Raw genomic sequence first — 57,378 nt, forward strand, 5'->3', positions numbered from 1 at the left:
TCGGCTCCTGGGCCGTGGAAGCCCTGGCGCGCAGTGGTGTGGGGCACCTGACCCTGATCGATCTCGATCACGTGGCCGAATCCAATATCAACCGCCAGATCCACGCCCTGGAAACCACGCTGGGCCAGGCCAAGGTGCTGGCCATGCGCGATCGCATCGCCCAGATCAATCCGGCGTGCCAGGTGCAATGCATCGAGGAGTTCGTGGAGCCGGGCAACTGGCCAGCCATCCTGCCTGCAGGTGTGGATGCCGTCATCGATGCCTGCGACCAGGTGCGCGCCAAGACCGCCATGGCGGCCTGGGCCCTCAAGAACAGGCTCGTTTTCATCACGGTGGGTGCTGCCGGCGGCAAGCGCCGGGCGCACGAGGTGGACATCGAGGACCTGGGCCGTGTCACGCATGATCCGCTGCTGGCACAGTTGCGCTACCGCCTGCGCAAGGAGCATGGTGCCGCCCGTGAGGGGCGCAAGATCGGTGTGGCCTGCGTGTTCAGCCGCGAGGCCGTCAGCGGCCCCGATACCTCCTGTGCCGTCGAGGGCGACGGCACGCTCAACTGCAGCGGCTACGGCTCGCTGGTGGCCGTCACTGCGACCTTCGGACAGTGCGCCGCCGGCTGGGTGCTGGACGAAATCGTGAAGCGCGCTTGAAGATCGCAGAAAAATGACGCTATAATTGAAGGCTTGTCGGGGTTAGCGTAAGCGTCCCGCTGTGGGGGACGTTAGCTCAGTTGGTAGAGCAGCGGACTTTTAATCCGTTGGTCGCAGGTTCGAATCCCGCACGTCCTACCAAGTACAATTTGTTGAACCGAATATTCCTCGATAGCTCAGTCGGTAGAGCGCCGGACTGTTAATCCGTAGGTCCCTGGTTCGAGCCCAGGTCGAGGAGCCAGATCAAAAAGGCCTTGCAGCAATGCAAGGCCTTTTTTGTTGTTGCGCGGTGTTTTGAGGCACAAAGAAAAAGGGATCTGATCTTGCGATCAGATCCCTTTTGATCTGGTGGGTCCTGAGTGACTCGAACACTCGACCTACGGATTAAGAGTCCGCTGCTCTACCAACTGAGCTAAGAACCCAGACCTCAATTATTGCATAAAAATCAGTCCCGTCCAGGCGGCGCAGGGGACAAAATGCGTTTTTCCATCGTCGGCATCATGCAGGAGAAATGACCATGTCCCAAGCAATCATCATCACCCTGGCAGTGCTCATGCTGGCGGGCTGTGGCGCCGAGACGGCGACCACGGCTGCTACCGTGGGGGCGGCCAAGAAGCAGGAGATCGAGCAGGGCCAGAAGACCATGCAGCAGGTGCAGCAGAAGGTTGGCGAGTCCATGCAGCAGATGCAGCAAAGCCCGCAGCGCGCGGCTGACTAGGGCCTGTTCCCACTCATTCCTCAAGTGTGCGGCTGACCCTAATCGTCCAGGCTGCTGCTGAGTTCCAGCCAGCGCGCTTCGAGCTGGTCCAGTTCGTCCTGCAGGGCTCCCAGCCGCTTGCCGAGTTCATTGATCTCATCCATGCCGGGCTGACCGGAGAGGCGCTCTTCGAGAACGGCTTTCTGCTGCGCCAGTTCGGCCATGCGGGCCTCGCACAGTTCGAATTCCTTGCGCAACTGACGGGTCCGGTTGTCTTCGCGCCGCGGGCGAGCCGGCTCGGTTGCCGCCACGGTGGGCGGGGGCGGTGGGGCGCTTGCCGTTGCGGAGGCGGCGGCATTGGCTTCCTTGAGGGCTTCGCGCTGGCGCTTGGCTTCGTCCAGCAGATAGCGCTGGTAGTCGTCGAGGTCGCCGTCGAAGGGGTTGATGCCGCCGCGTGAGACCAGCCAGAATTCGTCGCACACCGCACGCAGCAGGGCGCGGTCGTGGCTGACCAGCATCACCGTGCCCTCGAATTCGTTCAGCGCCATGCCCAGCGCCTCGCGCGTGGCCAGATCCAGGTGGTTGGTGGGCTCGTCCAGCAGCAGCAGGTTGGGGCGCTGCCAGACCAGCATGCACAGCACCAGGCGGGCCTTCTCGCCGCCGCTCATGGTGCCCACGGTCTGCTTGACCTGGTCGCCCGTGAAATTGAAGCCGCCCAGGAAACTGCGCAGGTCCTGCTCGCGGGTGGCCTGGCCGCTGAGCGCACCGCGTGCCGTGGTGTCCTTGACCAGCCAGATCATGTGTTCCAGCGGTGTGTCCTGCGGTCGCAGCACATCGAGTTCCTGCTGGGCAAAGTAGCCGATGGACAGGCCCTTGCCCTCGATGATCTCGCCGGCCAGGGGGGCCAGGTCGCGCGCGATGGTCTTGACCACGGTGGACTTGCCCTGGCCGTTGGCGCCCAGGATGCCGATGCGCTGTCCGGCCAGCACCGACTTGCTGACGTTCTTCACGATCACCGTGGGTGGCGTGCCGGCCGGCGCACCTTCGGGCGGCGGGTAGCCAAAGTCGATCCCCTGCATGGACAGCATGGGGTTGGGCAGGTTGGCTGGTTCCTTGAACTCGAAGGTGAACTCGGCCTCGGCCAGCAGCGGGCCGATCTTCTCCATCCGGTCCAGGGCCTTGACCCGGCTCTGGGCCTGTTTGGCCTTGCTGGCCTGGGCCTTGAAGCGATCGATGAACTTCTTCAGGTGGGCGATCTTCTCCTGCTGCTTGGCGTAGGACGCCTGCTGCAGTTCCATCTTCTCGGCCCGCATGTCCTCGAACTTGGTGTAGTTGCCGCCGTAGCGGTTGAGCTTGGCGGTTTCGATGTGCACGGTGACGTTGGTCACGGCATCGAGAAACTCGCGGTCGTGGCTGATGACCAGCATGGTGCCGGTGTAACGCTGCAGCCAGGCTTCCAGCCAGACCAGGGCGTCGAGGTCCAGGTGGTTGGTGGGTTCGTCCAGCAGCAGCAGGTCGCTGGGGCACATCAGCGCGCGTGCCAGCTGCAGGCGCATGCGCCAGCCGCCGGAAAAACTGTTGACGGGTTTGTCGAGTTCCGTGGTCCGGAAGCCCAGGCCCAGGATCAGCGCCTGCGCGCGGGCCGAAGCATCGTGCGCGCCGGCATCGTGCAGTTCCATATAGGCGTGCCCCATGCGCTCGCCGTCGTCGGTGGCCTCGGCCGCGGCGACTTCGGCCTGGGCCGCAACCAGGCGTGTGTCACCCGCGATCACGAAATCGGTCGCGGACTCGCTCGTTTCAGGCATGTCCTGGGCCACCTGGGCCAGGCGCCACTGGGCCGGGATGTTGCAGTCGCCGCTGTCCTCGTGCAGGGTGCCGTTGAGCAGGGCGAACAGGGTGGACTTGCCGGCGCCGTTGCGTCCGACCAGGCCGACTTTCTCACCGGGATTGACGGTGACGGAGGCAGCATCCAGCAACACCCTGGCGCCGCGGCGCAGGGTGACATTTTTCAGGGTGATCATTTTTTCAGCAGCGCTTCGCGCGTTATCAGCAGGACTTGTTCGTCGCCTGCACTTGTTTCCAGCCAGGCAGCTTCCAGGCGCGGGAAGGCCGCCTCGAAGTGCTCGCGCTCATTGCCGATCTCCAGGACCAGCACGGCGTGTTCGCTCATTTGCGCCGGGGCCTCGGCCAGCAGGCGGCGGATGAAATCCATGCCGTCGCTGCCGCCGGCCAGGGCCAGTTCGGGTTCGGCCCGGTACTCGGCGGGCAGGGTCGCCATGCTCTGCGCATTGACGTAGGGGGGGTTGCACAGGATCAGGTCGTAGGGGCCGCGCACATTGCCGAGTCCATCGGAGGTCAGTAGCGTGACGCGGTCCTGCAACTGGTGCTTGTCGACATTGATGCGGGCCACGGCCAGGGCGTCGGCCGAGAGGTCGGCGCCGTCCACCGTGACCTCGGGCCAGGCGAGGGCGGCCAGCACGGCCAGGCTGCCGTTGCCGGTGCACAGGTCCAGCACGCGTCGGGTGTGTTCTCCCAGCCAGGCGTCGATGTTGCCGTTGGCCAGCAGCTCGGCAATGAAACTGCGCGGCACGATGGTGCGCTCGTCCACGTAAAAGGGCACACCCTGCAGCCAGGCCTCGCGTGTCAGGTAGGCGGCGGGCTTGCGCGTGGTGATGCGTTCTTGCAGGAGCGCCACGACCTTGGCTTGTTCTTGCGGGTCGACCGGGCGATCGGCCACCGCGTCGAGGTCATGCAGCGGCAGGCCCAGTTGCCAGAGCACCAGCCAGGCGGCCTCGTCAAAAGCGTTGCTGGTGCCGTGGCCATAGATCAGGCCGGCAGCGTCGAACTGCCTGGCACCGGCCTCGATCAGTTCGATCACGGTCGCTGGCTTCGCGGGGGTGCTGTTCATGACGCGAGCTTTTCCAGCACACGCCGGTAGATGTTTTTCAGCGGCTCGATGTCGGCCACCGGCACGCATTCGTCGATCTTGTGGATGGTGGCGTTGCTGGGGCCGAGTTCGATGACCTGCGGGCAGATCTGGGCGATGAAACGACCGTCACTGGTGCCGCCACTGGTGGAGAGTTCGGTCTCGATGCCGGTCTCGGCGTGGATGGCCTCGCGCACGGCGTCTACCAGCGTGCCCGGGGTGGTCAGGAAGGGCAGACCGCCGACGGTCCACGAGAGGTCGTACTCCAACTCGTGCTTGTTCAGTACGGTAGTGAGTCGCTGCTGCAGGCTTTGCGGCGTGGACTCGGTGCAGAAGCGGAAGTTGAAGTCCACCACCACGTTACCGGGGATCACGTTGCTGGCGCCCGTGCCGCCGTGGATATTGCTGACCTGCCAGGTGGTGGGCGGGAAGAAGTCGTTGCCTTGGTCCCATTCAATGGCCGTCAGTTCGGCCAGCACCGGGGCGAATTGATGGATGGGATTCCTGGCCAGGTGCGGGTAGGCAATATGGCCCTGCACACCCTTGACCGTGAGCTTGCCGCTCATGGTGCCCCGGCGGCCGTTCTTGATCATGTCGCCGGTGCGCTGTACCGAGGTCGGCTCGCCGACGATGCAGTAGTCCAGCTTCTCGCCGCGCGCTTTCAGGGTTTCGCAGACCACCACCGTGCCGTCCACGGCCGGACCTTCCTCATCGCTGGTCAGCAGCAGGGCGATGTTGAGCGGGGCCTGGGCGTGCGAGGCAAGGAACTCCTCCACCGCCACCACGAAGGCGGCGATCGAGGCTTTCATGTCGCTGCTGCCGCGGCCGTACAGCTTGCCGTCGCGGTGCGTGGGCGTGAACGGGTCCTGGCTCCATTGGGCGACCGGGCCGGTGGGCACCACGTCGGTGTGGCCAGCAAAGACCAGGAGCGGGGCGCCGGCCTGGGCCACGCGTTTGGCCCACAGGTTGGTGACGCGGAAGTCGGCCGGGCCGCTGACGATGGACTCGCAGGCAAAACCCAGCGGCTGGAGGCGTTCGGCCAGCAGGGCCTGGCAGCCGGCATCGTCGGGGGGGACGGAAGGGCGCGCGATCAGTTGCTCGGTCAGTTGCAGGGTACGGGACATTCGGGGCTCAGTGCTTCACGTCGAGCGTGATCTCGGTGAAGGACGGCTCGTCGTCCTGGTGCTCGTCGGCCTGGGCTTGGGCCGGCTTCTGGAAGTCGTTCTGCAGGCGCCACATCAGGTTGGTCGGCGAATCGGAATTGGCCAGGCCTTCCTTGCGGTCGATCACGCCCTCGGTGATGAGGCGCGCGATGTCCTGCTCGAAGTTCTGCGAGCCTTCGGCCATGGCTTTTTCCAGCGCCTCCTTGATGCTGGAGAAGTCGCCTTTCTCGATCAGGTCCGAGATCAGCTTGGTATTGAGCATGATCTCCACCGCCGGGGTGCGGCTGCCCGTGGTGGTGCGCAGCAGGCGCTGCGAGACGATGGCCTTGAGCGCGCTGGAGAGGTCCCCCAGCATGGTCTGGCGCACTTCCACCGGGTAGAAGCTCAGGATACGGTTGAGCGCCTGGTAGCTGTTGTTGGCGTGCATGGTGGCCAGGCAGAGGTGACCGGACTGGGCATAGGCGATGGCCGCGGACATGGTCTCGCGGTCGCGGATTTCGCCGATCATGATCACGTCGGGCGCCTGGCGCAGGGCGTTCTGCAGCGCCGTGCCCAGGTTCTTGGTGTCGGCGCCGATCTCGCGCTGGTTGACCACGGAACGCTTGTTCTTGAACAGGTACTCGATCGGGTCCTCGATGGTCAGGATGTGGCCCGAGGCGTTCTCGTTGCGGTAGTCGATCATGGCTGCCAGCGTGGTGCTCTTGCCCATGCCGGTGGCGCCCACCATCAGGATCAGGCCGCGCTTTTCCATGATCAGGTCGCCCAGGATGGGGGGCAACGAGAGCGAACCCAGCGAGGGAATCTCGCCCGAGACGAAGCGGATCACCGCCGCCACCGAGCCGCGCTGGCGCATGGCGCTGAGGCGGAAGCGCCCCACGCCGGCCAGCGGGAAACCCATATTGAGTTCGCTGTAGGCGTCGAGTTCGGCCAAGCGTTCCTCCGGGATGATCTCGGCCAGCAGATTGCGCGGCGCATCCGGCGGCAAGGGCTGGTTGTTGATCGGCACGCACTGCCCGTTGATGCGGATGAGCGCCGGCGAGTGGGCCGAAAGATAGATGTCCGAGGCTTTTTTCTCGGACATCAGTCGCAGGATCCGTTCCATCATGCCCATCGTGCTGCTCATGTCTGCTCTCCCTGTATCGTGTGTCGAAGTCGTCCGCAACCAGCGTGATCAGTCGCGCAACAGGTCGTTCAGGCTGGTCTTGGAGCGGGTCTGCGCGTCCACGCGCTTGACGATCACGGCGCAATACAGGCTGTATTTGCCATCGGCGCTGGGCAGGTTGCCTGAGACCACCACCGAGCCGGCCGGCACGCGGCCGTAGTGGACTTCGCCAGTGGCGCGGTCATAGATCTTGGTGCTCTGGCCGATGTACACGCCCATGGAGATGACCGAGTTTTCCTCGACCACCACGCCCTCGACGATCTCCGAGCGCGCGCCGATGAAGCAGTTGTCCTCGATGATGGTGGGGCCGGCCTGCACGGGCTCCAGCACGCCGCCGATGCCGACGCCGCCCGAGAGGTGCACGTTCTTGCCGATCTGGGCACAGGAGCCCACGGTGGCCCAGGTGTCGACCATGGTGTTCTCGTCCACGTAGGCGCCGATGTTCACGTAGCTGGGCATCAGGATGGCGCCCTTGGCAATGAAGCTGCCGCGGCGCGCCACGGCCGGGGGCACCACACGCACGCCGGTGGCGGCCATTTCTTCAGCCGAGAGGTGGGCGAACTTGGTCTGCACCTTGTCGTAGAAGCCCAGGTCGCCGGCCCTGATGACCTCGTTGTCCTTGAGGCGGAAGGACAGCAGCACGGCCTTCTTGATCCACTGGTGCACCGTCCACTTGCCCACGGACTCGCGCGTGGCCACGCGCAGGCGGCCCTTGTTCAGTTCGGAGATGACGTGCTCGACGGCGTCGGCCACTTCCTTGGGCGCGGACTTGACGGAGATGTTGGCGCGGTTTTCCCAGGCGGCTTCGATGATCTGTTGCAGTTGTTGGCTCATGTGTATGACTCGGATTTTCAGTTTCTGGATTTGACAAATTGAATGATGCGTTCGGCCGCTTCCGCGCATTCGGCGGTTTCGGCCACCAGCGCCATGCGAACGCGCCCGGCGCCGGGGTTGAATCCGCGGGCCTCGCGCGCCAGATAGCTGCCGGGCAAAACAGTCACATTGTAAAGAGCGTAGAGATCGCGGGCGAAATCGGTGTCGCTGCCCTGTACGCCGGCCCATAGGTAGAAGGCCGCGTCGGGCAGGGCCACGTCCAGCACGGCGCTCAGCATGGGCGTGACCTGGGCAAACTTGGCGCGGTAGAGGTTGCGGTTCTCGATGACGTGCAACTCGTCGTTCCAGGCCGCGATGCTGGCGGCCTGCACTACGTGGCTCATGGCGCTGCCGTGGTAGGTGCGGTAGAGCAGGAAGGCCTTCATGATGGCCGCATCGCCGGCCACGAAGCCGCTGCGCATGCCCGGCACGTTGCTGCGTTTGGAGAGGCTGGTCAGCGCGACCAGGTTCCTGAAGTCGCTGCGGCCCAGTTTCAAGGCCGCCTCCAGCCCGCCCAGCGGCGGCTCGTCGCGGAAGTAGATCTCGCTGTAGCACTCGTCGGAGGCGATGACGAAGCCGTAGCGGTCGCTCAAGTCGAACAGCTTCTTCCATTCCTCCAGCGGCATCACGGCGCCGGTCGGGTTGCCGGGCGAGCAGGTGAAGATCAGCTGGGTGCGGGCCCAGACCTCGGCGGGCACGCTGTCCCAGTCCACGGCGAAGTTGCGCGCCGGGTCGCTGGGCACGTAATACGGCTGGGCGCCCGCCAGCAGCGCGGCGCCTTCGTAGATTTGATAAAAGGGGTTCGGGCACAGGACCAGGGCGCCGGGCTGGCTGCCGTCGACCACGGTCTGCGTCAGCGCGAACAGCGCCTCGCGCGAGCCATTGACCGGCAGGATCTGGCCGGTCGGGTTGAGCGTGACGCCATAACGGCGCTGCAGCCAGCCCGCCATGGCGTCCCTGAGCGCCGGCTCGCCGGCCGTGGGAGGGGAGCCGGTCAGGCCGGTGTCCAGCGCGTCACTGAGGGCGCGCTTGATGAAATCGGGCGTGGCGTGTTTGGGCTCACCGATGCCCAGGCTGATGGGACGATAGGCCGGGTTGGGGGTGATGCCGGCAAAAAGCTGCCGCAGCCGTTCGAAAGGATAGGGCTGCAGTCGTTGGAGCAGGGGGTTCATGGGGGGAATTATCCCGGAACTCCCCGGCGCGGCAGAGGCGGGGGGCGGCAACCCCCCCAGTGGTCAGCGCGACCGCCGCTTGGCAGCGCCCAGCAGCTTCTGCGTCAGCAGGTCGATGGACAGCACCAGGGCGATGCCGATGGACATGACCATCACGACCTCGGGCAGGTCGGTCGAATTGATGACACCAAAGCCGCGGGGAAGGGCCTGCCGGTCCGCGGTGGTGCAGACGAAATCGGCGGCGGCCATGCCGGCGTAGTGCATGGCACAGACGGCCACCGCCATGACGATGGCCGCCAGCAGGCGCAGCGCCAGGGGTTTGGTGTTGAAGGCCAGCCAGAGGGCCGCGGTAGCCGCCACGACGGCGATCAGGAGGGAGGCGGCCACCAGCAGGAACGACCAGTTGATATAGCCGCCAAAGCGCATGCCGTACATGCCCAGGTAATGCATGACGGCGACACCCAGTCCCAGAGAGGCGCCAGCCGTCAGCAGCCGGGTCTTGTTGGAGGGATCCCGGGCCACATACGTCAGGCCGAAACCGGTGGCCAGGCAGACCACCACCAGCGAGATGATGGTTTCGGTCATGGAGTAACCCACGCGCAGGTCCATCTTCAGTGCGGCCATGCCGATGAAATGCATGGTCCAGACGCCGATGCCACCCAGCGCCAGCGTGGCGGCCATCAGGTCGAAATGGTTGATGCGGCCTTCGGGGCCGACGAGGCGGCGGGCAGCCGTCAGCGCGACAAAGGAACCGATGAAGGCGATGAGGAAAGAGAGCGCGACATAAGTGCCGTCGTAGCTCGAAACAACTTGTGGATTCATGGGGTACCTTGGATGCGAACCGGTCGAATCTAAGGGATGGCAGGCACCGGGGAGTCCGGTCGCGCACATACACCCAAGAAAATGAAGGGCATCCCTTGCCCCGCCTGGGCTGACTCAGCTTTGCGGGGTCTTGGTCAGGTAGTGCAGCACCAGCTTGTCCTGCTGGTTCAGGCCGTGGAAGGCCATGCCGGTGAAGTGGCACGTATCGTCTGCGGCCTTGTGGGCGTGGCAGACCGTGGCCTTGAGTGCGAGGGTGGTGGGCTCGCCTTCGACCACGGCGCCGATGCTGAGGTCCAGGGTCTTGCCCACGGCGGTGGTGGCTGTGGGCGTACTGATCATGGCGCCCTGCATGCTGATGTCCAGCAACTGGCCGTCCAGCTTGAGTTCACCGAGCTGAACGGTGACGGGCCAGCTGGTCTTGGTACGCAGGGACTGGCGAACCTGGCGGGCATCGACCTGGGTGGGATAAGCCAGCAAGGCATACACGAAAGGTTTCTCGTAGGTCTGCAGCACCTTGCTGATGAAGGAAAACTCATGCTGGCCGGTAAAACCACGCACGATGCAGACATCGCCCTCGGTCAGGCCGGTGTCCTCGCCCTCCGGGCCTTGCGGGCCCACCATGACGCCCCGGTTCTCGATGGCGCCGAAGAGCTGGCCCTCCTTCTTGCTGGCGCCTTCCACCAGCCGGCGCACCTGCAGCGCGAGGCCCGGGCGCAGGCCAAGCTCCTTGAGGGTGATCTGCAGCACGTTGTTCTTCAGAGTCTCGCTGGCGGCCTGATTCATGATGGAGGCATTTCTATGGGGAGCAGGTCAAATGGCGTGAATCTACACGGTCCGCCATGTGGCCGCCATGACGCAGTACATGGCAATGTGTACAAATGCAACCGAGTCGGGTTTTCCCGTAGCACATATCCCGCATGGAGCGCACGATTTTCGTGCGGGCCGGGACGGTATGATTTCAGGCTGTTCCCGCCATCAGACTGTTCTCACCGTGCGTCTCACCTCCATCAAGCTTTCCGGGTTCAAGTCCTTTGCCGAGCCGACCAACTTCTTGCTGCCCGGGCAGCTGGTCGGCGTGGTCGGCCCCAATGGCTGCGGCAAGTCCAACATCATGGACGCCGTGCGCTGGGTGCTGGGCGAGAGCCGCGCCAGCGAGTTGCGCGGCGAGTCCATGCAGGACGTGATCTTCAACGGCACCACCACCCGCAAGCCGGCCAGCCGCTCCAGCGTGGAGCTGGTGTTCGACAACGCCGACCACCGCGCCGGCGGCCAGTGGAGCCAGTACGCCGAGATCGCCGTCAAGCGCGTGCTCACGCGCGACGGCACCAGCAGCTATTACATCAACAACCAGCCGGTGCGCCGGCGTGACGTGCAGGACGTGTTCCTGGGCACGGGCCTGGGGCCGCGGGCCTACGCCATCATCGGCCAGGGCACCATCAGCCGTATCATCGAATCCAAGCCTGAGGAACTGCGCCTGTTCCTCGAAGAGGCCGCGGGGGTCTCCAAGTACAAGGAACGCCGCCGCGAGACCGAGAACCGACTCTCGGACACGCGCGAGAACCTGACCCGGGTCGAGGACATCCTGCGCGAACTCAACGCCAATCTGGAAAAGCTCGAACGCCAGGCCGAAGTCGCGCAGAAGTACAACACCCTGCAGGCCGACGCCACGCTCAAACAGCAGCAGCTCTGGTACCTGCGGCGCTCCGAGGCCGAGGCCGACCAGACGAAGATCAAGCAGGAGGGCGAGAAGGCCGTCATTGAGCTTGAGTCCCGCGTGGCCGATTTGCGCCACATCGAGGCCGATCTCGAAACCATCCGCCAGGCGCATTACGCCGCCGGCGACCAGGTCAACCAGGCCCAGGGCCTGCTGTACGAGGCCAGCACCGAGGTGGGGCGGCTGGAGGCCGAGATCCGCTTCGTGGTCGAGGGTCGCCAGCGTGTCGAGGAGCGCCTGGTCACCCTGAAGGAGCAGACCGCCCAGTGGGCCACGCGCAAGCAGGACGCCCAGGCCGAGATCGAAAGCCTGGCCGAGCTGGCCCTGGTGGGCGAAGAGAAGACCACCGAACTGGCCGCCCAGCTGGAAGACCAGGCCCAGGCCCTGCCCGATATGGAAGAGGCCCTGCGCCAGGCCCAGAGCCGTGCCAACGAGCAGCGCGGCAGCGTGACCCAGGTGCAGCAGCAGATCCAGGTGCTGGCCGCCGAGCAGCGCAGCATCGAGGAGCAGTCGCGCCAGCTGAACCAGCGCCGCGAGCGCCTGGACACCGACCGCAAGGCCCTGGCCGCCCCCGACGAGGCACGCTTGCAGAGCCTGCAGGCCCAGCTGGCCCAGGCCAGCGAAGCCGCCGCCGTGGCCGATGCGCGCCTGCACGAATTGCAGGACAGCGTGCCGCAGCTCGACGAGGCGCGCCGCACGCAGCAGGACACGGTCAACACCGAATCGGCCCGCCAGGCTGACCTGTCGGCGCGTTTGGAAGCGCTCAAGGCCTTGCAGGAGAAGGTCAAGACCGACGGCAAGCTGCAGCCCTGGCTGGCCAAACATGGCCTGGCCGACCTGCAGGCCCTGTGGACCAAATTGCACATCGAGCAGGGCTGGGAGAGCGCCCTGGAAGCCGCGCTGCGCGAGCGCATGGGCGCGCTGGAGGTCAGCCGCATCGACATGGTCAAGGCCTTCGGGCAGGACGCCCCGCCGGCCAAGCTGGCCTTCTACAGCGCGCCGTCCGCCGGTGCGCCCGAGAAGGCCGGCGGCCTGCCGCGCCTGGCCGACCTGCTGCGTGTGAACGATGCCGGCCTCAAGGCCGTGCTGGTGGACTGGCTGCAGGGCTGCTACGTGGCGCAGAGCTTCGAGGACGCCCTGGCGCAGCGGGCCCAGTTGCAGCCGGGCGAGACGCTTTACGTGAAGAGCGGCCACGCCGTCACCGCGCACAGCGTGAGCTTCTACGCCCAGGATTCCGAACAGGCCGGCCTGCTGGCCCGCGCCCAGGAAATCGAGAACCTGGAAAAGCAGTTGCGCGCCCAGTCCCTCATCAACGAAGAGGCCCGCAGCGCCCTGGTGCGCGCCGAGGCCGCTTACGCCGACGCTTCGCAGCGCCTGGTCACCGCCCGCCGCGAGGCCAGCGAGACCCAGAGCCGCGCCCACGAGCTGCAGGTCGAGACCCTGCGCCTGACGCAGCTGGCCGAACAGACCCGCGCCCGCAGCGAGCAGATCGCCGGTGACCTGGCCGAGGTCGACGCCCTGCTGGAAGAACTGCAGGAGCGTCGTGTGGCCGCTGAAGGCCGCTTCGAGGAACTCGACATGCAACTGGCCGACAGCCAGGAGCGCCATGCCCAGTTGGATGAGCGAGTGCTGGAGGCCGAGCGCAAGCTCAACGCCTGCCGCGAACAGCAGCGCAGCCTGGAGCGCCAGGCCCAGGAGGCCACCTTCTCCCTGCGCACGCTGGACGCACGCAAGGCTGAACTGGCGCGCGCCATCGACACCGCCGAGCAGCAGGCGGCCACCATCACGGCCGACGAGCAGCGCGCCCGCGACGAACTGACCCGCCTGACCGACGCCGCCGCCCAGGCTGGCCTGCAGAACGCACTGGCGCTCAAGCACGAACGCGAGCAGGCCCTGGGCGCCAAACGCAGCGAATACGACGACCTGACCGCCAAGCTGCGCGCCAGTGACGAACGCCGTATCAAGCTCGAGCGCGAGCTCGACCCGATGCGCCAGCGCATCCAGGACATGCAGCTCAAGGAACAGGCCGCGCGCCTGGGTTTTGAGCAGTACGCCCAGCTGCTGGCCGAGGCCCAGGCCGACCTGGAGGCCGTCGCCAAATCCATTGCAGACGGCAATGTGCGCCTGACCGGCCTGCAGGGTGAGATCGATCGCCTGAACCGCGAGATTGCGGCCCTGGGGGCGGTCAACCTGGCGGCCCTGGAAGAGCTGGCCAGCGCGAGCGAACGCAAGCATTTCCTGGATGCGCAATCGGCCGATCTGAACCTGGCGATGAACACGCTGGAAGATGCCATCCGCAAGATCGACGGCGAAACCCGCGAACTGCTGGCCGGCACCTTCAAGACCGTCAACGAACACTTCGGCAAGATGTTCCCCGAGCTCTTCGGCGGCGGCCAGGCCCGTCTCATCATGACCGGCGACGAGATCCTGGACGCCGGCGTGCAGGTCATGGCCCAGCCGCCGGGCAAGAAGAACCAGACCATCCACCTGCTCTCGGGCGGCGAGAAGGCGCTGACCGCCATTGCGCTGGTGTTCGCCATCTTCCAGCTCAACCCCGCACCGTTCTGCCTGCTGGACGAGGTGGACGCGCCGCTGGACGACGCCAACACCGAGCGCTACGCCAAGCTGGTGAGCAGCATGAGCAAGGGCACCCAGTTCCTCTTCATCAGCCACAACAAGATCGCCATGGAAATGGCCGAGCAGTTGATCGGCGTGACCATGCAGGAGCAGGGCGTCTCGCGCATCGTGGCGGTGGACATGGAATCCGCCGTGTCCATGGCCGAGGCGGCTTGAGCCGCGACGGGACCTAGCACCGATGAGCAAGCTGCAAATCGGACTGGCGATCGCTGGCGCCCTGCTGCTGGCCGCCCTGGTGGTCCATGGCGCCTGGACGGCGCGGCGCAACCAGCCCCGCCTGGCCGAGCCCGAAGCCGCCCCCGTCGAGCCGCATGGGCTGGACGGGCTCTCGCTCGATCCGGTTGCGCCCGCTGCGGCCGGCAGCGCCGATGAGGACGGGCTCCTGCTGCCGACGATGCAGGACAGGAGAGCCCAGCTGGACCCGTTGATCGACGTCAGCGCGACCATCGAGCTCGAACATCCGGTCAGCGGCGAAGCCGTGCTGCAGCACATGCCGGCCACGCGCCGCGTGGGCAGCAAGCCTTATGCCATCGAAGGCCTGGACCAGGCCACGGGTCAGTGGGAGCCGCCTCAGCCCGGCCGGCGTTACAGCGCCCTGCAGGCCGGCGTGCAGCTGGCCAACCGCGCCGGAGCGCTCAATGAGATCGAGTATTCCGAATTCGTCATGAAGACGCAGGCCCTGGCCGATGCCGTGGGCGGCACCCCCGAATTCCCTGACATGCTCGACGCCGTGGCGCGTGCGCGCGAGCTCGATGCCTTTGCCAGCGAGCACGATGCCCAGCTCAGCGTCACCCTGCGCGCCCGCCACACGGCCTGGAGCGCCGGTTATGTGCAGCAGAACGCGGCGCGGCTGGGCTTCGTGGCCGGCGTGCTGCCCGGGCGCATGGTGCTGCCGGCCAGCGTCGGCGGCCAGCCGCCCGTGCTGGGCCTGCACTACGACGCGCAGGCGGCCCAGGCCGAAGACCCGGCCCAGACCGCCATCCGCGAGATGACGTTGAGCCTGGACGTGGCCCAGGTGGCACGCTCCGAGCAGCCCTATGTGCGCCTGCGCGAGACCGCCACGCGCCTGGCCGAGGTGATGGACGGCCAGATCACCGACGACAACGGCCAGTTCCTCAGCACCGACGCCATGGACCTGATCGGTTCCGAGCTCGAGAACCTCTACGACAAGCTCGACGAGCGCGAACTGTCGGCCGGCTCGCTGCTGGCGCGCCGTTTGTTCTCCTGATTTTTCTCGCTTCGATTTTTGATGAGCAGCACGCCTGATCTGAAACGTGTGCAGGAACTGCACCAGCTTCTGCACCACCACGCGCACCGCTACTACGTGCTGGATGCGCCCGAAATTCCGGATGCCGAGTACGACCGCCTGTTCCGTGAACTGCAGGCCCTGGAGGCCGCCCATCCGGAGCTGCTGACGCCCGACTCGCCGACCCAGCGTGTGGGTGGCAAGACGCTGGACCACTTCGCCAGCGTGCGCCATGCCGTGCCCATGCTCAGCATCCGCACCGAGACCGATACCGAGGCCAGCGGGGCGCAGAACTTCGACGCACGCGTGCGCCGTGAGCTGGCCTTGGCCGAGACCGACCCACCCATTGAATATGCGGCCGAACCCAAGTTCGACGGCCTGGCCCTCAATCTGCGCTACGAGCAGGGCGTGCTGGTGCAGGCCGCCACGCGCGGCGACGGCGAGGTGGGCGAAGACGTGACGCAGAACATCCGCACCATCGGGCAGATTCCCCTGCGCCTGCCGCAGGGCGTGCCGCCTGTGCTCGAAGTGCGTGGCGAGGTCTATCTGCGCCGTGATGACTTCGAAACCCTGAACGAGAGGCAGCGCCAGAAAGGCGAAAAGACCTTTGTCAACCCGCGCAATGCCGCCGCCGGCGCCGTGCGCCAGCTCGATCCGGCCATCGCGGCCCAGCGCCCGCTGAGCTTCTTTGCCTACGGCCTGGGCGAGGTGACGCCGGGTGCCTTGCATTTCCAGAGCCACTATGACCTGATGCAGGGGTTGAAGGCCTGGGGTTTCCCGGTCTGCGAGCATGTCGCCCTGGCACGGGGCGCGGAAGAACTGGTGGCCTATCACCAGCGCATCGGCGCGCTGCGCGACAGCCTGCCTTATGACATCGACGGCGTGGTCTACAAGGTCAACCGCCTGGCGCTGCAGGAGCAGATGGGTTTCGTGACGCGCGAGCCGCGTTGGGCGGTGGCGCACAAGTACCCGGCGCAGGAGATGCTGACCACGGTCTTGGCTATCGAGGTGCAGGTGGGCCGTACCGGCAAGCTCACGCCGGTGGCCAAGCTGGCACCGGTTTTCGTGGGTGGTGTCACGGTGACCAATGCCACATTGCACAACGAAGACGAGGCCCGCCGCAAGGACGTGCGCGTGGGCGATACCGTCATCGTGCGCCGCGCCGGCGACGTCATCCCCGAAGTGGTGTCCGTGTTGCCCGAGAAACGCCAGCCCGGGGCCGAAGTGTTCACCATGCCGCGCCTCTGCCCGGTCTGCGGCTCGGCCGCCGTGCGCGAGGAGGACGAGGCCGATTACCGCTGCACCGGCGGCCTGTACTGCAGTGCCCAGCGCAAGCAGGCCATCCTGCACTTTGCGCAGCGCCGCGCGGTCGAGGTCGAGGGCCTGGGCGAGAAGCTGGTGGACCAGTTGGTTGATGGTGGTGTGGTCAAGACCCTGCCGGACCTGTATCGCCTGGGCCTGGTGGCGCTGGCCAGCCTGGAGCGCATGGCCGACAAGTCGGCGCAGAACATTGTCGACGCGCTGGAGAAATCCAAACAGACCACGCTGCCACGTTTCATCTTCGGCCTGGGCATCCGCCACGTGGGCGAAGCCACGGCCAAGGCCCTGGCGCGGCATTTCGGCCAACTCGACGCCATCATGGATGCCAGCGAGGATCAGCTGTTGCAGGTGCCCGACGTCGGTCCCGTGGTGGCGCAGAGCATCCACACCTTCTTCCAGCAGGAACACAACCGCGAGGTGGTGGAGCAGCTGCGTGCCTGCGGCCTGCGCTGGGAAGAGGGCGAACCCAGCCCGGCGGCGCAACTGCCCCTGGCCGGCAAGACCTTTGTGCTGACCGGTACCCTGCCCACGCTCAGCCGCGAGCAGGCCAAGGAGATGCTGGAAGCCGCCGGCGCCAAGGTGGCCGGCTCGGTCAGCAAGAAGACCGATTACGTGGTCGCGGGCGAGGAAGCGGGCAGCAAGCTGGACAAGGCACGCGAGCTGGGTATCACGGTGCTGGACGAGACCGGGCTGCGCGCACTGCTGCCAGGCTAGGCTGACGGGCCGAAGGCCGTACGAACGCAGGAACAGCCCCGGCTTTTCTCCTCGTCTTCTTTTGCCGATCGCCGCAAACTGCGCTACGCTGTGTCTACGCCAGACGACCGGCAGCAGGGCAGGGGTCGTCCGGGTTCACTATTCATCTGGACGGCATCGCATGAAGAATCTGTTTGTGAACTGGCAATTCAAGCGTATCGGCGCCCGTCTGGGGGCCGGTTTCGGCATCATTCTGGCGCTCATGGTGCTGATGCTGGTGGCGGCCGTGCTGCAGCTCTGGCGCATCCAGTCCCACAACGCCGACAACGAGCGCCATACCGAACGGCTGGTGCTGGTCCAGGAATGGTCGGCCCTGGTGCGTACCAATCTGGACCGGGCCGTGACCGCCACCCGCCTCGATGCGGCCATCGGGGACGACGAGGCCGTGCGCGGCCGCATGGAAGGCGTGCTGAGCCAGCTCAATGCCGAGATGTCATCGACGGCCGCAGCCACCGTGGAACTGCAGAAGAAGGTGGTCGCCATTTCGGACGAGCCGGCCGTGGCCGCGCTGATCACGCGGGTCAACGAGGCGCGCAACCGGTTCGTGGCTTTGCGCGCGAACATCCGTGACGACATCCAGATGGGCGAAGGCGGCAAGCGCGTGGAGGCCGAGCTGTTGCCGCTGGCGCAGTCCATGCTCAAGACCCTGGACGAACTCACGGCCCACCTGAAGGCTGCCAGCACCACGGCCACGCATGAACTGGCGGACAACGTGCGCCAGGCGCAAGTGCTGTTGCTGGTCATCTGTGCCATCGCTCTGGCCGCCGGCGTGCTGATTGCCTGGCTGACCACGCGTGCCATCACCCGGCCCATGCGCGACGCGGTGCAGATCGCCGACCTGATTGCCCAGGGCGATCTCACGCACAGCTTCCAGAGCACGCGCGAGGACGAGATCGGCTCCATGCTGCGTCGCCTGTCCCTGATGCAGCAGAAGCTGCGCCAGGCCTTTACCGACATCAGCGAGGCCACGACCCAGATCAGCCACGCCAGCGGGGAAGTGGCCAGCGGCAACGCCGACCTGGCGCAGCGCACCGAACAGGCAGCCAGCAGCCTGCAGGAGACGGCGTCTTCCATGGAGCAGCTCACCGGCACGGTGCAGCACTCGGCCGAATCGGCCCGTACGGCCACCGAACTGGCCACCACGTCGACCGAGGTGGCGCAGCGCGGGGGTGCGGTGGTGGCGCAGGTGGTGGCCACCATGGACGAGATCAATCACAGCTCCAACCAGATCGCCAGCATCATCAGCGTGATCGACGGCATCGCCTTCCAGACCAATATCCTGGCGCTCAATGCAGCGGTGGAAGCCGCGCGTGCAGGCGAACAGGGCCGGGGTTTTGCCGTGGTGGCGGCCGAGGTACGCAGCCTGGCCCAGCGCTCGGCCGAAGCGGCACGCGAGATCAAGACGCTGATCGACGCGAGCGTGGGCAAGGTCGGAGCCGGTGCGCGGCTGGTGCACGATGCCGGCAACACCATGCATGACATCGTGAGCAGTGTGCAGCGCGTGACCGACATGATCGCCGGCATCAGCGCGGCGTCTGCCGAGCAGAATCAGGGCATTGCCAAGATGAACCAGGCCGTGGGTCAGCTCGATGAGATGACACAGCAGAACGCCGCGCTGGTGGAGCAGTCCACCGCCGCGGCCGAGAGCCTCAAGGACCAGGCGCAGCGTCTGGCCGGCATTGTGGCGGCGTTCCGGCTGCGTTAGGACTTGTCGTCGCCGAGTCGTTCCGGTCGGCGCCACAGCCACAGCAGCGTGGCCACCATGCAGGCGATGGCCAGCAGCGGCACCCACAGCGGCCGCACGCCGTAGAGCATGTAGAGCGCGCTGGCGCCCATGAATGACGTGGCGATCCACTTGGCGCGCCGGCTGACCACGCCGCCGCGACGCCAGTCGCGGATCATCGGGCCAAAGGAGGTGTGGTTTTCCAGCCAGGCCAGCAGGCGTGGCGAGCCGCGCGCTGCCGCCCAGGCTGACAGCAGGATGAAGGGGGTGGTGGGCAGCACGGGCAGGAAGGCGCCAATGATCCCCAGCAGCAGGAACAGCAGCGCCAGACCGAGGTAGAGCCCGCGGATCAGGGGCAGGCGGCGAGGAACGGGTGGGGGAGGCAGGGGCATGCCCGATTGTGCCGTGCTGCCGTGGCTTTATGCTTGCAGCTTCAATTCCTGCCTGCACCATGACCGTCCGTGACATCCTCAAGATGGGCGACCCGCGCCTGCTGCGCGTGGCCCAGCCCGTGACCGACTTCGACAGCGATGCCTTGCACCTGCTGGTGAGCGACCTGCTCGACACCATGGCGGCGGCCAACGGCGCCGGCCTGGCCGCACCGCAGATCGGCGTGGACCTGCAACTGGTGATCTTCGGCAGCGGGGAGTTCAACCCGCGTTATCCCGACGCACCCATCGTGCCGCGTACCGTGTTGTGCAATCCGGTCATCACGCCGCTGGGTGAGGAGGAGCAGCTGGGCTGGGAGGGCTGTCTATCGGTGCCCGGGCTGCGCGGCGTGGTACCGCGCTACGCAAGAGTCCGCTATACGGGCTTGGACCAGTACGGTGATCCGGTCGACCGCACGGTGGAGGGTTTCCACGCCCGCGTGGTGCAGCACGAGTGCGACCACCTGATCGGCAAGCTGTATCCGATGCGGGTGCGCGATTTCACGCAGTTCGGTTACACCGAGGTGCTGTTCCCCGGGCTGGACGCCGAGCAGGACGATTGACGTGAACGCGGGCCGGCACGCGATGTGCCGGCCTGTTGCTCAATTCAAAGCGGCTTGATCTGCACCTTGCGCCACTTGATCGGGCCGCCGTTCGCGCCCTTGACGCCGGCACCGTACTGCAGGGCAAAGGGGCCGCTGGGGAATTTGCCGTGGCGGGTGCTGACGGTCTGTACGCCGTTGAACTTCACCGTCAGCTCATCGCCCTTGGCCCGGATTTCCAGGGTGTTCCACTTGCCGCCGGCCTTGTAGACGGTGGGCACGGGAACGGCCGCAAAGCCGACGATGGCGCCGGTGGCATAGGTCGGGTCCGGGCGGATGTCCCAGATGTTGACCTCGTAGGCGTTGTCGGCCGCGATCTTGGCTGGATCGGAGGCGCGGATGAAGATGCCGCTGTTGGTGTCGGTGGCGGCCCAGAACTCGGCATAGATTTCGAAATCCTTGTAAGCGTTCTTGGACACCAGGTAGCCGCCCTTGCCCTGGTTGGCCGAGATGCCGCCGGCCTCGATGCGCCAGTTGGCGTCGCCTATCCTGTTCCAGTTCTCCAGCCCCTGCTCGCCGTCGATCAGCGTGACCCAGCCGGAGCCGGACCAGTGGGCGCAGCCGGCCAGGGCCAGGGCCACGGTGCACAGGGCAAGCCTGCGCGGGAATGAATGTCGCATCACGGTCTCCTCAATGGATGAGTCTTGTTCTGCAGCAGGATGCTGCCTGCACACTATGGCACGGCAAGGGGGAGGCCTGTCAATCAGGGTCTGTGCGCACCCGGGGCATGCGTGCCCGTGGGGCCAGGGGCTTCAGGAAGCCAGCACGTCCAGCAACTCGGTCTCGATGGCGATCTGGGCGCGGTTGTTCTGCAGCGCGTCGCCGCTGATCAGAAAGGTGTCATCCACCCGTTCGCCCAGGGTGTTGACCTTGGCCAGCTGCAGGTTGATGCGGTGGCGGGCCAGCACGCGTGCCACCTTGTACAGCAGGCCGGTCTGGTCGCTGGCCGAGATGCTGAGCAGCCAGCGCTGGGCCTTTTCATCAGGCTTGAGGCTGACGCGCGGCGTGACGGGGAAGCTCTTGACGCGGCGCGACAGCCGCCCGCGGCTGGGCTCGGGCAGCGGGGCGGCCTCGGCGATGGCACGTGCCAGTTCGGACTCGACCATGCTGGTCATCTCGCGGTAGTGGTCCTGCATGCCTGAGGTGACGACCTGGAAGGTATCGAGCGCGTAGCCGTTGCGCGCCGTGTGGATGCGCGCATCCAGGATGCTGAAGCCGCCCTGGTCGAAATAACCGCAGATGCGGGCAAAGAGGTCGGGCTGATCGGGCGTGTAGACCAGCACCTGCAGGCCTTCGCCCGCGGGCGAGCGGCGCGCACGCACGATGGGCTGGTCGGTGCCTACAAAGCGGGAGATGTGGCGGGTGTGCCAGGCGATGTCGTCGGCATCGTGGCGCATGAAATAGCTCACGTCCAGCGTGTCCCAGAGCTTCTTGTGCGCCTCGTGCGGCAGGCTGTGCAGGGCCAGCTTGACCAGCGCCTCGCGTTTGTGCGCCTCGACCTCGGCGTCGGGCGAGGGCGCGTGGCCGCCCAGGGCGCGCAGGGTGTAGCGGTACAGGTCTTCGAGCAGCTTGCCTTTCCAGGCGTTCCAGACCTTGGGGCTGGTGCCGCGGATGTCGGCCACGGTGAGCAGGTAGAGGGCCGTCAGGTAGCGCTCGTTGCCGACCTGCTTGGCGAAGGCGGCGATGACGTCGGGGTCGCTCAGGTCGGACTTCTGCGCGATGCGGCTCATGGACAGGTGCTCGCGCACCAGGAACTCGATCAGGCGCGCGTCTTCGCGGCTGATGCCGTGCTGGCTGGCAAAACGACGCACTTCGGCGGCGCCCAGGTCGGAGTGGTCGCCACCGCGGCCCTTGGCGATGTCGTGGAACAGCGCGGCCGCGTAGAGGATCCAGGGCTGGTCCCAGCCGGCACCCAGCTGCGAGCAGAAGGGGTACTCGTGCGCATGCTCGGCCATGAAAAAGCGCCGCACATTGCGCAGCACCATGAGGATGTGCTGGTCCACGGTGTAGACGTGGAACAGGTCGTGCTGCATCTGGCCCACGATGCGCCGGAAGATCCAGAGGTAACGTCCCAGCACCGAGGTCTGGTTCATCAGGCGCATGGCGTGTGTGATGCCGTGCGGCTGCCGCAGGATGTCCATGAAGGTCCGCCGGTTCACCGGGTCCTGGCGGAATTTCGCGGTCATCAGGCCGCGCGCGTTGTAGAGCGCGCGCAGGGTGCGTGCCGACAGGCCCTTGGCACCCTCGGTGGTCTGGTAGACCAGGAAGGTCTCCAGGATGGCATGGGGTTGCCGCTGGTAGAGGTCGTCGCTGACGACTTCGATCAGGCCGCCCTTGTCCAGGAAGTTCTGGTTGATGGCGCGCGGCGCCTGGGTGCGCGGGTGCAGCCGCTCCTCGATGTTGAGCAGCAGGATCTGGTTGAGCTGGGTCACGGCCTTGGCGGCCCAGTAGTAGTGGCGCATCAGCGCCTCGCTGGCGCGCACCTTGGTCTTGACTTCGGCTGTGTCGGAGCTGTAGCCGAAGGTGTTGGCCACCGCGGTCTGCAGGTCGAACACCAGGCGGTCCTCGCGCCGGCCGGCGATCAGGTGCAGGCGCAGGCGGATCAGCTCCAGCATGGCCTCGTTGCGCTTGAGCTGGCGCACCTCGAAGGGCGTGGCCAGACCGGTGCGGGCCAGCTCGTCCCAGGACTTGCCATAGCCGGCGGCCTGGGCTACCCACAGGATGATCTGCAGGTCGCGCAGGCCGCCGGGGGATTCCTTGCAGTTGGGCTCCAGCGCGTAGGGCGTGTCCTCGAACTTGTTGTGGCGCTGCTGCATCTCCAGCGTCTTGGCGACGAAGAAGGCGCGCGCGTCCAGCGCCTGGCGAAAGCGCCAGCGGAAATCCTTGAACAAGGTGGCGTTGCCGCAGATCAGGCGCGACTCCAGCAGCGCCGTCTGCACCGTCACGTCCTTGGCCGCCTCGGCCAGGCATTCGTCCACGGTGCGCACGCTGGAGCCGATTTCCAGCCCGGCGTCCCAGCAACTGCTGATGAAGGTCTCGATGCGCTGGCGCAGGGCTTCATCCGCGTCGGGCGACTGGCCGGCGGGCAGCAGCAGCAGGACGTCGATGTCCGAGTGCGGGAACAGTTCACCGCGCCCGAAACCGCCGACCGCCACCAGGGCCAGGCCGGGGCCGAAACCGGCCTGTTTCCACAGTGTCTTGAGACTGTCGTCGGCCAGGCGGGCCAGCTGGTGCAGGGCCGCATGCACGCCGCGTGTGGAGCGGCCGCTGTCGCTGACGTTCTGCAGCAGCTCGGCCTTGCGGGCGCGGTACTGCTCGCGGAGGGTCTGGGTTCTGATCATGACGCCAGAACAAGCAGGAATCAGGCCTGAGCGGCGCCGATTCAGGCCGTCAGGGCCGCGCTTTTCACGAAGGCCGGCGTCGGCGGGCTGCCGGCCGAGAGCGTCAGCACCTCATAGCCGGTGGGCGTGACCAGCACCGTGTGTTCCCACTGGGCCGAGAGCGAGTGATCCTTGGTGACGATGGTCCAGCCATCGCCCAGCTCCTTGATCTCGCGCTTGCCGGCGTTGATCATGGGCTCGATGGTGAAGGTCATGCCGGGTTTCAGTTCCTCCAGCGTGCCGGGCTTGCCGTAGTGCAGCACCTGCGGCTCCTCGTGGAAGACCTGGCCGATGCCGTGGCCGCAGAACTCGCGCACCACCGAAAAACCGTTGCTTTCGGCAAATTTCTGGATGGCCCAGCCGATGTCGCCCAGGTGGGCGCCGGGCCTGACCTGCTCGATGCCGTGCCACATGGCCTCGTAGGTGAAGGAGCACAGGCGCTTGGCGGCGATGGAGGCGTCACCGACGACGAACATGCGGCTGGTGTCACCGAACCAGCCGTCCTTGATGACGGTGACGTCGATGTTGACGATGTCGCCCTTCTTGAGCACCTTGTCGCCGGGGATGCCATGGCAGACCACATGGTTGATCGAGGTGCACAGCGAGGCCGGGAAGGGGGGGTAGCCGGGGGGCTGGTAACCCAGGGTGGCGGAGGTCGTGCCCTGGGCTTTCATGCATTCGGCCGCCAGGCGGTCGATCTCGCCGGTGGTGACGCCGGGTTTCACGTGGGGGGTCAGGTAGTCCAGCACTTCGGCCGCCAGCCGGCAGGCCAGGCGCATGCCGGCGACTCCTGCTTCGTCTTTGTAGGTGATCGTCATGAGCGAATTATCCCATTGGCCGTGATCGACCGCAGGCGCAAGGTCAAAGCGCCGGGATGCCCCATCCCATGCGGTTGGGAAAATCTATCGTTCTGATTTTCATCTTAAACTTCCCCCATCATTTTTTACAGCCGGGTGCCGTGCGCGACTTCACCATGTTTCCCTTTGCCTTGTTGTTCCGGCGACCGGTGGGCGCGGCGCTTGTACTGTGCGCGCTTGCCGCAAGCCTTGGGGCCGGTGTGGTGCGGGCGCAGGCGGTTGATGCGGGCGGCGCAGCGGAGGCGTCCGAGCAGGGACCGGTCGTATGGGCCGAACCTTCGGCATCCGTGCGTGAACTGTTTTCCCGCAACAAGGAACGGCTGCTGCAGGTCCGCGTGCTCCTGTCCAGTGCCAACGAGCAGTCGTCGCTGGGGTCGGGTTTTTTGGTGCGCGACGATGGTGTGCGCGGCGCTTGGGTGATCACCAATTACCACGTCGTTTCGGCCCTGGCCATCGACCCTAAAAAGTACCGCCTTGAGTTGCGCGGCACCAATGAGCGTACCGTGCGGGCCCAGTTGCTTGCCGTGGATGTGATCCATGACCTTGCGGTGCTGCGCATCGATCACACGCCCCAGGCCGCTCCGTGGAAAGTCTTTCCCTTGCGAGAGCAGGCCTTGAGCCAGGGCAGCAAGGTATTTTCCCTGGGCAACCCCCTGGAGTTGGGGTTTCTGATTTCGGAAGGCATTTACAACGGGCTGGTGGAGTCGCGTATCTACGACCAGATGCTGTTCTCCGGCTCCATCAACTCTGGCATGAGTGGTGGCCCTGCGATTGATGAGGGCGGGCGTGTGGTGGGCGTCAACGTTGCCACCCGACGTGACGGGCAGTCCTTGAGTTTTCTGGTGCCGGTGAAGTATGTGCGGGCCCTGATGCAGGAGGCGGTGAAGGGCCAGATCCGCACGGAATGGCGCAGTGAGATAGCCCGCCAGTTGCGCGTGCACCAGGACTTTGTGGCGAGCAAAATCCTCACGATGGCGGAGGCCGGGGATGGCGCTCAAACGCCAGCCCCCCGCGCAGGTTTTGCCAGCCAGTCCCTGGACGGACGCAAGGTTCCCACGCTGGATGGAAGCCTTACCAAATGCTGGGCCAGGGGGACAGAGAATGAAAAACTGCGCTTTCAGCGCGACAGTCTCGATTGCAGCCTGCATTCAGGGCTGTTTGTGAGCCGGCAGCTCTATACGGGTTCGCTCAGTCTGCAGCATGTGCTGTTTCGCAACGAGAAACTTGCCACCGTGCAGTTTCTCAAAATGGGCTCTTCGGGCTCGGTTTCCGGCAGCGGGCGTGCGACCTCGGAAATCACCCGTTCCGAATGCCATGGCGACTATGTGCAAGGCGCATCTCACGTGTACCGGGTGTCGGTATGTGTGCGGGCCTACCGGAAGTTCGAGGATCTTTACGACCTCACACTGAATGCTGTGCAGGTGGATGATGCGCGCGAACGCCTTGCCAGTTCGCTGAATTTGCGCGGCTTCAGCTTTGAAAACGCCCAGCGCCTGAGCGCCCGGTTTTTGGAGCTCCTGCAATGAGCTGGGTCGTGGAGCACGTGCGCCGCGATGGCTTGATTCTGGCCCGGGCCGTGATGTCGGGGCCTGAGCTGCGCATAGGCCGGGCACTGGACAACGACCTGGTGCTGGATGACCCCCATTGCGCCGCACACCATGCCGTGCTGCGGGTCGACGCCCACGGCCAGGCGCAGTTGCACGATCTGGACACGCTCAATGGGATCCGCGTGGGCGCCGGCCTGGGAAAGGGCAGGCGCCATGCCGTGTATTCGGTGCAGGAAGACGCGAAGATTCAACTCGGGTCTTCTTCCCTGCGTGTGCGCCACAGTGGCTGGGCATTGGCCCCTGAAAAACCGCTCTCCATGCGGCTCATCTGGCCATTTGCCTTGCTGGCCTTGCTGGCCGTGCTGGCCCAGGCCGGCTGGGAGATCTGGGTCAAGGACGTGTACGAAGGGTCGCCGACTTACCTTTCGACCTTGAGCGGCCTTGCCGTGGGCCTTGCCATCTGGGCTGCCATGTACGCCTTGCTGGGGCGTGTTCTCGGCGGGGCGGACCGGTTTTTCACCCACCTGCTCATCGTCTGCTGTGCCTACCTCGGGGCGATCTGGTTGCACAAGACCCTGGAAGCCCTGGCCTTTGCATCCCACTGGCTGTGGCCTTTGCGCATCGCGAGTTACGCGACCGTGGTCGTGGTGGCATTGACGGTGCGTGCCCATCTGAAGGTGGCGGATCCAAGGCACTGGCCTGTGCTGCGCTGGGGCGTCGCCCTGGTGGCTGTCCTGGCCCTGGTCGTGCCATTGGGGCAAACCTGGATCTCCAGCCAGCGACTGACCCACATCCAGGTGATGAATGTCGCTGGGCATCCGGTGCTGCGGGTGGCCCGTCCGGTCGGCATCCCCGGTTTCATGGAAGCCGCTGCCCAGACACAGACCCGGGTGGACAAGCAGCGCGCGGTTGACAATGAGGACGTGTCCGACGAGCTGGATGAGGACTGAGTCGCGCTGGTGCCCGTTCGGCTCAACTGCGGCCACGCCCATCACGCGCGCATGGGGGCTTCGGCTGCGATGTTGCGTACGGTCGGATGAGCAGGCCTGGCCGCGCAGGGTTTCGGGCGACAGGGCCGTGCCAGGCTGACAGCTGGTGGGGCGTGCTGGAGCTAAAATCCTGCCTTTCCCCCGGACACCCGTCCACCACCCCCTCAAGGCCACCCCTGTGACCCTGCACATCTCCTCTTTCGAAGGCGGCAGCGCCCTCAGCCCTTTTCGCGTCCAGCAGCTCCTGCCCCGTCTGCAGACCATCCACGACAAGATCAGCGGCATCGCCGCGCGTTATGTGCACCTGGTGGCCAGTGACCATGCCCCGACGGCTGAACTGAAACAACAACTCGCCGCGCTCCTGACCTATGGTGATCCCTACGCCGGCCCGGCCGAGGGCCCGCTGGTGGTGGTGGCGCCGCGCCTGGGCACGGTCTCGCCCTGGGCCTCCAAGGCCACCGACATCGCCCACAACTGCGGCCTGGCCGTGCACCGCGTGGAACGCGTGGTCGAATACCGCCTGACGCTCAAATCGGGCCTGCTGGGCAAGAACGCCCTGACGACAGAGCAGTTGGGCCAGGTGGCTGCCTTGCTGCACGACCGCATGACCGAAAGCGCCGTGGCCACCCGTGAAGAAGCCTGCGCCCTGTTCACCGAACTGCACCCGGCCCCCATGGAGCACGTGGATGTCCTGGGTGGCGGCCGCGCTGCGCTTGAGGCGGCCAATGTGCAATTCGGCCTGGCCCTGGCCGAGGATGAGATCGAGTACCTGGTCCAGGCCTTCCGTGACCTGAAGCGCAACCCGACCGACGTCGAGCTCATGATGTTCGCTCAGGCCAACAGCGAACACTGCCGCCACAAGATCTTCAACGCCGACTTCAGCATCGACGGCGTGCGCCAGCAGCGCAGCATGTTCGGCATGATCCGCAACACCCACCAGCTCAGCCCGCAGCACACGGTGGTGGCCTATTCGGACAACGCCTCCATCATGGAAGGCAATCGCGTCGAGCGTTTCGTGGCCCGCATGGGGCCCGGCAGCGCGCCGGGTTACCAGAAGTCCGAGGCCGTGAACCACGTGCTGATGAAGGTCGAGACGCACAACCACCCGACCGCCATCTCGCCCTTCCCCGGCGCCTCCACCGGTGCCGGCGGCGAGATCCGTGACGAAGGCGCCACCGGCCGCGGCTCGAAACCCAAGGCCGGCCTGACCGGTTTCACGGTCTCCAGGCTCTGGGGTGGCTGGTCGGATGAAAAGGGCGGCAAACCCGAGCACATCGCCAGCCCGCTGCAGATCATGACCGAGGGCCCGCTGGGCGGCGCTGCCTTCAACAACGAATTCGGCCGCCCCAATCTGGCGGGTTATTTCCGCGAATACGAGCAGACCGTGGCCAGCGATGTGGACACGGTGCAGCGCGCGTACCACAAGCCCATCATGATCGCCGGCGGTGTCGGTGTCATTGACGCCGGCCAGACCCAGAAGATACTGTTCCCGGCCGGCACCCTGCTGATCCAGCTCGGCGGCCCGGGCATGCGCATCGGCATGGGCGGCAGTGCCGCCAGTTCCATGGCCACGGGCGCCAACGCGGCCGAGCTGGACTTCGATTCCGTGCAGCGCGGCAACCCCGAGATCGAGCGCCGCGCGCAGGAGGTCATCAACCACTGCTGGGCCCAGGGTGACAAGAACCCCATCCTGGCCATCCACGACGTGGGCGCGGGCGGCCTGTCCAACGCCTTCCCCGAATTGACCAACGACGCCGGCCGCGGTGCCCGCTTCGACCTGCGTGCCGTGCCGCTCGAAGAATCGGGCCTGGCACCGAAGGAAATCTGGAGCAACGAGAGCCAGGAACGCTACGTGATGGCCATCGCGCCCGAGTCGCTGGAACAGTTCAAGTCTTTCTGCGAACGCGAGCGTTGCCCCTTTGCCGTGGTTGGCGTGGCCACCGAAGAGCGCCAGCTGGTGCTGGCCGACGCAGGTGCTGAATCCCCGGTCGACATGCCGATGAACGTGCTGCTGGGCAAGCCGCCCAAGATGCACCGCGACGTGAAGACCATCGCGCGCAACTTCAAGCCGCTGGACCTCACGGAGGTGGAACTGCAAAAAGCCGTGATCGACGTGCTGAGCCACCCGACCGTGGCATCCAAGCGTTTCCTCATCACCATCGGCGACCGCACCGTGGGCGGCCTGACGCACCGCGACCAGATGGTCGGCCCCTGGCAGGTGCCGGTGGCCGACGTGGCCGTGACCCTGGCCGACTACGCCGGTTTCAAGGGCGAGGCCATGAGCATGGGCGAGCGCACGCCCTTGGCCGTGCTGGACGCGCCGGCCTCCGGTCGCATGGCCGTGGCCGAGGCCATCACCAACCTGTTGGCTGCGCCCATCGAACTCGCGCGCGTCAAGCTCTCGGCCAACTGGATGGCCGCCTGCGGCGAGCCCGGCGAAGACGCCGCGCTTTATGCCACCGTGCAGGCCGTGGGCATGGAACTGTGCCCGGCGCTGGGCATCTCCATCCCCGTGGGCAAGGACAGCCTGTCCATGCGCACCCAGTGGAGCGATGGAAACGAGAAGAAAAAGGTCACCTCGCCGGTTTCGCTGATCGTGAGCGCCTTCGCCACACTGGGCGATGTGCGCGGCACGCTGACCCCGCAACTGGACAACACGGCCGACACCACGCTGCTGCTGGTCGATCTGGGCAAGGGCCAGAACCGCATGGCCGGGTCCATCCTGGCGCAGACACTGAACCAGACCGGTGACACCGTGCCGGACCTGGACGACCCGCAGGACCTGATCAATCTGGTCAAGGCGGTCAACGCCCTGCGTGCGCAGGGCAGGATCCTGGCCTACCACGACCGCAGCGATGGTGGCCTGCTGGCCGCGGCGGCCGAGATGGCCTTTGCCGGCCACGTGGGCGTGGCGCTCAATGTGGACCTTCTGGTGACGGAAGGCGACGGCATCTCCGACAGCCGCATGGACACCGGCGACAGCAAGAACTGGGCATCCCAGGTCAGCGCGCGCCGCGAGGAGCTCACGCTCAAGGCCCTGTTCAACGAGGAACTGGGTGTGCTGCTCCAGGTGAAGAGCGAAGACCGCGACGCGGTGATGCAGGTGCTGCGCGATTTTGGCCTCTCGAAATTCAGCCACGTGGTCGGCAAGACCCGGCCGGCCGGTGGAACGGTCGGCGCGGGTGTGGGTGAGCTGCAGGTCTGGCGTGATGCCAAGGCCGTGTTTTCGGCCAAACTTTTCGACCTGCACCAGGTCTGGGACAGCGTGAGCTGGAAGATCAACCAGCAGCGTGACAACACGGCCTGCGCCGACCAGGAACACGCCGCCGCCGGCGCGCCCGACGATCCTGGCCTGCACGTGCACCTCACCTTCGACCCGGCGCAAGGTCTCGCACCAGCGTTGCTCAAGAGCCGGCCGAAGGTGGCTGTGCTGCGCGAGCAGGGTGTGAACTCGCACGTGGAGATGGCCTACGCCTTCACCGAGGCCGGCTTCGAGGCCTATGACGTGCACATGACCGACCTGCAGAACGGCCGCGCGAACCTGAAAGACTTCAAGGGTGTGGTGGCCTGTGGCGGCTTCAGCTACGGCGACACGCTGGGTGCCGGCATCGGCTGGGCGCGTTCCATCACCTTCAACCCCGTGCTGTCCGGGCAGTTCCAGGCCTTCTTCGCGCGCCCCGACACCTTTGGCCTGGGCGTGTGCAACGGCTGCCAGATGTTCGCCGAGCTGGCCGACATCATTCCGGGCGCGCAGGACTGGCCGCGTTTCACCACCAACCGCAGCGAGCGCTTCGAGGCGCGCCTGTCCCTGGTGGAAGTGCTCGAATCGCCCAGCCTGTTCCTGCAGGGCATGGCCGGCAGCCGCCTGCCGATTGCCGTGGCACACGGCGAGGGCTACGCCAACTTCGCCTACCGCGGCAACGCCGGCAAGGCCATCGCCGCCATGCGTTTTGTCGACAACACGGGCGCGGCCACCGAGGCCTATCCCTACAACCCCAACGGCAGCGCCGGTGGCCTGACCGCGGTCACCACCGCCGATGGGCGTTTCACGGCCATGATGCCGCACCCTGAGCGCGTGTTCCGCAACATCCAGATGAGCTGGACCAAGGGTGACCCGGGCGCCCACAGTCCCTGGATGCAGATCTGGCGCAACGCGCGCAAGTGGGTGGGCTGAACCTCTCCCCGGTGTGAGCCGGGGGGTGATGCACTTTTGGGGGCCTCGGGCAAGCGACGCGCAGGATTCCGGCGCAGGCATCACCACGAATCATCGGTCCCTCCTGCGGGTGCCGGGCTTGCGAGCTTGACAGCCCCGGGGGGACACCCAATACTCCAAGCGAGCATCGCCGAGCTACATGAGCGGGTCCGTCGGACCCGTGGAAAGGGTGTCCGATGGATTCATTCAATCCCTTGACGCAGAACAGTGCGGTCAACGGCCTCATCACCGCCATCTCGCGCAATACCGAGGATGGCGTGCTGTCACGCCATCTTGGCGCGCAGTCCTGGTACATCGTGGCCGACTACCTGCATCCGCACGCCTACGAGCGGGGCCACCTGCTGATCTCGCAGGGCGCCCAGGATCGCAACCTCTATTTTCTGGAGACAGGCAACCTCAAGGTCGACGTCAAGACCGACAGCGGCCTGATGCAACTCGCCATTCTCGGGCCCGGTACCGTGGTTGGCGAGGGCAGCTTCTTCTCGCGCCTGCCTCGCAGCGCCTCGGTGGTGGCCTACAGCAACTGCAAGGTCTGGACCATGAGCCCCGAGGATTTCGAGACCCTGGGCAAGAAGCACCCCACCGTGGCACTCTCCCTGTCCATGGCCCTGAGCGCCATCATGGCCACGCGCATGCTCGACGTGAGCAAGCGTATCGCGAGTACCTGATTCAGGCCGCCCAGGCGGCCATCAGTCGGGCCGCCGCCTGTTCGGGGTCGGTTTCGGCCGTGATGGCGCGTACCACCGCCAGCGAACCCACGCCCGTGGCCTTGATCTCGGGCAGCTCGGCCGCAGAGATGCCGCCGATGCCCACGCCCGGATAGTTCCGCATCAGCCGTGCATAGGCCGCCAGCCGGCCGGGGCCCTGCGCTGCGGTGGCCATGCGCTTGAGCGTGGTCGGGTAGACCGCGCCCATGGCGAGGTAGCTCGGGCTCATCCGGTCGGCGCGCACCATCTCGGCATAACCATGGCTGGACAGTCCCAGGCGCAGGCCCGCGGCGCGGATGGCCGCGAAGTCGGCGATCTCCATGTCCTCCTGCCCCAGGTGCACGCCGTAGGCACCGGCGGCGATGGCTTCGCGCCAGTGGTCGTTGATGAAGAGCAGCGCGGGCGTGCCGCGCACGGCCTGCACCGCCGCCTCGACTTCGTGCAGCACGGCCGCAGCATCGTCGGACTTGAAACGCAGCTGCACCGTGGGCACACCGGCGCGTGCCACGCGGCCCACCCACTGGGCGTCGGGCAGCACGGCGTACAGGCCCAGCGCCTTGGGGCAGGCCGCAAAGGCATCGGCACGTGGCCAGGGCCGCAGGCCGAAATCGACCGGCTCGTCGGGCCAGGCCTGCGGGTCGAAACGCCCTGTGCGCTGTGCCTGGGCCAGCCAGGCCAGCGCCACGGATTCGGCGTCGATCTCGATGAAACCCAGGGCCAGGCAGGCCTGCTTGGCATGGCGGTAGACCGCGTCGTCGCGGCTGTAGTTCAGGGCGGGCTCGCCGACGACGGGCAGGGCCAGATTCGGGTGCGCGGCCACGATGGCCTGCGCTTCGGGAGTGAGTTGTGTCATGCGTGATGCCAGAAAGGCGTGCCCAGCACGGGCGTGGAGGGTTGGGCAGAGTCCTGCTCGCTCATGGCTCCCGATCGGTAGGCGTCACGCCCGGCCTGGGTGGCGGCGGCGAACGCGCCGGCCATGGCCACCGGGTCCTGCGCCAGGGCGACGGCGGTGTTGAGCAGCACGCCGTCGTAACCCCATTCCATCACGGTGCAGGCGTGGGATGGCTTGCCCAGGCCCGCGTCCACGATCATGGGCACGGCCAGGCGTTCGCGCAGCACGCGCATGGCGTAGGGGTTGATGGGGCCCTTGCCGGTGCCGATGGGCGCGGCCCAGGGCATGACGGCCTGGCAGCCCACGTCCACCAGGCGCTGGCACAGCACCAGGTCTTCGGTGGTGTAGGGCAGCACCTTGAAACCTTCCTTGATCAGGTGCTCGGCCGCCTGCACCAGGTTGAGCGTGTCGGGCTGCAGGGTGTAGTCGTCACCGATCACCTCCAGCTTGATCCACGGCGTCTCGAACACCTCGCGCGCCATCTGCGCGGTGGTGATGGCCTCCTGCACGCTGTGGCAGCCGGCGGTGTTGGGCAGCACCGGCACTTTGAGCGCCTTGAGCAGTTCCCAGAACTGGTTCGCACTTTCATGCGGCACGGCGCCCTGGCGGCGCAGCGAGGCGGTCAGCATGGCCGGCTTGGCGAGTTTCACCGCGGCTTCGAGCACGGCCGGCGACGGGTAGCGCGACGTGCCCAGCAGCAGGCGGCTGTGGAAGGTTTCGCCGTAGAGGACGAGGGGATCAGAGGTATTGGGCATGGCTTATCCGCCGGTGACGGGAGAGATGATTTCGACGCGGTCGCCGTCTTGCAGCGGCTGTTGTGAGTACTGGGTCTTGGGCACGAACCGGGTGTTGACCGCAGCCGCAAAGGGCGGTTTCGCCTCGATGGCCGCCACAGCGTCTGCCAAGGTCGCACCCGTCGGCAGCACGTGTTCTTGTTTGTTGATGATGACGTTCATGCCACGGTTTCCATGCGCAGGTCCAGCGAAGCCGCGAGTGTAGTGGTCTGTCCGTTCACGAACTCCAGCACCACGTCCAGCAGGGCCGGCGAGATCATGAAACCGTGGCGGTACAGGCCGTTGATCTGCAGGCAACGCGGGCCCAGGTGGCGGACGGCCGGCAGGTTGTCGGGCAGCGTCGGGCGGCACTGGGTGGCGATCTCCAGGATGCGCGCCTCGCCAAAACCCGGGTGCACCGCGTAGGCCGCACTCAGCAACTCCAGCGTGGAGCGCACGCTGGGCGGCGAGAGGTCGTTGCTCTCGATCTCGGTGGCGCCGATCACGAAGAGGCCGTCCTGCTTGGGCGCGATGTAGATCGGGTAACGTGGGTGGATCAGGCGCGTGGGGCGGCTCAGGGACACCTCAGGGGCATGGATGCGCGCCACTTCGCCGCGCACACCGCGCAGCTGGCCCCACTGGGCGCTGGCGCCCAGGCCGCGGCAGTCGAACAGCCAGTCGGGCTGGCCGGTGGCGCCGGGCTGGAAATCCTGCGGCGTGCGCGGGCTGTTCCAGTGCAACTCAACCTTCAGGGCCTGCAATTCGTGCAGCAACGCAGCCAGCAGCTGTCGGTTGTCGAGCTGGCCTTCTCCGGGCAGGTACAGGCCTTGGGCAAAACGGTTTTCCAGGCTGGGTTCGAGTTGCTTGACACCCGCGGCATCCAGCGCCTGGACCTTGGGCAGGGCGGGATTCTTTTCGTTGGTGGCCTGCAGCTGGCCTGCGAAGCGACGCGCCTCGGCCGCGTCCTGGCGGTGCCAGAGGATCAACGTGCCCGTCCGCTGGAAGAACACCGGTAACGAGAGCTGCGCCAGCAATTGCGGCCAGCGCGTCAGCGCATGGCGTCCCATCTCGACCACGCTGGCTTCGGTGATGGCCGATTCGGCCAGCGGCGCCAGCATGGCGGCGGCAATGCGCGCCGGCGAACTCTGCGCGTCGGCGCCACCGGTTTCAAAGACCGTGACACGGTGGCCGGCGCGCGCCAGCTGCCAGGCCAGCAGGCGACCCATGAGGCCGGCGCCGAGCACCACGGAGGATGGACCTTGGTTCGAGGTGGTCATGTCAATTGAACTGATAATGCGCGCCATGACCACGATCACGACGAACGACAAACATTACCCGCGCGTGCTGTCCATCGCGGGTTCCGACAGCGGCGGCGGCGCCGGTATCCAGGCCGACCTCAAGACCTTCAGTGCCCTGGGCTGCTACGGCATGACGGCCATCACCGCGTTGACGGCGCAGAACACGCAGGGCGTGCGCGGCATCTTTGGTGTGCCGCCCGAGTTCCTGGCCGCGCAGATCGACGCGGTGGTCGAGGACATCGGTGCCGATGCCGTGAAGATCGGCATGCTGCACGCGCCGGGCATCGTGCGTGTGGTGGCGCAGGCCATCCGCCGTCACGGGCTGAAGCACGTGGTGCTGGACCCGGTGATGGTGGCCACCAGCGGCGACCGCCTGATCGCCGAGGAGACCGTGGCCGTGCTGGTGCAGGAACTCTTTCCCCTGGCCACGGTGATCACGCCCAACCTCGACGAGGCCGAGCTGCTGCTGGGCCACAAGATCGCCGGCATCGCGGGCCTCGAACCCGCAGCCAGGGAACTGCTGGCCCTGGGCGCGCCCAATGTGCTGCTCAAGGGTGGGCATCTGCAGGGCGACGAGGTGGTGGATCTGCTGCTGCAGCCCGGCCGCGCGCCGGTGCGCCTGGCGTCGGCGCGCATCGCAAGCAAGAACGTGCATGGCACGGGCTGCACCCTGTCCTCGGCCATCGCCGCGCACCTGGCCCTGGGGCATGCGCTGGAGGAAGCCGTGGGCCTGGCGCGCATCTACATCCTGGGCGCCATTGCCGCCGGGGCGGACGTGCGTACTGGGCACGGCCACGGCCCGCTCAACCACGGCCATGCGCCGCTGGCGATGCAGGTCCTGGCGGGGACACGCTGAGACTTTCACGCGTTTCATATCAAAGCAGCAGGGGGGAGGGGCCGGTGCCGGTGGTCGTGGACCTGGTCTCTGGCCTGCTTCCCTGCGTGAGCATTACCTCAATCAGGTTCAAAGGGACTTTCTCAGTCGACGCGGTTGGCACCGCGGCAACACCCCTAGCGGATGCGCTCCAAAGAGCACGAAGCGTATTTTAGTCCCCGGGCGGGCAAAGAAAAAGCCCGCCGGGTGGCGGGCTTGATCTCTTTTCCGGTTTCTTGACGCCGGTCAGTCGAACACCGGCGATTCCACGCCCAATACCTTGTGCAGCTTGGGGCTGGTGGTCGTGTACTGCAGGTGCACCTTCTTCTCGGGGAAGATGATGGGCATGGCGCCGAAGGCGGCCAGCGCGCATTCGTGGAAGCCCGAGAGGATGAGCTTCTTCTTGCCGGGGTAGGTGTTGATGTCGCCCACGGCAAAGATGCCGGGCACGCTGGTGGAGAACTTCTCGGTGTCCACCACGAGCTGCTTGCGCTCGATCTGCAGGCCCCACTCGGCGATCGGGCCGAGCTTCGGGCTCAGGCCGAAGAAGACCAGCAGCACGTCCAGCGGCACCACGCGGGTGACACCGTCGCCGCCCGTGACCTTGATGGCGCTGAGCTTGCCGTCGGTCTCGTCGAAACCCGTGACCTGGCCGACGATGAACTGCATCTCGTAGGCGTCGCACAGCTCGCGCATCTTGGCCACACTGGCCGGGGCGGCCTTGAAGCCGTCGCGGCGGTGCAGCAGGATCACGCTCTCGGCCTTGTTCGGGCCTTCATTGGTGAAGTTCAGCGTCCAGTCCAGGGCGGAGTCGCCGCCGCCCACGACCACCAGGTTCTTGCCGGCGAAGTCGGCCGGGTTCTTCACGCGGTAGTGCAGCTGCGTGCCCTCGAACTTGTCCAGGCCGTCCACCTTGAGCGTGCGCGGCTGGAAGGCGCCCACGCCAGCGGCGATGAAGATGGTCTTGGTCAGGAACTGGGTGCCCTTGCTGGTCTCGACGAAGAAACGGCCGTCGTCCTGCTTGCGCACCACGGTCACTTCCTGGCCCAGGTGGAAGGTCGCGCCGAAGGGCTCGATCTGCTTGAGCAGGGAATCCGTCAGTTCCTTGCCGGTGCATACGGGCACGGCCGGAATGTCGTAGATCGGCTTGTCGGGGTAGAGCTCCATGGGCTGGCCGCCGGGGTAGGCGAGCGAGTCGATCACATGGGCCTTGATTTCGAGCAGGCCGAGCTCGAAGACCTGGAACAGGCCGACAGGGCCGGCGCCGACGATCACGGCATCGGTTTCGATCGGGCCTTCATGGGCCTGGGCGGTCTGGATCACGGCGGGACTGAGTTTGGGTTCCATCGGTAAAGGGAGGGTTAGCGCACAAGCTCTTTGAGCTTGCCGGTCTTGTCTTTCCACTCGTCTGCGTCAGGCAGGGCGGGCTTGCGTTTGGTGATGCTCTTCCAGGTCGGCAGCTTGGCCAGATCGGCGTTGAGCTTGGTCATGTGCTGCTGGTCGGCCGGCACGTCCTCTTCGGCGTAGATGGCGTTGACCGGGCACTCGGGGATGCAGACGGCGCAGTCGATGCATTCGTCCGGATCGATGGTCAGGAAGTTCGGACCTTCGCGGAAGCAGTCGACGGGGCAGACATCCACACAGTCGGTGTATTTGCAGCGGATGCAGGATTCGATGACGACGTGGGTCATGTTGTAGTTCTGGCTAAGACTAAAAGGCCTTGATTTTATTGGCTTTTGAAGAAAGCCGGGAATTCTCGCCCTTGTCAGGCAGAGGGTTGTTGAGATGGATCAATCCCTGGGGGTCAATTCACCAGCACCGCCCCCGAGGTCTTGTGGCTGGCCGTGTCCACCAAAATCAACGAACCCAGGCCGCGCGAGCGGGCAAAGGACAGGGCCGGAATCGCTTCCTGCAGGGCCAGTTCCACGTGGCCGATGGCATTGGGCTCCAGCTGGGTGGCGTCCTCCTCGGCCAGGGTATTGATGTCCAGGCGGTGCACGATGCGCTTGACCCGGGCCTTGACCCAGCGGTGCCCGTGCAGCGCCCAGTAGACCCGGCCGGCCACCAGCGGCTCGTCGTCCATCCAGGCCACGGTGGCCAGCAGTTCGCGCGAGGTCTGGTCCTGGCCCTCGGCCAGCAGCCAGTCGCCGCGCGAGACGTCCACCTCGCGGTCCAGCACGATGCCGGCACTGTGCCCGGCCACCACGCTGCCGGGCTGGCGCACGTGGTTCAGCACCTGGGCCACGGTGGCACTCTGTCCGCTGGGGAAGATGCGCACGGTGTCGCCGGCCTGCACGCCGCCGGCGGCCACACGGCCCCAGAAGACACGGCGGCCCTGGCTGGTATCGCTGGAGGACGAGAACTTCTCGACCCACTGCACCGGGAAGGCCAGGGGCAGGGCCGTGTCGGCAGCCGTTACCGGCAGCTGTTCCAGGATGTCCAGCAGGGTCGGGCCGTGGTAGCCGCACCAGCCGGCCTGCTCAGGCGCGTCGACCACGTTCCAGCCCTGCAGGGCCGAAACCGGCACGGTGGCGCGCACGTCCAGGCCCGCGTTCCGGGCAAAGGCCTGCAGGGCGGCGCTGATGTGCTTGAAAGCCATTGAGGCATCGTCCACCGCGTCCAGTTTGTTGACCGCGAAGACGATGGAGGGCACACGCAGCAGCTGCAGCAGCAGGCTGTGGCGGCGCGTTTGCGGCAGCAGGTCCAGGGCCGGGTTCTGCCAGTCCAGCTTGGTGGCGTCGACCAGCACCACGGCGGCGTCGGCGCTGGAAGCGGCCGTGACCATGTTGCGGGTGTACTGCTCATGACCCGGTGCGTCGCCGATGATGAACTTGCGCGTCTCGGTGCTGAAGTAACGGTAGGCCACGTCGATGGTGATGCCCTGCTCGCGTTCGGCACTCAGGCCATCGGTCAGCAGGGCCAGGTCGGTCTGGCCCTGGCGTTGCACGCCGGCCAGGTGGTCCTGCAGCACGGCGCGGGTGTCGACCAGCAGGCGGCCGATCAGGGTGCTCTTGCCGTCGTCCACCGAGCCGCAGGTGATGAATTTGAGTGCGTCCATCAGATGGACTCCTGCCGGGCCGCCCCAAAGGAGGCCAAGGCCCCCTCAGGGGGCAGCGAATACACGAAGTGATGAGCGTGGGGGAACATTAGAAATACCCGTCTTTCTTGCGTTTTTCCATCGAGGCGTCCGAGGTCTGGTCGTCCATGCGCGTGGCGCCGCGCTCGCTGACCTCGGCGGCCAGGGTTTCGATCACGATGTCAGCGGCCGTGGCGGCCGTGCTGGCCACCGGGCAGGTGCAGGTGATGTCGCCCACGGTGCGGAAGCGCACGTCGCGCACGATGACCTGTTCGCCCTCACGCGGGGGGGTGAGTTCGGTCACGGGGGCCAGCATGCCGCGACGGTCCACCACCTCGCGTTTGTGCGTGTAGTAGATCGAGGGCAGGGCGATGGCCTCGCGCTCGATGTACTGCCAGACGTCCAGCTCGGTCCAGTTGGAGATTGGGAACACGCGGAAGTGTTCGCCCGGGGCCAGGCGGGTGTTGAACAGGGTCCAGAGCTCGGGGCGCTGGGCCTTGGGCTGCCATTGGCCGAAGCTGTCGCGGTGCGAGAAGATGCGCTCCTTGGCGCGGGCTTTTTCCTCGTCGCGGCGGGCGCCACCGATCAGCGCGTCGAAGCGGAATTCCTCGATGGCTTCGAGCAGCGTCACCGACTGGTGCACGTTGCGGCTCTCGCCCGGGTGGGCCAGGCGCACGGTGCCGCGTTGCATGGAGTCTTCCACGCTGCGCACGATGAGCTCGGCGCCGAGCTCCTTGGCGCGCTGGTCACGGAAATCGGTCACTTCGGGGAAGTTGTGGCCGGTGTCGATCATCAGCAGCGGGTAGGGCAGGCGGCCGCTACCGGAGGGGCCGTCCTTGCCCCCGAAGGCTTTCTCGGCGCACTTGAGCATCACCAGCGAATCCTTGCCACCCGAGAACAGCAGGGTGGGGCGCTCGAAAGTGGCCGCGACCTCTCGCAGGATGAAGATGGTCTCTTCCTCGAGCGCGTCGAGGTGGGCATTGCTCAGATGGTGCACGGTTTGCTTCAGCAGTTCTTGCTCGGTGCGGGCGTTCATGCTTGCGCTCCTTGTTTCAGGGGTTCTTGTTGGACGTGCAAGCCGCATTCCTTCGCGTTCTCGTTTTGGCTACGGCCGGGCTCTGGCGAGCCCTTGACTTCAGCTGCGCTGAAGTCAGCCTGCGCCGAAACGAAAGCGCCATGCGTGTCGCTTTGCGACACGGCCACTTCGTGGCTGGAATGCGGTTTGACATGCAAACCGCATTCCTTGGCGCTTTCGTTTTCCCACCACCAGCGCCCTGCGCGGAAGTCCTCGCCCAGCGAAATCGCGCGGGTGCAGGGCTCGCAACCGATGCTGGGGTAGAACTGGTCGTGCAACTGGTTGTAGGCCACGTTGTTCTGCTGGATGTAGAACCAGACGTCGCCCCAGGTCCACTCGGCCAGGGGATTGAACTTCAGGCGGTGCGCGTTGCTGTCGTCGATGAAGGGCACTTCGGCGCGCGCGCCGGACTGCTCGCGGCGCAGGCCCGTGACCCAGGCGCGTTTGTCGGCCAGGGCCCGCTCCAGCGGCTCCATCTTGCGGATCTGGCAGCAGGCCTTGCGCAGCTCGATGCTCTTGTACATCGCGTCCTTGCCTTCGCGCTGCACGAAAGTCACCACGGCCTCGGTCTGCGGCTGGAAGATTTCCACCGGCGCGCGTGATGTGGCCTTGAGCTGGTGCATCAGTTCCAGCGTCTGCGTGTGCAGGCGGCCTGTGTCGAGCACGAAGATGCCGATGTTCAGGTGCAGGGTGTTGATCAGGTGGGCCAGCACCATGTCCTCGGCGCCCAGGCTGCAGGCCAGGCTGACCAGGGAGGGGCCGCCGGGCATGACGGGCGCGTAGTCGCGCGCCGCCTGCTCCAGCAGTTCCTGCGTGCGGGCCAGCTTGGTCGCGTAGTCGCTGCTGGCGCGGGCGTTGATTTCGGTGGCTTTCATCCGGGGCTTTCTCAGGCGGCCTGCACAAAACGCGGGCGGGGCAACACGGCGTCGCCCTGGTAGTGGCTCTTGAAACGGGTCAATTGGCGCTCGGCCACGGCCAGGTCCTGGTCGGCCCGCAGCACGGCCACGTCGAAGCCGTTGCGGACCAGCAGGGGCAGCTGGTCGACCAGCACGTCGCCGGTGGCGCGGATCTCGCCCTGGTAGCCCAGGCGGCGGCGCAAGAGATGCGCCTGGCTGTGCGCGCGCCCGTCGGTGAAGCTGGGAAAGTGCAGGTCGATGCGGGCCAGGCCTTCCAGCGACAGGGTGCGCGGGTCGGTGTCATTGGCCAGGACCAGCGTTTGCAGTTCCTGCGGCTCAGTCGTTGCAGTGTCAGCGTGCAGCAGTTTCATCGTGGGTCTTTCTTCAGGCCGTGGTGGCCTCATGGCCGGTTTCATGGCGAGCCTGCTGGCCGGCCTGCTTGAATGGCTCGTTGCCGACACGGCGCAGGGTGTCGATGAAGTGCTCGCCGTCCTGGCGCTGTGCGCAGTAGGTGTCGATCAGGGCCTCGATCACGTCGGGCACTTCATGGGCGGAGAAGGATGGGCCGATGACCTTGCCCGGCACCGGCGCGCCCGACAGCTGTTTGCCGTCGGAGCCGCCCACGGTGACCTGGTACCACTCCTTGCCATCCTTGTCCACGCCCAGGATGCCGATGTGGCCGCTGTGGTGATGGCCGCAGGAGTTGATGCAGCCGCTGATGTGCAGGTCGATTTCGCCCAGGTCGTGCAGCTCGTCCAGGTCCTGGTAACGCGCCGTGATGGCCTCGGCCAGGGGCAGGGAGCGGGCGTTGGCCAGGTCGCAGAAGTCGCCGCCGGGGCAGGCGATCATGTCGCTCAGCAGGCCGATATTGGGTTTGGCCAGGCCCAGGTGACGCGCTTCGCGCCAGAGCTCGGCCAGTTGGTCGCAGCGCACCCAGGGTAGAACCAGGTTCTGCTGGTGCGTCACGCGCACCTCGCCGCCGCTGTAGCGCTCGGCCAGCTCGGCCACGGCGTCCAGCTGCGCCGCCGTGGCGTCGCCGGGCGCCTGGCCCAGGCGCTTGAAGGACAGGGTGACGGCGCGCAGGTCGGGGTTCTTGTGCGCGCTGACGTTGCGCTGCAGCCAGCGGCCGAACTCGATGTCGTCCTCGGCGGCGGCGCGCAGGATCTGGGCGATCTTGGCGTCCGCGCTCTTGCGGTCGCAGGTCAGCGTGGGCGGCACGAAAGAGCTGCCGACGCGTTCGAACTCGGCGGCCGTGATGGTGTGTGGGGCACCGTCCACGTTGACGATCTGGCGGTATTCCTCTTCCACCTCGTCGATGTAGCGCTGGCCCTCGGCCTTCACCAGGATCTTGATGCGTGCCTTGTACTTGTTGTCGCGGCGGCCCCAGCGGTTGTAGACGCGCACCACGGCTTCCAGGTAGTTGAGGATCTGGTCGCAGGGCAGGAATTCGCGGATGGTGGTGCCGATCACCGGGGTGCGGCCCATGCCGCCGCCCACCAGCACCTTGAAACCCAGGGTGCCGGCCTCGTTGCGCAGCAGCTGCAGCCCCACGTCGTGCCAGGCTGTTGCCGCGCGGTCTTCGCGCGCGCCGGTGATGGCGATCTTGAACTTGCGGGGGAGAAACGCGAACTCGGGGTGCAGCGTGCTCCACTGGCGCAGGATCTCGGCGAAGGGGCGCGGGTCGGCCACCTCGTCCACGGCGATGCCGGCCAGCGCGTCGCTGGTGATGTTGCGGATGCAGTTGCCGCTGGTCTGGATGCCGTGCATGCCCACCGAGGCCAGCAGGTCCATGACGTCGGCGCTCTTGTCCAGGGAAATCCAGTTGAACTGCACGTTCTGGCGCGTCGTGAAGTGGGCGTAGCCCGTCACCAGCTTGCTGCCGATGGCCTTGCCGTCGCGCAGCTGGATGTCACCCAGCTTGTTCTGCGCGGCCACGGCGCCCTGGAAGATCTCGTTGCCGGGCTGGTCGTAGTCACGCGCGATCTTCGCCAGCACACGCACCTGCGCGCTGGAGAGTTCGCCGTAGGGAACCGCCACGCGCAGCATGGGCGCATGGCGCTGCACGTACCAGCCGTTCTGCAGGCGCAGCGGGCGGAATTCCTCTTCGCTGAGCTGGCCGGCGAGGCGGCGCTGCAACTGGTCGCGGTACTGCTCGGCGCGCAGGCGCACGAACTGGCGGTCGAAGTCGGTGTACTGATACATGAGAGGGATGTGTGACAGTTAAATCGCGATGAGCTTGAGGCCGGCCCAGGCCAGCAGCACGGACAGGGCGGAGCGCACCACACGCTCGTTGATGCGGTGCATCAGGTGGGTGCCCAGCCAGATGCCCGGCAGGGAACCGGCCAGCAGCAGGGTCAGCAGGCTCCAGTCCACCGAACCCAGCGAGGCATGGCCCAGGCCGGCGACCAGGGTCAGGGGCACGGCGTAGGCAATGTCGGCGGCGACGATGCGCGGCAGCGGCAGCAGGGGGTAGACGATCAGCAGCACGCTGACGCCGATGGCGCCGGCGCCCACCGAGGTCAGCGTCACCAGCGTGCCTACCAGGGCGCCTAGCAGCAGGGGCAGGCTCCAGTGGCGCGGCCGGGCGGCGGCGGCTTCCTGGCCAGCGACCAGGGTGGCCGGCAGGGCCTTGCCGCGCACGGCCTTGTACAGGGTGGCAGCGGCGGTCAGCAACAGGGCCGCGCCCAGGGTGCTGGTCATCAGGCCCTGCACGGCCGGGTTGGCCGGGCCGACCCGGTGCAGTACATAAAGGGTGATCAGGGCGGCCGGGATGCTGCCGGCCGAGAGATTCAGGACGATGCGCCAGTCGATCACACGCTGGCGGGCCAGGCGCACGGTGCCGCCCAGTTTGGTGAAGGCGGCGAACAGCAGGTCGGTGCCGACGGCCAGGTGCGGCTTGACGCCAAAGAAGAAGATCAGGATGGGCGTCATGAGCGAACCGCCGCCCACGCCGGTCAGGCCGACGATCAGCCCGACCAGGAACCCCGCAAAAATGAACGCCACGTCATGCATGGACGCGACTGTAGAAGCGGGGCTTCAGATTCCAAACTACATTTTTCTTGGATTGCTATAACCAGCAGTAATAAAGGATGGCCCAGACAGGGCAACAGCTCCGGTCAGCGTGGCAGCCAGTTGCTCGCCAGCGTGCTTTCGGCCAAGGCCAGGCAGGCCGGGGTGTCCACCTGCAGGGCGGCCTGGATCTGGGGAATCTGGGCCTCCCAGCCCCCCTGGGGGTAGGGGATGTGCTCGCGCCGGTCCATGACGCTCTGGCCTTCGGCCAAGCCGTCGGGCACCACGCGCACCCGGCCGGTCACAGTCTGGAACAGGCCGGGGTTCAGCAGCCAGGCCAGGCCCAGCAAGCCCGGGGCGGGGCAGGCTGGCGCTGTGCCGGGCTCCAGCCGGGCCCGGTAGGCCGCGTGATGGCGCACGGCATGCAGCAGGGCTGCGGTGGCGGGGTGGGGCCGCTGGGCGGCAAGCTTTTCGATCAGGGCCAGGGGCAGGAGCGTGGTCTGCGTCACGTCCAGGCCCAGCATCGTCAGCTTGAACCCGGCCGTCAGCACCAGGTCGGCCGCGTGCGGGTCGTGCCAGAAGTTGGCCTCGGCCACCGGCGATACGTCGCCCGGCGCGGCCACGCTGCCGCCGGCCACCACGACCTGGGCCAGCAGTTCGGGCAGATGGGGCTCCAGGCGCAGGGCCTGGGCCAGATTGCCCAGCGGGCCGGCGCAGACCAGGCTCAGCTGGCCCGGGTGGGCCTGGGCCAGCTCCACGATGCAGCGCGCGGCCGAGCGTTCGTCGGGGCCATGCGCTTCGGTCGGGCGCCGCGGTAGATCGCCCAGGCCGTCGGCGCCGAAGGCCGCGGGATCGTGCCACCAGGTCGCCTTGCGCGTGGGCGTGGCCACGCCGCTGCAGACGGGCAAGTCGGCTCGCCCGGCCAGGGCGCAAAGCAGCAGGGCGTTGCGCGTGGCCTGGGCCACCGTCACGCCGCCGAAGGTGGTGGTGACGGCCAGCAGCTCGAGTTCGGGATGGGCGAGTGCGAGGTACAGCGCCAGCGCATCGTCGGCGCCGGGGTCGCAATCGAGGATGATCTTGTGAAGCATGTCGTCAACGTTGAGAGGGCAACTCCACCGCTTCTGATTTGTGTGGAAACGCTTCTACAAAAGCAACAGAGCGATCAAAGGGGAAATGGACAAATAACCTGAACCGACTTCAACGAACCACTGCATGAGTTTGCGTAGATGTGGAAGGCCAGATCCTTCGTGCGCATGGTCGAATTTTTCACTGACTTCGCGGAACGTGGTTTTTTGCATTGCCTCAGATGAAGGCAATGATCGGCCAATCGTCCACCACAGGAGGATACGGAGCAAAGCCGCAATCCCCAGCGTCAACAAAATCGGGACGAACAGAACATACATCGCATCCGCGCCTTTGTTATTGAGCAGCCATACCAGTACGGCGAGTCCAATGGTGATTCCAATCAGTATGGGTGGTACGCGCATTCTTTATGGTTCTCCCCTGTGGCTTTTGAATTTTGGTATGGCACAGCTTAACTCCTGCGCCATACGTCCAGCGACTTACTGAGGGAGGTTTCCACGGGCCAGGGCTCGGCGCCCAGGCGCGCGGCCAGCAGTTCGGCACAGAGCATGGCGAAGCTCAGGCCGCGTGAGCCCATGGCGGCGCTGATCCACAGGGTGGGCTGAAGGCCTTCTTCGAGCGGTCCGACCAGGGGCAGGCGGTCGGCGCTGACGCAGCGTGTGCCACCCCAGCCGCGTGCGGCTCCGGGAGCGAAGGACGCTGCCAGCACCTGGGCCGCGGCGGGCAGCAGGGTGCGCAGCTTGTCGAGGTTGACCTGGTGGTGTTCGCTGGCAAGGGCCGGTGGCTGTGTTGCGTCTTCGTAGGTGGCACCGGCATACCAGGCCAGCCCATCTTCGATGGGCACGGCAGGGATCAGGCTGCCCAGGCCGTTGACGGGGAAGGGCGGCAGGGCGGCTTCATCACCCGGCTGGCGCAGGCCGCAACTCATCACGCCGCGCATCTCCTGCAGGGGCGGCAGCGCAACATCCAGTCCCAGGGGCGCCAGCAGGCGTGGTGCATCGGCCGCATTGGCCAGCACCACGTGGCTGGCGCTGGCTAGCAGGCGGCCTTCGCGGTCCAGCAGCTGCCACTGTGTACCGGCGCGTTGCAGCCGGTCCACCTTCGTGTGGCCCCGGAAGGACACGCCGCTGTGCTTCAACCAGGCCTGCACCAGGCGTGCGGGTTTGATCCAGGCGGCGTGTGCGTGCCACAGCGCGGGCATGGCCGCCATGCCGGTGCGCCAAGGTTCGGTGCCCGTGGGGGCCTGGTGCGTGATCTGCTGGCCCTCGGCGTGCCAGTGGGCCGGCAGGCCAGGGTTGCCGTCCAGGCGCTGCTCCAGCACGCCGCTGGTGTCCCAGTCCTGCCCGGCCTGCAGCAGGCGCTGCGCTTCGGCGCGCATCAGGCGCAGGCCGGCGCGCGTGAGGCGCGAACGCGGGCTGTCGTCCACCGAGACATGGGGCACCAGCAGGCCGGCAGGCAGGCCCGAAGCGCCGGCGGCCGGTTCGGGCGCAGCGTCCAGCACCTCTACCAACCAGCCGCGGCGGGCCAGGGCGGCGGCCACGCTGGCACCGGCCAGGCCGGCGCCGATCACGACGCAGTTGCCGGGTGTGGTGGCTTCTGTGCGCAGGGTTTCGCGGCTGGTCTTGAGGTCCCAGAGCGGGTCGTAGCGGCCGTGATTTGTCTCCAGCACGAAGCCGCTTTCGGGCAGCAGCTTGTGCAGGTCCGGCGTCAGCGTGTCGAAGGCCAGCTGCGTGCCGCGCCGGCAGCAGCGCGCCAGGGCCTTGAGGCTCCAGCGGTCCCAGGGCTGGGTGCTGTCGAGGAAAACGGCGTCGGCCTCGAACTGCTGTTCGCGCAGCAGCGTCTGCAGTTCACCGATGCACAGGGTCAGTTGCAGCCGGCCCTGGGCGAGCGAGAGGCGGTGCATGCCGGGCAGCAGGCCGGTCCACTGCGCGGCCAGTTCATCGGCCAGCGCGGCTTGTCCCGGCGTAGCCATAGCGCGTAGCGCCTCGGCAGAGGGCGGCGAGACGGTGAGGGCGACGAGGTGCAGCACACGGGGGTGCTGCGTTTCATCCCGCCAGGCTTGCCATAGCGCGAACAGGCGTGTCGCGTCGAAACGCGTGTCGAGCACGCGCCAAGCCGGCCGGCCGGCCGCTGGCGGCGGCAGCAAAGTGCGCGCCGCTGCGTTCACGGTGGGGAGGTGTATCGCTCAGGCGCTGGGCGGGACATAACCCGCCGCAGCGTCTGCGCCGCTGCCGAAGAAATGGTTCTCCATCTGGCGGGCCAGGTACTGGCGCGCGCGTGCATCGGCCAGGTTCAGGCGGTTCTCGTTGACCAGCATGGTCTGGTGCTTGAGCCAGGCGGCCCAGGCCTCTTTGCTGACGCTTTCCCAGATGCGCTTGCCCAGCTCACCCGGGTAGGGCGGGAAATCCAGGCCTTCGGCTTCCTTGCCGAGCTTGATGCAGTTGACCATGCGTGCCATGTCGCGATTCCTTGGTTCGAAAAGAACAATAATGCGAAATTGTCGTCGGTTTTTGGAAACCTTATCGATGCCTCGTGATCCATATGGGTCATCGATTCCGTTGGAGCCATCATGTTTGATCGTTTGGGGACGCGCCGGATCATGGGCGTCATCCTGTTGAGCTGTCTTGCCCTGTTGGGCTTCGGCCTCTATTTGCAGCACGTGGTGGGCCTGGAGCCCTGCCCCATGTGTATCGTGCAGCGTTACACCATGGTGCTGATCGCCGTGGTCGCGGCCATCGGCGCGGCCGTTTCGGGCCGCCGCACCCATGTGGCGCTCGCGGGACTGCTGGCCATCCTGGCCGTCTTCGGCGCCTTCGTCGCCGCGCGCCAGAGCTGGCTGCAGTGGTACCCGCCCGAGATCGCCACCTGCGGGCGCGACTTCTACGGCATGATCGAAAACTTCCCCCTGCAGCGCGCCATTCCCATGATCTTCAAGGGCTCAGGTGACTGCACGGCGATCGACTGGACCTTCCTGGGCGGCTCCATCGCCAACTGGTCCTTCCTGTGGTTCGCGGCCTTTGCCCTGGTCGGCCTGGTGCTGCTGTGGCGCCGTCCCAATCGCTAGGGCCTGCACGCGCCTGAGGCATCGGGGTTCGCAGACCCCGGATCAGCGCTTTTCCGCACCTTTTCCCGCTTTTCCCTTTTCGGGTGCCCCGCCATAATGGGCCGGGCCTGTCTGACCATGCCTGTTTCGGGGTTGGTTGTGCGCCGAGGAACCTTCTATGAACAATCTCAAAATCTCCACCCGCCTGCTGCTGCTGCTGGCCGTCCTGTCGGCCTTGCTCATCGTCATCGGCGCGATCGGCCTGTTTGGCATCAACAAGTCCAATGCTGCCCTCAAGACGGTCTATGAAGACCGCACGATGCCAATGGCGCAATTGGCGCAGATTCAGTACCTGCAAATTCGCAGCCGACTCGTCATATCGAATACGCTGCTGACCCCGACGCCTGAGCAGATCACCAAGTACTCGGACGAAGTTGAGCGCAATGTGGCAACGATCGCGAAGCTCTGGTCCGAGTACATGGCCACCCAACTGACCCCGGAAGAATCCAGTATCGCCAAGGCCTATGCCGAAAATCGGCGGAAGTTGACTGAGGAAGGCTTTTTGCCCGCGATCAAGGCGCTGCGCGCAAACGACCTGGGTGAAGCGATGGTAGCGGTGCAGGAAAAGGTCAACCCGCTTTTTGACGCTGTGCGTGACTCTGCAAACGCCATCATGAAGTTGCAGGTGGATGTCGCCAAGCAGGAGTTCGATGCCTCCGTCGCGCGTTACCAGACGATCTTCGCGGTCTCCATCGCTGCCATCGTGATCGGCGTGGTGTTCGCCTGGGTGCTGGGCCTGGCCCTGATCCGTGGCATCTCGCGTTCCCTGGGGGAGGCCGTCAACCTGTCCGAGGCCGTGGCCCAGGGGGATTTGAGCCTGCAGGTTCAGGCCACGGGCAAGGACGAAGTGGCCCGTGTGCTGCAGTCGCTTACCGCCATGCAAAGCAACCTGGCGCAGATCGTGAGCCGGGTGCGCCAGGGCAGCGAATCCGTCTCCACCGCCAGCGCCGAGATTGCCCAGGGCAACAGCGATCTGTCGGCCCGTACCGAAAGCCAGGCCAGCGCGCTGGAGGAAACCGCGGCCTCGATGGAAGAACTGTCTTCCACCGTCAAGCAGAACGCCGACAACGCCCGCCAGGCCAACCAGCTGGCCCAAAGCGCGTCTACGGTGGCCGTGCAGGGCGGCGAAGTGGTGGCCCAGGTGGTGGACACCATGAAGGGCATCAACGACAGTTCCAGGAAGATTGCCGACATCATCAGCGTGATCGACGGCATCGCCTTCCAGACCAATATCCTGGCGCTCAATGCCGCGGTGGAAGCTGCACGCGCGGGTGAGCAGGGCCGCGGCTTTGCCGTGGTGGCCTCTGAAGTGCGCTCGCTGGCCGGCCGCAGTGCCGAGGCCGCCAAGGAGATCAAGACACTCATCACCGACAGCGTGGAGCGGGTGGGGCAGGGCACGGCCCTGGTGGACCAGGCCGGCCAGACCATGCAGGAGGTGGTGGCCAGCATCCGGCGCGTGACCGACATCATGGGCGAGATCAGTGCCGCCAGCACCGAGCAGAGCCAGGGCGTGGCCCAGGTAGGCGAGGCGGTGACGAACATGGACCAGGCCACGCAGCAGAACGCAGCGCTGGTGGAGGAGATGGCGGCGGCGGCCTCCAGCCTCAGAAGCCAGGCGCAGGAGCTGGTGCAGACCGTCGCCGTCTTCAAGCTCGATGCGGCATCGGGCGGTGGCCTGGCGCCGGTCGGTTCGAGCCTGCAGGTGCGCTCGACTCAGGCGCCGGCTTTTGGTGGCACCGAACGCCGCACCTTGGGCCAGGGTGCAAGCAGCGCCGGCATCGATCTGGACGGCGCCATCAAGGCCCATGCCGACTGGCGCAGCAAGCTGCGCTCGGCGGCCATGCACGGCGAGCAGGTCGACGCCGACACCATCTGCCGGGATGACCAGTGCCCGCTGGGCAAGTGGCTGCACGGCAGTGGCCAGGGCAAGTTCGGCGGCAAGCCCAGTTTCGTCGAACTGGTCGGGGCGCACCGCGAGTTTCACGACGAGGCCGGCAAGGTGGCCCGCAGTATCAATAATGGTGCCGGTGCCGAAGCCGAGAAGATGCTGGAGAGCGAAACGGCATTTTCCCGCGCCTCGCAGAAGGTCACGCGCCTGATCGTGCAGTTCAAGAACGAGATCCAGGGGGGCGGTGCCAAACCGGCCCGGCCGGCGAAAGCGACGAACAGCGAACTCCGTCGCCCCGCAGCATCGACCCCGGCGGCCGCCAAGGCCGACGGCGACTGGGAAACCTTCTGAGTCGACCGAACAGATGCACCGGACGGCACCCGCGGGTGCCGTTTTTCATGGTGTGGAGACGCCAGGCGCTATGCTCGACAGCTGGATACAAACGAGGAAACCCACGTGAACTCCCAACTGGATCGCAACGCCAAAGGCGTCTACCTCATCACCGTCACCCCCTTCACCGACAGCGGTGCGCTGGACCTGGCCAGCACCGACCGCATGGTCGACTTCTGCCTGGACAAGGGCGTCACGGGCCTCACCATTCTGGGCATCATGGGCGAGGCGCCCAAGCTCACCATGGAAGAGTCGCGCACCTTCGTCAAACAGGTGCTGGCGCGCGTGAATGGTCGCGTGCCGGTGGTGGTGGGGGCTTCGTCGCCGGGTTTCGCGCCCATGAAGGAGCTGACCCAGAGCGTGATGGCCCTGGGCGCGGCGGGTGTCATGGTGGCGCCGCCGTCCACCGTGCGCACGGATGACCAGATCACCGCCTATTTCGACATGGTCAACGAGACCCTGGGCGCCGACGTGCCCTGGGTGCTGCAGGACCACCCGGTGGCCACCGGCGTGTTGATGTCCACCGGCGTCATCCTCAAGATCCTCAAGAACTCGCCCGGCTGCGTGATGCTCAAGCACGAAGACAGCCCGGGCCTGGCCAAGCTCTCGGCCATCCGCGCGGCCAGCGACAAGGGGGAGTTGAAGCGCGTCTCCATCCTCACCGGCAACGGCGGCGGCCTGTTCCTGCCCGAAGAACTCACACGCGGTGCCGACGGCGCCATGACCGGTTTTGCCTATCCCGAGATGATGGTGGACGTGTGCGCCGCGCACGCGGCCGGCAATGTGGAGCGCGCGCACGACCTGTTCGACGCCTACCTGCCGCTGGCGCGTTACGAGCAGCAGGCCAATATCGGCCTGGCCGTGCGCAAGCACATCCTGATGAAACGCGGTGTCATCGCCAGTGAGGCCGTGCGCAAGCCTGGCCCCAAGCTCTCGGCGCAGGACATGGCCGACATCGCCCGCCTGACGGCGCGGCAGGACAAGCGCCTGGCCGAACTGGGCTGAGCGAGGGCCGTCTCGTGGACATTCCCATCCACCAGGGTTATCTGCCGGGCTGCATCGGCCGCATCACCGCACTGCATGCGGACTACTACGCCTTGCAGTCGGGTTTCGGCGTGTACTTCGAAAGCCGGGTTGCGCGCGAGCTGGCGGCCTTCTGCGAACGGTATGAGGAACACCGCGACGGCCTGTGGCTGGCGCTGGTGGAGGACCAGATCGAGGGCGCCATCGTCATCGACGGTCTGCACGCCCAAACCGAAGGGGCGCACCTGCGCTGGTTCATCACCTCGGACCGGCTGCGCGGCTCAGGCATAGGCAAGCGGCTGCTGGGCAGCGCGCTGGCTTTCTGCGACAAGCGGCGTTACCCCAAGACCAGCCTCTGGACTTTCGAGGGCCTGCAGGCCGCACGCCATCTCTACGAGCAACAGGGTTTTCGCCTGGTGCACGAGCAGCCAGGGAAGCAGTGGGGCAATGAAGTGATGGAGCAGCGCTTCGAGCGCCTGCTGCCCTGAACCTTCAGGCTCAGAGCTTCTTGACCAGCACCTGGGACTTGCGGTCCCAGTTGTACTTGCGCTTGCGCGCCTCGGGCAGCCAGTCCGGGTCCACGTTCTGGAAACCGCGCTTGATGAACCAGTGCATGGTGCGCGTGGTCAGCACGAAGATGCTGTCCAGGCCCATGGACTTGGCGCGCTGCTCAATGCGTTTGAGCACCTTTTCGCCGTCGCCCTGGCCCTGCGATTCGGGCGAGACCGTCAGCGCCGCCATCTCGGCGGTCTTGGCTTCCGGGTAGGGGTAGAGCGCGGCGCAGGCGAAGATCACGCCGTCGTGTTCGACGATGGTGTAGTTGCCGATGTCGCGTTCGATCTCGGTGCGGTCCCGCTTGACCAGGGTGCCGTCCTTCTCGAACGGTTCGATCAGCTGCAGGATGCCGCCCACGTCGTCGGCCGTGGCTTCGCGCAGTTCTTCCAGCTTCTCGTCCACCACCATGGTGCCGATGCCATCGTGCACATACACCTCCAGCAGCAGCGCGCCATCCACCGCGAAGGGGATGATGTGGCTGCGTTCCACGCCGCCCTTGCAGGCCTTCACGCAGTGCTGCAGGTAGAAGGCCGTGTCGGTGGGCAGGGTGGCGCCGGGCAGGGCGGCCAGCAGCTTTTCGGCTGCGGCCAGCGGCAGTTCGGTGTCGATGGGGTTGTCGTCGCTTTCGGGCTGGCTCGGGTCCATGCGGATGCCCGGCACCTCGCCCACGAAAATCAGCTTGTCGGCGTGCAGGGCCATGGCCACGCTGGTGGCCACCTCTTCCATGGTCAGGTTGAAGGCCTCGCCCGTGGGCGAGAAGCCGAAGGGCGAGAGCAGCACCATGGCGCCCATGTCCAGCGTACGGTTGATGCCGGCCACGTCCACCTTGCGCACCAGGCCCGAATGCTGGAAATCCACCCCGTCGACGATGCCCACCGGGCGCGCCGTGATGAAGTTGCCCGAGAGCACGCGCACCGTGGCGCCGGCCATGGGGGTGTTGGGCAGGCCCTGGCTGAAGGCGGCCTCGATCTCGTAGCGCAGTTGGCCGGCGGCCTCCTGCGCGCAGTCCAGCGCCACCTCGTCGGTGATGCGCATGCCGTGGGAGTATTTGGCCGTATGGCCCTTGGCCTTGAGCTGCTCGTTCACCTGCGGGCGGAAACCGTGCACCAGCACGATCCGCACCCCCATGCTCTGGATCAGCGCCAGGTCTTGCGCCAGGTGCTGCAGCTTGCCGGCGGCGATGGCCTCACCACAGACGCCCACCACAAAGGTCTTGCCGCGGTGCATGTGGATGTAGGGCGCCACCGAGCGGAACCAGGGCACGAAGGTGAAGTTGAAGACGGCGGACATGCTGGGTAGGGCGGGCGAGGGTGTAATGGCAGGGATAATTGCCGATTCTCCCTGAAGTTGCCCCTTGAGTTCCTCTCCCCTGAAAATCGAGTTCCCCGAGTCGCTGCCGGTGTCGGCCAAACGCGACGAAATCGCGGCCGCCCTGCAAACGCACCAGGTCATCATCGTCTGCGGCGAGACCGGCTCGGGCAAGACCACCCAGCTGCCCAAGATCGCCCTGGCCATGGGCCGCGGCAAGCTCAACTATCCCGTAGGCCAGCGCGCCCGCCTGATCGGCCACACCCAGCCGCGCCGTATTGCCGCCAGTTCGGTGGCCAAGCGCATCGCCGAGGAGCTGCACACCCCGCTGGGCGAGGTCGTGGGCTACAAGGTGCGTTTCCAGGACCGCCTGTCCAGAGACGCCTCCGTCAAGCTCATGACCGACGGCATTCTGCTGGCCGAAACGCAGACCGACCCGCTGCTGCAGGCTTACGACACCATCATCATCGACGAGGCGCACGAACGCAGCCTCAACATCGACTTTCTGCTCGGTTACCTGCGCCAGATCCTGCCGCGCCGCCCGGACCTCAAGATCGTCGTCACCTCGGCCACCATCGACGCCGACCGGTTTGCCCAGCACTTTGCCAGCAGCAAGGGCCCGGCGCCGGTCATCATGGTCTCGGGCCGCACCTTTCCGGTCGAGCAACGCTGGCGGCCTTACGAGGAAAGCCGCGAGTACGACCTCAACGATGCGATTGCGGATGGAGTCGACGAACTCTGGCAAGGCAACGCCGCAGGCGACATCCTGGTCTTCCTGCCCGGCGAGCGCGAGATCCGCGAGGCCGCCGACCACCTGCGCAAGCACCTCAGCCACAACGCCATCACGCGCAATGCCGAAGTGCTGCCCCTGTTCGCCCGCCTGAGCCAGGCCGAGCAGGACCGCGTGTTCGACAGCCACAGCGGCCGGCGCATCGTGCTGGCCACCAACGTGGCCGAAACCTCGCTCACCGTGCCCGGCATCCGTTACGTGATTGACACCGGCACGGCCCGCGTCAAGCGCTACAGTTTCCGTAGCAAGGTGGAGCAGCTCATGGTGGAGCCGGTCAGCCAGGCCGCCGCCAACCAGCGCGCAGGCCGTTGCGGCCGGGTGGCCAACGGCATCTGCATCCGCCTCTACGACGAGAAGGACTTTGCCGGGCGCGAGCGTTTCACCACGCCCGAAATCCTGCGTTCCTCCCTGGCCGGTGTCATCCTGCGCATGAAGTCCCTGCACCTGGGTGTGGTGGAGGACTTCCCCTTCCTGGAAATGCCCTCGGGCCGCGCCATCGCCGACGGCTACCAGCTGCTGGCCGAACTCGGCGCCGTGGACGAGGCCAACGAGCTCACGCCCATGGGCCGTGAACTGGCCAAGCTGCCGCTGGACCCGCGCGTGGGCCGCATGATCCTGGAGGCCAAGGCCCGCGGTGCGCTGGAAGAGGTGCTGATCATCGCCAGCGCCCTCAGCGTGCAGGACGTGCGCGACCGCCCCATGGAGATGCAGACCCAGGCCGACCAGGCCCACGCCAAGTTCGACGACGAGAAGAGCGAGTTCACCGGTTATCTCAAGCTCTGGAAGTGGATCAACGACGCCCGGGGTGACAAGCACGCCCACCCGGCCGGTGCCGGGGCCACCCACAAGCTGAGCAACCGCCAGTACGAACAGCTGCTGCGCCAGAACTTCGTCAACATCCGCCGCGTGCGCGAATGGCGCGACATCCACAGCCAGTTGCTGACGGTCGTCACAGAACACAAATGGCAGATCAACACGGCACCGGCCGGCTACGAACAACTGCACCTGTCCATGCTCGCCGGCCTGCTGGGCAACGTCGGCTGCAAGCTGGAGGAAGAGGCCAGCGCCGGTGAATACCTGGGCGCGCGCGGCATCAAGTTCCACCGCCACCCGGGCGCCCACCTGAGCAAACGGCCGGGCCGCTGGATCGTGGTGGCCGAACTCGTGGAGACCACGCGCCTGTTCGGCCGCGGCATCGCCAACATCGAGCCCGGCTGGATCGAGCAGGTGGCGGGCCATCTGCTCAAGAAGCAGCTGCTGGACCCGCACTGGGAAAAGAAGGCGGCCGAGGTGGTGGCGCTGGAGCGCGCGACGCTCTACGGCATCGTGGTCTACAGCGGGCGGCGCATCAACTACGGCCGGGTGGACCCGCAGGCCGCGCGCGAGATCTTCATCCGCGAAGGCATTGTGGGCGGCGAGTGGGAGACCAAGCTGCCTTTCATCGCTGCGAACGAGAAGCTGATCCGCCAGGTCGAGGAGCTGGAGCACAAGTCGCGCCGGCAGGACGTGCTGGTGGACGACGAACTCATCTACGCCTATTACGACCAGCAGCTCCCCGCCGACATCTGCAGCGGTTTCGAGTGCGAACGCTGGTACCGCGAAGAAAGCAAAAAGAACCCGGACCTGCTGCGCCTCACGCGCGAAGAGCTCATGCGCCACGAGGCCGCGGGCATCACCAGCAACGCCTTCCCCAAGACCCTGCGCCTGGGCGGCATCGACTGCGCCGCGACCTACCTGCACGAACCGGGCGATCCGCGCGATGGCCTCACCGTGACCGTGCCGCTCTTCGTGCTGAACCAGGTCAACGAGGATCGCTGCGAGTGGCTGGTGCCCGGCATGCTGAAAGACAAGATCCAGGCCCTGCTCAAGAGCCTGCCGCAGCGCCCGCGCAGCCGTTTCGTGCCCCTGCCCGAATCGGCAACCAGGCTGGCCGAGACCATGGGCACGCCCGAGGCCTTCGGCCGCGGTGGCCTGACCGACGCGCTGCTCAAGCAGGTGCGCGACATCACTAGCCTGGACGTCAAGCGCGCGGACTTCAAGCTCGATATGCTGGCGCCCCATCTGTTCATGAACTTCCGCGTGGTGGACGAACACGGCCGCCAGATGGGCACGGGCCGCAACCTCGGCGCACTCAAGGCCGAACTCGGCGCCCAGGCGCGCGGTGCCTTCCAGGCCCTGGCCGGACTCAAGCTGGCGTCGCAGGCCCAGCCCAATGCCGTTCGGGCTGAGCCTGTCGAAGCCTCTGGCGCTCGCAGCCCTTCGACAGGCTCAGGGCGAACGGAAAAGAACGCGCCCACCGTGCCCGCGGACCAGCGCTACACCGCCTGGACCTTTGGCGAACTGCCCGAGCTCATGGAAATCCGCAAGAGCGGCCAGACCCTGATCGGCTTCCCGGCCCTGATCGACCTGGGCGAGGCCGTGGGCATCGAGGTCTTCGACGAACCCGAGGTGGCGGCCGCCAAACACCGCGGCGGCCTGCGCCGCCTGTTCGCCCTACAGATCAAGGACGCGCTCAAGTACCTGGAAAAGAACATTCCCGATCTGCAGAAGATGGCCGTGGCCTACATGCCGCTGGGGACGATGGAAGAACTGCGCGCCCAGATCATCGACGTGGCGCTGGAGCGCGCGTTTCTGCTGGACCCGCTGCCGGCCGACGAATTCGATTTCAAGAAACGGCTGGAGGAGGGCCGGGGCCGCCTGACCCTGATCGCCAACGAGGTGGCGCGCCTGGCCGGTGTCATCCTCATCGAATACGCCGCTGCCGCGCGCAAGATCAAGGACACGAAAAACGCACCGGACGCCACGGCCGACTGTGCGCAGCAGCTGCAGCGCCTGTGCCCCAAACGTTTCATCATCCAGACACCCTGGCCACAGCTGCAGCACTTTGCGCGTTACCTCAAGGCCATCACCCTGCGCCTGGACAAGTACCGCGCCGACCCCGCCCGCGACGCCACCCGCCTGGCCGAGCTGCGCCCGCAGGAGCAGCGTTACTGGCGCCTGGTGGCCGAACGCAAGGGCGTGATGGACGAGCGCCTGCAGGAGTTCCGCTGGCTGCTGGAAGAGCTGCGTGTGAGCTTCTTCGCCCAGGAACTGCGCACGCCGCAGCCGGTGAGTGTGAAGCGTTTAGACAAGGCCTGGCAGCAGCTGAACAGCTGATGCGAGGCTTTGCAGTGCAGGCTCATATGGCCGCAGGCCATGTGATGCCGGAACTACAAGGCATGGGTCGGCCGTCAGGCCGAGGCCGGGCGACAGCACGGCAGCAGATCAACAGCTGAGCCCCCGTCATAAGGCCAAGCCTTCACCCGCCTCCTCGTAGGTCCGCCCATCCCGGATGTGATAGATGCGCTTGAAGGTCGGGATGATCTTCTCGTCGTGCGTGACGACGATGATGGCCGTGCGGTACTGCTGGGCCATCTGGTTCAGGATGCGCATGACGCCCAGCGCGCGTTCGCTGTCCAGCGGTGCCGTGGGCTCGTCGGCCAGGATCACCGGTGGCTGGTTGGCCAGCGCGCGGGCAATCGCCACGCGCTGTTGTTCGCCGCCCGAGAGTTGTGAGGGTTCGGCGGCGGCGCGGTGCGCCACGTCCAGTGCCTGCAGCAGCTCGCGCGCACGCGCACGGGCCTTGCCGTTGGGCTGGCCGGCCAGCATGGGCAGCAGGGCCACGTTGTCGGTCACGTCCAGGAAGGGGATGAGATAGGGCGCCTGGAACACGAAGCCGATGCTGTCGCGCCGCAGCGCGCGCAGGTCGCGGATGGTCCAGCCGTTGT

The 57,378-nt window shown here is 66.4% G+C and carries 46 protein-coding genes, 3 tRNA genes, 1 pseudogene and 1 riboswitch (1 of these 51 cut by a window edge); of the genes and pseudogenes, 19 read left to right on the forward strand and 31 right to left on the reverse strand.

Annotation, left to right across the window (positions count from 1 at the left end; all coding sequences use genetic code 11):
* The 3 genes from AO057_RS11415 to AO057_RS11425 form a co-directional block, all read left to right on the forward strand.
* A partial coding sequence (locus AO057_RS11415) for a tRNA threonylcarbamoyladenosine dehydratase (protein ID WP_240480776.1) occupies window positions 1–647 on the forward strand: 647 nt, incomplete at its 5' end.
* 65 nt (window positions 648–712) lie between these two features.
* Window positions 713–788 (forward strand) — tRNA-Lys (locus AO057_RS11420).
* A 24-nt stretch (window positions 789–812) separates the two neighbouring features.
* Window positions 813–888 (forward strand) — tRNA-Asn (locus AO057_RS11425).
* Window positions 889–993: 105 nt separating this feature from the next.
* Here the strand turns inward: AO057_RS11425 and AO057_RS11430 are convergent.
* Window positions 994–1,069, reverse strand: a tRNA-Lys gene (locus AO057_RS11430).
* 95 nt (window positions 1,070–1,164) lie between these two features.
* Between AO057_RS11430 and AO057_RS11435 the strand changes: the two genes are divergently transcribed.
* Window positions 1,165–1,365 carry a hypothetical protein gene (locus AO057_RS11435; RefSeq protein ID WP_156404543.1) on the forward strand — a complete coding sequence of 67 codons (201 nt, stop codon included), beginning with the start codon at window positions 1,165–1,167 and terminating at the stop codon, window positions 1,363–1,365.
* A 38-nt stretch (window positions 1,366–1,403) separates the two neighbouring features.
* On the opposite strand, the gene AO057_RS11440 is transcribed toward AO057_RS11435, so the two are convergent.
* The 8 genes from AO057_RS11440 to AO057_RS11475 form a co-directional block, all read right to left on the reverse strand.
* Entirely contained in the window at window positions 1,404–3,365 is a 1,962-nt protein-coding gene (locus AO057_RS11440) for an ABC-F family ATP-binding cassette domain-containing protein (RefSeq protein WP_057675986.1), read from the reverse strand.
* On the reverse strand, window positions 3,362–4,252 hold the full coding sequence (gene prmB / locus AO057_RS11445; protein WP_057675988.1) for a 50S ribosomal protein L3 N(5)-glutamine methyltransferase: 891 nt from the start codon (window positions 4,250–4,252) through the stop codon (window positions 3,362–3,364). Before prmB ends, AO057_RS11440 begins: the two co-directional genes overlap by 4 nt.
* On the reverse strand, window positions 4,249–5,394 hold the full coding sequence (gene dapE / locus AO057_RS11450) for a succinyl-diaminopimelate desuccinylase (RefSeq protein WP_057675990.1): 1,146 nt from the start codon (window positions 5,392–5,394) through the stop codon (window positions 4,249–4,251). Before dapE ends, prmB begins: the two co-directional genes overlap by 4 nt.
* Before the next feature lie 7 nt (window positions 5,395–5,401).
* The gene (locus AO057_RS11455; protein WP_057675992.1) at window positions 5,402–6,544 is read right to left on the reverse strand and encodes a PilT/PilU family type 4a pilus ATPase; all 1,143 of its coding nucleotides are present in this window, start codon (window positions 6,542–6,544) and stop codon (window positions 5,402–5,404) included.
* A 60-nt stretch (window positions 6,545–6,604) separates the two neighbouring features.
* Window positions 6,605–7,429, reverse strand: a complete 825-nt coding sequence (gene dapD, locus AO057_RS11460; protein WP_057675994.1) for a 2,3,4,5-tetrahydropyridine-2,6-dicarboxylate N-succinyltransferase — start codon at window positions 7,427–7,429, stop codon at window positions 6,605–6,607.
* Between the two features lie 17 nt (window positions 7,430–7,446).
* Window positions 7,447–8,640 (reverse strand): succinyldiaminopimelate transaminase, encoded by a 1,194-nt coding sequence (gene dapC / locus AO057_RS11465; protein WP_057675997.1) that lies wholly within the window; start codon window positions 8,638–8,640, stop codon window positions 7,447–7,449.
* Between the two features lie 63 nt (window positions 8,641–8,703).
* Entirely contained in the window at window positions 8,704–9,462 is a 759-nt protein-coding gene (locus tag AO057_RS11470) for an MHYT domain-containing protein (RefSeq protein ID WP_057675998.1), read from the reverse strand.
* A 114-nt stretch (window positions 9,463–9,576) separates the two neighbouring features.
* Entirely contained in the window at window positions 9,577–10,245 is a 669-nt protein-coding gene (locus AO057_RS11475) for a PilZ domain-containing protein (RefSeq protein WP_057676000.1), read from the reverse strand.
* Window positions 10,246–10,453: 208 nt separating this feature from the next.
* Here AO057_RS11475 and smc point away from each other — a divergent pair, with 208 nt between their 5' ends.
* The 4 genes from smc (at window position 10,454) to AO057_RS18475 (ending at window position 18,837) form a co-directional block, all read left to right on the forward strand.
* The gene (gene smc / locus AO057_RS11480) at window positions 10,454–13,969 is read left to right on the forward strand and encodes a chromosome segregation protein SMC (RefSeq protein ID WP_057676002.1); all 3,516 of its coding nucleotides are present in this window, start codon (window positions 10,454–10,456) and stop codon (window positions 13,967–13,969) included.
* Between the two features lie 22 nt (window positions 13,970–13,991).
* Window positions 13,992–15,041 carry a hypothetical protein gene (locus AO057_RS11485; RefSeq protein WP_057676004.1) on the forward strand — a complete coding sequence of 350 codons (1,050 nt, stop codon included), beginning with the start codon at window positions 13,992–13,994 and terminating at the stop codon, window positions 15,039–15,041.
* Window positions 15,042–15,062: 21 nt separating this feature from the next.
* Window positions 15,063–17,093 (forward strand): NAD-dependent DNA ligase LigA, encoded by a 2,031-nt coding sequence (ligA, locus tag AO057_RS11490; protein WP_057676007.1) that lies wholly within the window; start codon window positions 15,063–15,065, stop codon window positions 17,091–17,093.
* Window positions 17,094–17,253: 160 nt separating this feature from the next.
* Window positions 17,254–18,837: a methyl-accepting chemotaxis protein gene (locus AO057_RS18475; protein WP_305728278.1), complete on the forward strand. Its 1,584-nt coding sequence runs from the start codon at window positions 17,254–17,256 to the stop codon at window positions 18,835–18,837.
* Here the strand turns inward: AO057_RS18475 and AO057_RS11500 are convergent.
* Window positions 18,834–19,247: a YbaN family protein gene (locus tag AO057_RS11500; protein WP_057676009.1), complete on the reverse strand. Its 414-nt coding sequence runs from the start codon at window positions 19,245–19,247 to the stop codon at window positions 18,834–18,836. The two genes, AO057_RS18475 and AO057_RS11500, sit on opposite strands and share 4 nt — an antisense overlap.
* Window positions 19,248–19,306: 59 nt before the next feature.
* Between AO057_RS11500 and def the strand changes: the two genes are divergently transcribed.
* A complete protein-coding gene (def, locus tag AO057_RS11505) occupies window positions 19,307–19,846 on the forward strand; it encodes a peptide deformylase (protein WP_057676011.1) in 540 nt (179 codons plus the stop codon).
* A gap of 44 nt (window positions 19,847–19,890) precedes the next feature.
* On the opposite strand, the gene AO057_RS11510 is transcribed toward def, so the two are convergent.
* The 3 genes from AO057_RS11510 to map form a co-directional block, all read right to left on the reverse strand.
* On the reverse strand, window positions 19,891–20,505 hold the full coding sequence (locus tag AO057_RS11510; RefSeq protein WP_057676013.1) for a 3-keto-disaccharide hydrolase: 615 nt from the start codon (window positions 20,503–20,505) through the stop codon (window positions 19,891–19,893).
* A 132-nt stretch (window positions 20,506–20,637) separates the two neighbouring features.
* Window positions 20,638–23,226 carry a [protein-PII] uridylyltransferase gene (locus AO057_RS11515; RefSeq protein WP_057676016.1) on the reverse strand — a complete coding sequence of 863 codons (2,589 nt, stop codon included), beginning with the start codon at window positions 23,224–23,226 and terminating at the stop codon, window positions 20,638–20,640.
* Window positions 23,227–23,267: 41 nt separating this feature from the next.
* The gene (map, locus tag AO057_RS11520) at window positions 23,268–24,083 is read right to left on the reverse strand and encodes a type I methionyl aminopeptidase (RefSeq protein WP_057676018.1); all 816 of its coding nucleotides are present in this window, start codon (window positions 24,081–24,083) and stop codon (window positions 23,268–23,270) included.
* 68 nt (window positions 24,084–24,151) lie between these two features.
* Between map and AO057_RS11525 the strand changes: the two genes are divergently transcribed.
* From AO057_RS11525 to AO057_RS11540, 4 genes are all read left to right on the forward strand, one after another.
* The gene (locus tag AO057_RS11525; protein WP_168163368.1) at window positions 24,152–25,648 is read left to right on the forward strand and encodes a S1C family serine protease; all 1,497 of its coding nucleotides are present in this window, start codon (window positions 24,152–24,154) and stop codon (window positions 25,646–25,648) included.
* Window positions 25,645–26,619 (forward strand): FHA domain-containing protein, encoded by a 975-nt coding sequence (locus AO057_RS18480; protein ID WP_057676021.1) that lies wholly within the window; start codon window positions 25,645–25,647, stop codon window positions 26,617–26,619. Before AO057_RS11525 ends, AO057_RS18480 begins: the two co-directional genes overlap by 4 nt.
* Before the next feature lie 217 nt (window positions 26,620–26,836).
* The gene (gene purL, locus AO057_RS11535) at window positions 26,837–30,832 is read left to right on the forward strand and encodes a phosphoribosylformylglycinamidine synthase (RefSeq protein WP_057676024.1); all 3,996 of its coding nucleotides are present in this window, start codon (window positions 26,837–26,839) and stop codon (window positions 30,830–30,832) included.
* Window positions 30,833–31,047: 215 nt separating this feature from the next.
* Window positions 31,048–31,539, forward strand: coding sequence for a Crp/Fnr family transcriptional regulator (locus tag AO057_RS11540; RefSeq protein WP_057676026.1), 492 nt, complete (start codon window positions 31,048–31,050; stop codon window positions 31,537–31,539).
* A 1-nt stretch (window position 31,540) separates the two neighbouring features.
* On the opposite strand, the gene AO057_RS11545 is transcribed toward AO057_RS11540, so the two are convergent.
* From AO057_RS11545 to thiO, 4 genes are read right to left on the reverse strand one after another with little or no spacing between them, the layout of a single operon-like run.
* Window positions 31,541–32,431, reverse strand: coding sequence for a thiamine phosphate synthase (locus tag AO057_RS11545; RefSeq protein ID WP_057676029.1), 891 nt, complete (start codon window positions 32,429–32,431; stop codon window positions 31,541–31,543).
* Window positions 32,428–33,225 carry a thiazole synthase gene (locus AO057_RS11550; RefSeq protein ID WP_057676031.1) on the reverse strand — a complete coding sequence of 266 codons (798 nt, stop codon included), beginning with the start codon at window positions 33,223–33,225 and terminating at the stop codon, window positions 32,428–32,430. Before AO057_RS11550 ends, AO057_RS11545 begins: the two co-directional genes overlap by 4 nt.
* Before the next feature lie 3 nt (window positions 33,226–33,228).
* The gene (gene thiS, locus AO057_RS18100) at window positions 33,229–33,426 is read right to left on the reverse strand and encodes a sulfur carrier protein ThiS (protein ID WP_057676033.1); all 198 of its coding nucleotides are present in this window, start codon (window positions 33,424–33,426) and stop codon (window positions 33,229–33,231) included.
* Window positions 33,423–34,520: a glycine oxidase ThiO gene (gene thiO, locus AO057_RS11560; RefSeq protein WP_057676036.1), complete on the reverse strand. Its 1,098-nt coding sequence runs from the start codon at window positions 34,518–34,520 to the stop codon at window positions 33,423–33,425. The genes thiS and thiO overlap by 4 nt, the downstream gene beginning before the upstream one ends.
* A 25-nt stretch (window positions 34,521–34,545) precedes the next feature.
* Here thiO and thiD point away from each other — a divergent pair, with 25 nt between their 5' ends.
* Window positions 34,546–35,397, forward strand: coding sequence for a bifunctional hydroxymethylpyrimidine kinase/phosphomethylpyrimidine kinase (gene thiD, locus AO057_RS11565; RefSeq protein ID WP_057677270.1), 852 nt, complete (start codon window positions 34,546–34,548; stop codon window positions 35,395–35,397).
* A gap of 62 nt (window positions 35,398–35,459) precedes the next feature.
* Window positions 35,460–35,564, reverse strand: a riboswitch (TPP riboswitch).
* A 97-nt stretch (window positions 35,565–35,661) separates the two neighbouring features.
* Here thiD and AO057_RS11570 read toward each other — a convergent pair.
* The 12 genes and pseudogenes from AO057_RS11570 to AO057_RS11625 form a co-directional block, all read right to left on the reverse strand.
* A complete protein-coding gene (locus AO057_RS11570; RefSeq protein ID WP_057676037.1) occupies window positions 35,662–36,762 on the reverse strand; it encodes an NAD(P)/FAD-dependent oxidoreductase in 1,101 nt (366 codons plus the stop codon).
* Window positions 36,763–36,776: 14 nt separating this feature from the next.
* Window positions 36,777–37,106, reverse strand: coding sequence for a ferredoxin FdxA (fdxA, locus tag AO057_RS11575; protein WP_057676039.1), 330 nt, complete (start codon window positions 37,104–37,106; stop codon window positions 36,777–36,779).
* A 113-nt stretch (window positions 37,107–37,219) separates the two neighbouring features.
* A complete protein-coding gene (locus AO057_RS11580; RefSeq protein WP_057676041.1) occupies window positions 37,220–38,473 on the reverse strand; it encodes a sulfate adenylyltransferase subunit 1 in 1,254 nt (417 codons plus the stop codon).
* 88 nt (window positions 38,474–38,561) lie between these two features.
* Window positions 38,562–39,527: a sulfate adenylyltransferase subunit CysD gene (cysD, locus tag AO057_RS11585; protein ID WP_057676043.1), complete on the reverse strand. Its 966-nt coding sequence runs from the start codon at window positions 39,525–39,527 to the stop codon at window positions 38,562–38,564.
* A 185-nt stretch (window positions 39,528–39,712) separates the two neighbouring features.
* A pseudogene (locus AO057_RS11590) lies at window positions 39,713–40,441 on the reverse strand (phosphoadenylyl-sulfate reductase); the annotation flags it as partial.
* Between the two features lie 11 nt (window positions 40,442–40,452).
* Window positions 40,453–40,833: a DUF934 domain-containing protein gene (locus AO057_RS11595; RefSeq protein WP_057676045.1), complete on the reverse strand. Its 381-nt coding sequence runs from the start codon at window positions 40,831–40,833 to the stop codon at window positions 40,453–40,455.
* Window positions 40,834–40,846: 13 nt separating this feature from the next.
* Window positions 40,847–42,664, reverse strand: coding sequence for a nitrite/sulfite reductase (locus AO057_RS11600; protein ID WP_057676047.1), 1,818 nt, complete (start codon window positions 42,662–42,664; stop codon window positions 40,847–40,849).
* Between the two features lie 18 nt (window positions 42,665–42,682).
* On the reverse strand, window positions 42,683–43,474 hold the full coding sequence (locus tag AO057_RS11605) for a sulfite exporter TauE/SafE family protein (protein WP_057676049.1): 792 nt from the start codon (window positions 43,472–43,474) through the stop codon (window positions 42,683–42,685).
* A 104-nt stretch (window positions 43,475–43,578) separates the two neighbouring features.
* Complete coding sequence (locus AO057_RS11610) at window positions 43,579–44,559, reverse strand: nucleoside hydrolase (protein WP_057676051.1); 981 nt, start codon at window positions 44,557–44,559, stop codon at window positions 43,579–43,581.
* A gap of 54 nt (window positions 44,560–44,613) precedes the next feature.
* A complete protein-coding gene (locus AO057_RS11615; RefSeq protein ID WP_057676053.1) occupies window positions 44,614–44,958 on the reverse strand; it encodes a hypothetical protein in 345 nt (114 codons plus the stop codon).
* Between the two features lie 47 nt (window positions 44,959–45,005).
* Window positions 45,006–46,721 carry an FAD-dependent 5-carboxymethylaminomethyl-2-thiouridine(34) oxidoreductase MnmC1 gene (mnmC, locus tag AO057_RS11620; RefSeq protein WP_156404544.1) on the reverse strand — a complete coding sequence of 572 codons (1,716 nt, stop codon included), beginning with the start codon at window positions 46,719–46,721 and terminating at the stop codon, window positions 45,006–45,008.
* 18 nt (window positions 46,722–46,739) lie between these two features.
* Window positions 46,740–47,012 (reverse strand): oxidative damage protection protein, encoded by a 273-nt coding sequence (locus AO057_RS11625; protein ID WP_057676056.1) that lies wholly within the window; start codon window positions 47,010–47,012, stop codon window positions 46,740–46,742.
* A gap of 111 nt (window positions 47,013–47,123) precedes the next feature.
* On the opposite strand from AO057_RS11625, the gene AO057_RS11630 reads away from it, so the two are divergent.
* From AO057_RS11630 to AO057_RS11645, 4 genes are all read left to right on the forward strand, one after another.
* Window positions 47,124–47,618, forward strand: coding sequence for a disulfide bond formation protein B (locus AO057_RS11630; RefSeq protein ID WP_057676058.1), 495 nt, complete (start codon window positions 47,124–47,126; stop codon window positions 47,616–47,618).
* Window positions 47,619–47,775: 157 nt separating this feature from the next.
* Window positions 47,776–49,896, forward strand: a complete 2,121-nt coding sequence (locus tag AO057_RS11635; RefSeq protein ID WP_082605531.1) for a methyl-accepting chemotaxis protein — start codon at window positions 47,776–47,778, stop codon at window positions 49,894–49,896.
* Between the two features lie 105 nt (window positions 49,897–50,001).
* On the forward strand, window positions 50,002–50,940 hold the full coding sequence (locus AO057_RS11640) for a dihydrodipicolinate synthase family protein (RefSeq protein ID WP_057676061.1): 939 nt from the start codon (window positions 50,002–50,004) through the stop codon (window positions 50,938–50,940).
* A 14-nt stretch (window positions 50,941–50,954) separates the two neighbouring features.
* Window positions 50,955–51,446 (forward strand): GNAT family N-acetyltransferase, encoded by a 492-nt coding sequence (locus AO057_RS11645; protein ID WP_057676063.1) that lies wholly within the window; start codon window positions 50,955–50,957, stop codon window positions 51,444–51,446.
* A gap of 10 nt (window positions 51,447–51,456) precedes the next feature.
* Here the strand turns inward: AO057_RS11645 and argA are convergent, their stop codons facing one another.
* Window positions 51,457–52,803 (reverse strand): amino-acid N-acetyltransferase, encoded by a 1,347-nt coding sequence (gene argA / locus AO057_RS11650; protein ID WP_057676066.1) that lies wholly within the window; start codon window positions 52,801–52,803, stop codon window positions 51,457–51,459.
* A 64-nt stretch (window positions 52,804–52,867) separates the two neighbouring features.
* On the opposite strand from argA, the gene hrpA reads away from it, so the two are divergent.
* On the forward strand, window positions 52,868–56,767 hold the full coding sequence (gene hrpA / locus AO057_RS11655; RefSeq protein WP_057676068.1) for an ATP-dependent RNA helicase HrpA: 3,900 nt from the start codon (window positions 52,868–52,870) through the stop codon (window positions 56,765–56,767).
* A 126-nt stretch (window positions 56,768–56,893) separates the two neighbouring features.
* On the opposite strand, the gene AO057_RS11660 is transcribed toward hrpA, so the two are convergent.
* Window positions 56,894–57,378, reverse strand: partial view of an ABC transporter ATP-binding protein gene (locus AO057_RS11660; RefSeq protein ID WP_057676070.1) — the 3' portion only. It continues 223 nt past the right edge of the window; only the last 485 of its 708 coding nucleotides appear in the window; the start codon falls outside the window, past its right edge — the gene reads right to left on this strand; the stop codon is at window positions 56,894–56,896.

Source organism: Curvibacter sp. PAE-UM (genome assembly GCF_001432305.1).
Lineage (GTDB): Bacteria > Pseudomonadota > Gammaproteobacteria > Burkholderiales > Burkholderiaceae_C > Hylemonella.

Coding starts and splice junctions, on each gene's coding strand:
- AO057_RS11510 (WP_057676013.1), bottom strand. CDS start 20,505: ATGCGACATTCATTCCCGCGCAGGCTTGCCCTGTGCACCGTGGCCCTG.
- dapE (WP_057675990.1), bottom strand. CDS start 5,394: ATGTCCCGTACCCTGCAACTGACCGAGCAACTGATCGCGCGCCCTTCC.
- AO057_RS18475 (WP_305728278.1), top strand. CDS start 17,254: ATGAAGAATCTGTTTGTGAACTGGCAATTCAAGCGTATCGGCGCCCGT.
- thiD (WP_057677270.1), top strand. CDS start 34,546: ATGACCACGATCACGACGAACGACAAACATTACCCGCGCGTGCTGTCC.
- AO057_RS11475 (WP_057676000.1), bottom strand. CDS start 10,245: ATGAATCAGGCCGCCAGCGAGACTCTGAAGAACAACGTGCTGCAGATC.
- map (WP_057676018.1), bottom strand. CDS start 24,083: ATGACGATCACCTACAAAGACGAAGCAGGAGTCGCCGGCATGCGCCTG.
- AO057_RS11595 (WP_057676045.1), bottom strand. CDS start 40,833: ATGAAACTGCTGCACGCTGACACTGCAACGACTGAGCCGCAGGAACTG.
- AO057_RS11540 (WP_057676026.1), top strand. CDS start 31,048: ATGGATTCATTCAATCCCTTGACGCAGAACAGTGCGGTCAACGGCCTC.
- AO057_RS11570 (WP_057676037.1), bottom strand. CDS start 36,762: ATGGAACCCAAACTCAGTCCCGCCGTGATCCAGACCGCCCAGGCCCAT.
- AO057_RS11550 (WP_057676031.1), bottom strand. CDS start 33,225: ATGCCCAATACCTCTGATCCCCTCGTCCTCTACGGCGAAACCTTCCAC.
- dapC (WP_057675997.1), bottom strand. CDS start 8,640: ATGAACCCCCTGCTCCAACGACTGCAGCCCTATCCTTTCGAACGGCTG.
- AO057_RS11625 (WP_057676056.1), bottom strand. CDS start 47,012: ATGGCACGCATGGTCAACTGCATCAAGCTCGGCAAGGAAGCCGAAGGC.
- AO057_RS11605 (WP_057676049.1), bottom strand. CDS start 43,474: ATGCATGACGTGGCGTTCATTTTTGCGGGGTTCCTGGTCGGGCTGATC.
- AO057_RS11615 (WP_057676053.1), bottom strand. CDS start 44,958: ATGCGCGTACCACCCATACTGATTGGAATCACCATTGGACTCGCCGTA.
- argA (WP_057676066.1), bottom strand. CDS start 52,803: ATGTCCGCCGTCTTCAACTTCACCTTCGTGCCCTGGTTCCGCTCGGTG.
- AO057_RS11455 (WP_057675992.1), bottom strand. CDS start 6,544: ATGGGCATGATGGAACGGATCCTGCGACTGATGTCCGAGAAAAAAGCC.
- thiO (WP_057676036.1), bottom strand. CDS start 34,520: ATGACCACCTCGAACCAAGGTCCATCCTCCGTGGTGCTCGGCGCCGGC.
- AO057_RS11500 (WP_057676009.1), bottom strand. CDS start 19,247: ATGCCCCTGCCTCCCCCACCCGTTCCTCGCCGCCTGCCCCTGATCCGC.
- thiS (WP_057676033.1), bottom strand. CDS start 33,426: ATGAACGTCATCATCAACAAACAAGAACACGTGCTGCCGACGGGTGCG.
- cysD (WP_057676043.1), bottom strand. CDS start 39,527: ATGAACGCCCGCACCGAGCAAGAACTGCTGAAGCAAACCGTGCACCAT.
- prmB (WP_057675988.1), bottom strand. CDS start 4,252: ATGAACAGCACCCCCGCGAAGCCAGCGACCGTGATCGAACTGATCGAG.
- AO057_RS11435 (WP_156404543.1), top strand. CDS start 1,165: ATGTCCCAAGCAATCATCATCACCCTGGCAGTGCTCATGCTGGCGGGC.
- AO057_RS11610 (WP_057676051.1), bottom strand. CDS start 44,559: ATGCTTCACAAGATCATCCTCGATTGCGACCCCGGCGCCGACGATGCG.
- dapD (WP_057675994.1), bottom strand. CDS start 7,429: ATGAGCCAACAACTGCAACAGATCATCGAAGCCGCCTGGGAAAACCGC.
- def (WP_057676011.1), top strand. CDS start 19,307: ATGACCGTCCGTGACATCCTCAAGATGGGCGACCCGCGCCTGCTGCGC.
- AO057_RS11580 (WP_057676041.1), bottom strand. CDS start 38,473: ATGGACGCACTCAAATTCATCACCTGCGGCTCGGTGGACGACGGCAAG.
- ligA (WP_057676007.1), top strand. CDS start 15,063: ATGAGCAGCACGCCTGATCTGAAACGTGTGCAGGAACTGCACCAGCTT.
- AO057_RS11635 (WP_082605531.1), top strand. CDS start 47,776: ATGAACAATCTCAAAATCTCCACCCGCCTGCTGCTGCTGCTGGCCGTC.
- AO057_RS11440 (WP_057675986.1), bottom strand. CDS start 3,365: ATGATCACCCTGAAAAATGTCACCCTGCGCCGCGGCGCCAGGGTGTTG.
- fdxA (WP_057676039.1), bottom strand. CDS start 37,106: ATGACCCACGTCGTCATCGAATCCTGCATCCGCTGCAAATACACCGAC.
- AO057_RS11600 (WP_057676047.1), bottom strand. CDS start 42,664: ATGTATCAGTACACCGACTTCGACCGCCAGTTCGTGCGCCTGCGCGCC.
- AO057_RS11515 (WP_057676016.1), bottom strand. CDS start 23,226: ATGATCAGAACCCAGACCCTCCGCGAGCAGTACCGCGCCCGCAAGGCC.
- AO057_RS11470 (WP_057675998.1), bottom strand. CDS start 9,462: ATGAATCCACAAGTTGTTTCGAGCTACGACGGCACTTATGTCGCGCTC.
- AO057_RS11485 (WP_057676004.1), top strand. CDS start 13,992: ATGAGCAAGCTGCAAATCGGACTGGCGATCGCTGGCGCCCTGCTGCTG.
- AO057_RS18480 (WP_057676021.1), top strand. CDS start 25,645: ATGAGCTGGGTCGTGGAGCACGTGCGCCGCGATGGCTTGATTCTGGCC.
- AO057_RS11525 (WP_168163368.1), top strand. CDS start 24,152: ATGCGGTTGGGAAAATCTATCGTTCTGATTTTCATCTTAAACTTCCCC.
- AO057_RS11545 (WP_057676029.1), bottom strand. CDS start 32,431: ATGACACAACTCACTCCCGAAGCGCAGGCCATCGTGGCCGCGCACCCG.
- AO057_RS11630 (WP_057676058.1), top strand. CDS start 47,124: ATGTTTGATCGTTTGGGGACGCGCCGGATCATGGGCGTCATCCTGTTG.